The sequence below is a fragment of the Luteimonas sp. TWI382 genome (assembly GCF_039674545.1).
In the GTDB taxonomy this organism is placed as follows: Bacteria; Pseudomonadota; Gammaproteobacteria; order Xanthomonadales; family Xanthomonadaceae; genus Luteimonas.
Genome location: NZ_JBDJNS010000002.1, coordinates 112,999 through 168,272, shown reverse-complemented (window position 1 = coordinate 168,272; position 55,274 = coordinate 112,999). Strand labels below are relative to the sequence as shown.

Genomic DNA, 55,274 nt, shown 5'->3' with positions numbered 1-55,274 from the left:
CCTTCTCGGCGCCGGCCTGCTCGGCCTGCTGTTCCTGGGCAGTGTCGCGCTGCTGTCGTTTCCCGGGCTGCGCAGCGGCGTCGCCGTGGTCGGCTGGCCGCCGCTGTGGCTGGTCGGCATGCCCGCGGCCGCCTGGCTCACTTGGTGCGTGCTTCGCCTGCCGCGCCGCCGCAAGCTGGCCTCGTCAGCGGTCTTGCGGCGGCGTCGGCCAGGCCTTGCCCAGGCGGCACGCCGTCCCGCGCCGCGCCGCCGGCCGGCCACACCGTTGCGTGCCGCGCTCGCGGCGGCGGGCTGGTTGCCGTTGGGCCGCTGAGGCCGTGTGCCCGAAAGGGATGACTTTGGTCATGCGGCGGCTGCCGATGCCCGTGCTAGCGTTGGCGGTTACTTAGATCCCCGCCCGCCGGAGGCGCCATGTCCCCGTTGTCCAAGCTCTGCCTCGCCGCCGGGATCTCCGCCGGCCTCGCGATGGGCGCCGCATCCGCCCAGGAGCCTGCCGTGAACGATCCCTACCAGTGGCTCGAAGCCGTTACCGACGACAAGGCGCTCGACTGGGTCCGCACCCAGAACGCCAAGGCCGAAGCCGAACTGGCCGCCACACCCGAGTTCAAGCAGCTCGAGTCCGACCTGTTGGCGATCTACGATTCCGACGACAAGATCCCGGTCGCCTACAAGCAGGGCGAGTGGTACTACAACTTCTGGCGCGACCGGAACCACGAGCGCGGCATCTGGCGCCGCACCACGCTCGAGGAGTACCGCAAGCCGCAGCCGAAGTGGGAGACCGTGCTCGATCTGGACGCGCTCAACAAGGCCGAGGGCGAGAACTGGGTCTGGCACGGCGCCAGTTGCCTGCGTCCGGCCTACACCCGCTGCCTGATCGCACTCTCGCGCGGCGGCGCCGACGCGGACGTGACGCGCGAGTTCGACGTGTCCACCAAGTCGTGGGTCGACGGCGGCTTCTTCCGCGAGGAAGCCAAGGGCGGCCTGGGCTGGATCGACCAGGACAACGTCTACGTCTATACCGATTTCGGCGACGGCTCGCTGACGTCCTCGGGCTACCCGCGCATCGTCAAGCAGCTGGCGCGCGGCCAGTCGATGGACCAGGCCACGCTGGTCTACGAGGGCAAGCCGGACGACATGTACATCGCGGCGATGCGCGACGACACGCCTGGCTTCGAACGCGACTTCGTCAGCCGCACCCTGGCGTTCTACAACGATGAGCTCTACCTGCGCGGCGCCGACGATGCACATCGATGTGCGAGTGGTGCGGGCGCAGGATGCGCAGGCGCGTCCGGTCAGCTGACCAAGGTCGACGCGCCGAACTCGGCGAACAAGTCGGTCCATCGCGATTGGCTGATGCTGGAACTGCGCGAGGCCTGGAACGTCGGCGGTCATGCGTACCCGGCCGGTTCGCTGCTGGTGACGAAGTTCGACGACTTCATGGCCGGCAAGCGCGAGTTCGAAGCACTGTTCGAGCCGACCCAGACCACCTCGCTGGCCGGCGCGACCTGGATCAAGAATCACCTCGTGCTCAACGTGCTCGAGGACGTCAAGAACCGGCTCACCGTGCTGACCCCGGGCGCCGACGGCTGGGCGCGCAGCGCACTGGCCGGGGTGCCCGAACTGGGCACGGTCGCGGTCACCGCGGTCGACAGCGACGAATCGGATGCGGTGTGGATGACGGTGACCGACTACCTCACGCCGAGCACGCTGATGCTCGCCGAGGTCGGCAGCGGCCGGGCGCCGGACACGCTGAAGACGATGCCGGCGTTCTTCGACGCGTCCACGCACGAAGTCGAGCAGCATTTCGCCACGTCCAAGGACGGCACTCGCGTGCCGTACTTCCTGGTGCGCCCGAAGGACATGGCGCTCGACGGCAGCAACCCGACGCTGCTCTACGGCTATGGCGGCTTCGAGATCTCGCTCACCCCCGGCTACTCGGGCGGCGTGGGCAAGGGCTGGCTGGAGAAGGGCGGGGTGTACGCGGTCGCCAACATCCGCGGCGGCGGCGAATACGGCCCGCGCTGGCATCAGGCCGCGCTCAAGCAGAACCGCCACAAGGCCTACGAGGACTTCGCGGCCGTCGCGCAGGACATGATCGCCCGCAAGATCACCTCGCCGGCGCATCTGGGCATCCGCGGCGGCAGCAACGGCGGCCTGCTCACCGGCAACATGCTCACTCAGTATCCCGAACTGTTCGGCGCGGTCGTGATCCAGGTGCCGCTGCTCGACATGCAGCGCTATCACCAGCTGCTCGCCGGTGCATCCTGGATGGCCGAGTACGGCAATCCGGACAAGCCCGAAGAGTGGGAATTCATCCGCACCTTCTCGCCGTATCACCTGTTCGATCCGGCCAAGGATTATCCGCCGACGCTGATCCTGACCTCCACGCGCGACGACCGCGTGCACCCCGGCCACGCCCGCAAGATGATGGCCAGGATGTCGGAGGCCGGGAAGGACGTGCGCTACTACGAGAACATCGAGGGCGGCCATGGCGGCGCGGCGAACAACCGCCAGCAGGCCCACATGGATGCGCTCTACCTGACGTTCCTGTGGCAGCAACTGGGCAAGTGATGCCATCGCGCACCGGCCGCCTTCGCGGCCGGTGTTCTTTCTGACGTTGCATCGGCAGCGAGTGGACCCACCTATGAAGACATCTTTCCCCCGCGCGGCCACGTTGCTGGCCGCGCCGATCCTGACGAGTCTGAGCCTGATGAGCGCTTCTCCCGCCACCCACGCCGCCGAGCCGGCCCCACCCGACGCCGAGCAGCGCCCGCATACCGTCAAGGCACCGCACGGCGCGACCCGCGAGGATGTCTACTACTGGCTGCGCGACGACAAGCGCGAGGACCCGGCGATGCTGGCGTATCTCAACGCCGAGAACGCCTATGCCGACACGGTGCTCGCGCCGCTCAAGCCGCTCGAGGACCGTCTCTATGACGAGATCGTCGGCCGGATCCAGCAGGACGACAGCTCGGTGCCGTACCGCGATCGCGGCTTCTGGTATTACGCGCGCTTCGAGACCGGCAAGGATTACCCGGTCCATGCCCGCCGCGCGGACGGTCCCGGAATCGATGCACTGTCGATCCAGGCCGCGAACGCCAAGGGCGACTTCGCCGGCGAGCAGGTGATGCTCGACGTCAACCAGCTCGCCGAGGGCAAGGATTACTACGCGGTCGGGGACTGGGACGTGACCCGTGACAACCGCATCCTGGCCTATGCCGACGATACCAACGGCCGGCGCCAGTACACGGTGCGCTTCAAGAACCTGGAGACCGGCGAGGTCTACCCCGAGACCATTCCCGGCGTGTCGGCGAACCTGGTCTGGGCCGACGACGGCAAGACCCTGTTCTACGTCGAGAACGATCCCGAGACCCTGCTCACTGTGCGCGTGAAGAAGCACGTACTCGGCACGCCGGTCGCCGACGACGTGCTGGTCTACGAGGAGAAGGACGACAGCTTCTACATGGGCATCGATCGCACGCGTGACGACCGCTTCATCGTCATCGGCCTGGGCAGCACCGTGTCGAGCGAACTGCGCTATGCCCCGGCCGACAATCCCGAGACGTTCACCGTGCTCGCTCCGCGCGCGCGCGACGTCGAGTACGACGCCGACCACCACGGTGACCGCTGGGTGATCCGCACCAATGCGGACAAGGCGACGAACTTCAAGCTCGTCACCGCGCCCAGCGATGCGACCTCGCGTCAGCAGTGGACCGATCTGGTACCGCACCGCGACGACGTCTATATCGAAGGCTACGAACTGTTCGACGGCTTCACCGCCATCGAAGAGCGCGCGCAGGCGCTGACCCGCGTGCGTGTGCTCAAGGCCGATGGCAGCGACACGTTCGTGCAGGCCGACGAGCCCGCCTACGCGATGGGCCTGTCGATCAATTCCGAGCCCGACACCGACTGGCTGCGCTACAGCTACACCTCGCTGACCACGCCGGCGACGACGTTCGAGGTCAACACGCGCACCGGCGAGCGCCGCCAGCTCAAGCAGCAGGCGGTGATCGGCTACGACCCGTCCAACTACGTCACCGAGCGGGTGTGGACGACCGCGCGCGACGGCCAGCGTGTGCCGGTGTCGCTGGTCTACCGCAAGGGGTTCGCGAAGGACGGCACCGCGGCGATGCTGCAGTATGGCTACGGCAGTTACGGTGCATCGATGGATCCGGGCTTCAGCGTGACCAACGTCAGCCTGCTCGACCGCGGCATGGTCTATGCGATCGCGCACATCCGCGGCGGCGAGGAAATGGGCCGCGCCTGGTACGACGACGGCAAGCTGCTCAACAAGGTCAACACCTTCACCGATTTCATCGACGTCACCGACGACCTGGTCAAGCGCGGCTACGCTGCGCCCGATCGCGTCGCCGCCTACGGCGGCAGCGCCGGCGGCCTGCTGATGGGCGCGATCTCGAACATGGCGCCCGAGAAGTACCGGGTGATCCTGTCGCAGGTGCCGTTCGTCGACGTGGTCACGACGATGCTCGACCCGAGCATCCCGCTGACCACCAACGAGTACGACGAATGGGGCAACCCGGAAGACAAGCGCTACTACGACTACATCCTCGGCTACTCGCCCTACGACAACCTGCAAGCCAAGGCCTACCCGGCGATGTTCGTCGGCACCGGGCTGTGGGACTCGCAGGTGCAGTACTGGGAGCCGGCGAAGTACGTGGCGCGGTTGCGCGACGTCAACACCAGCACGCATCCGGTGGTGTTCCGCACCAACATGGAAGCCGGCCACGGCGGCAAGTCGGGACGTTTCCGTCGCTACCGCGAATCGGCCGAGATGTACGCGTTCATGCTCGACCAGTTGGGCCTGCGCGAGACTCCGGCGGCATCCGTCGCCCGCTGAGGCGAGGGCGGTGGCCCGTTGACGCGGGCCGCCGCGCGTTGCAGAATGCGCGGCTCGTAGCGAACGCGACGGCGCCCGATGGCTATGTAGCTCAGCCGGTTAGAGCACAGCACTCATAATGCTGGGGTCGGTGGTTCGAGTCCACCCATAGCCACCATCGGGGCTTCCTCGAGAACCCGCCGCCCGGCGGGTTTTTGCTGTCTGCGGTCTGCCTGCCATCGCGCCCGGCACCGGCGCACGGTCGCGTACCTGGGTCCTTCGTCTGTGGCGCCATGCGAGCCTGCGTTCGCGCCTGGGAGCAGCGCGCAGGGGCACGGGCCGCTGCCGCGGCGGCGCGACGCTTCCCCCCCGCCAAGACCCGGCGCGCAGATCCTGCGCCCCAACCTGAACGCCGCCATGCAAGGCCGCCGCGGGCGTGGCGCGCGCCGAGGCTGCGACCGCTTGTCGCCCCGCCGGACCCGTGGCAGAGTCGAGCACAGTGACGCTCAGTCAATCGTATTAGGAGTCCGCATCGTGATCGATCCGGACGGGTTCAGGCCCAATGTCGGCATCGTGCTGATGCACCCGGACGGGCGCGTGTTCTGGGCGCGTCGGGTGCGTCGCGACGGCTGGCAGTTCCCGCAAGGCGGGATGAATACCGACGAGACGCCGCTCGAGGCCATGTACCGCGAGCTGCGCGAGGAGACCGGGTTGCTGCCCGAGCACGTGTCTGTGCTTGGGGCCACGCCCGGTTGGCTGCGCTATCGCCTGCCGCAGCGGGCGATCCGCCGCAACGACCGCATCGTCTGCATCGGGCAGAAACAGGTCTGGTTCCTGCTGCAATTCGTCGGCGAGGAGACCCACCTGCGGCTCGACCTGTCGGACAAGCCCGAGTTCGACCACTGGCGCTGGGTGGATTTCTGGTACCCGCTCGACCATGTGGTGGTGTTCAAGCGGGGCGTCTACGTCAGCGCGCTGCGGCATCTGGCGCCGTACGCGCGCAAGGTCGCCGGGACCCAGGCGATTCCGCAGGCTGCGGTCGAGCGGGCCCGTGGGCGGCGTCCGCAACGACGTGCGCGTCGCGCCGAAGCGCTGCGCAACCGGGATTCCGACGGGCATAACTGAACGCTTCTCATTTGACAGTGATTCTCGTTTGTGGCCGAATGGACACCCAGCCCCGGCCAGGACCGCAGCCTTGTTCGTCTGCATCTGCAACGGCGTCACCGACGCCCAGATTCGCCAAGCCGCCGCACACGGTTGCCGCGAGGTGTCCGAACTGACGATGCGCACCGGTTGCGGCGCCACCTGCGGCAGCTGCACCGACATGGCCGCCAGCCTGCTCGACGAGTACCACGCCGCGCGCGCGCCGACGTTCGAACTGCCGCTGATCGCCTCGGCTGCCTGAGGCCGCCACGCCGTTCCATTCGACGCGAAGGAATGCGCACGATTCGCGTTCCTTCATCTGCGCGCGTGTCCGGCTAGAGTGGCGCCTTTCCCTCGACAGGACGCACCGCGATGAAGGGCGACGCGCAGGTCATCCGCTACCTCAACCAGGCGCTGTACAACGAACTCACGGCGATCAATCAGTACTTCCTGCACGCCAAGATGCTCAAGCACTGGGGGCTGGAAGCGCTGGGCAAGCATGAGTACAAGGAATCGATCGAGGAGATGAAGCACGCCGACGCGCTGTCGGAGCGCATCCTGTTCCTCGAAGGGCTGCCGAACTTCCAGGCGCTGGGCAAGCTGCGCATCGGCGAGACGCCGCGCGAGATGCTCGAGTGCGACCTCGCGCTGGAGATGGACGGCCTGCCGGTGTTGCGCGAGGCGATCGCGCATTGCGAGCAGGTCGGCGATTTCGTCAGCCGCAAGCTGCTGGCCGACATCCTCGAAAACGAGGAGGAGCATGTCGACTGGCTGGAGACGCAGCTCGACCTGATCGGTCGCATCGGCGAAGAAAACTATCTGCAGAGCCAGATGGGCGACGACTGATCGCCCTCGGCGCGGGGGCGCGTCCGGCGCGCCGATCAGCCGGCGGACGGCACCCGCGCCCGCAATGCCTGGCGCGCGCGTGCGAACGCCACGTCCAGTTGCCGCGCCGCGTCTTCGGCATCACTGAGCGTTCCCGCTCGCGCGGCTGCCTCGATCCGCTTGGCCTCGGCCGACAGGGCCAGCGCGCCGAGATTGGCGCTCGAGGACTTGAGCGAATGCGCCGCTTCGCGCATCGTGGCCTGGTCGCCCGCCGCGGCCGCGGCATTGAAGCTGGCGAGCAGGCGCGGGGTGTCGTCGAGGAACACCGCCACCAGCCGGTCGACATCGTCGCCGAGCAGCTCGCGCAGATCGTCGAGCACCTCGCCGTCGAGCACATCGGATTCTGGCGCCTCCGGCACCGCCGGCGCGGGTGGCGGGACGCTCGAAGCGGTCGCTGGCGCGGGGGGCTGCATCTCGGCTTCATTGGCAGGCGGCATTGTCCCGCCGGTGGACCCTGGTGCCGCCTGCGCATCGGCCGACCCCCAGCGCGCCAGGCAACGCACCAGCTCGCCGCGCGTGACCGGCTTGGCCAGGTAATCGTCCATGCCCGCGTCCAGGCATTTCTGCCGATCGCCGGCCATCGCATTGGCGGTCATCGCGATGATCGGCAGGCGGCGCCCGGTGCCGGAGGCCGCCTCGCGCTCGCGCCAGCGTCGGGTCGCCGCGTAGCCATCGAGCACCGGCATCTGGCAATCCATCAGCACGATGTCGTAGCTACCCTCGATGAGCTTGTCCAGCGCGATCTCGCCGTTGCCGGCGGTATCGCATTGCAGGCCCAGCACGCCCAGCAAGCGCTGCCCGACCATCTGGTTGACCGGGTTGTCCTCGACCAGCAGCACACGAGGCGTCGGCGCAGTGGCGGCCTGCGTCGCGTGGGGCGTGGGCGATTGTGTCCTGCGCGTCGTCGGGACGGCAGTGCGCGCAGGCAGCATCGGTTCGGGCTGCCCGGTATCCGTTGCCTCACCGGGCACCGTCTCGCCCAGCACCGCCTCGCGCAGACGCACGTCGGACGCCTGCCGATGGAGCACGATGGCGTCGTCGTCCGGGCCGTCGATCGGCTCGTCTCCCTGTAAGCAGACCAGCCGGGGTTGCCCGTAGTCGGCAGGCCGGGCGAGATTGCGGCGCAGCGCCATGCCGGCATCACGCAGCCCGGCCAGGTCGGCGACGACGATCGACCAGGCCGCGGCCGCGCTGCTTCCCGCTCCCTGGCGCAGCAGTTCGAGCGCTTCGTGCGTGGTTTCGACCGCCTGCACGCGCAGGCCCCAGTCCGCCAGCAGCATCGACAGGCGGGCGCGCAGGCGCGGATCGACGGTCAGCAGCAGCGCCGCGCCCGGCCCCGATGCGCCGGCACCCGTCTGCAGGTCGCCGCGGGCCTTGCGCAGCGGGATCTCGAACCAGAACGTCGATCCGGCGCCTGCCGCAGAGGTGACGCCGATGCTGCCGTCCATGAGTTCGACGATCCGCCGCGAAATCGCCAGGCCCAGCCCGGTGCCGCCGTAGAGCCGCGTTGTCGACGCATCGGCCTGGCTGAAGGCCTGGAACAGCCGCGATTGGCTTTGCGCCGGAATACCGATGCCGGTATCGCGGACCTCGAAACGCAGCCGGTGGTGCGTGGCCGTCTCGCCCAGACGCCGCACGTCCACGGTGATGCCGCCGCGTTCGGTGAACTTCACCGCGTTGCTGAGCAGGTTGCTCAGGATCTGGCGCAGCCGGACCGGATCACCGCACACCGCCAGCCGCACGGCTGGATCGATCTGCAACTGCATGCGCAGCCCCTTGGCCCGCGCCTGGCGATCCATCGGCTGGATCACACTCTGCAGCAACTCGCGCAGGTTGAAGCCGGTGACCTCCAGGTCCAGCCGGTCGGATTCGAGCTTGGAGTAATCGAGGATGTCATCGACGATGCGCTGCATCTGCTGCGCCGACTGGTAGGCGGTGCGGACCAGTTCGAGGTGGTCGACCGGCAACGGCGCGTGCAGCAGCAGGTCGAGCATCGGGGTGATGCCGTTGAGCGGCGTGCGGATCTCGTGGCTCATCGTGGCCAGGAACTCACCTTTGGCCAGCACTGCCGATTCGGCCGCGGTCTTGGCCTGTCGCAGCTGCTGCTCCAGGTGCGTGTGCGCATCGAGCTCGCGTTGCAACTGTTTGCAGGCCTGGGCATCGCGATGCGCCTGGGCCTGCGCGTCCTCGAGCGCGTGCTGCTGCGCGCGCAGCGGCGCGCCGGACGCGAACACTGCCGCTGCGGCTGCGGCCGCCAATGCGGCGGCCACGAGCGACCAAGGACCCGGGACGGCGAGCGCCTGCAATGACGCGGCCACTGCCGCTGCGATCGCGGCCAGCAGTGCGCCCCAGCGCAAGGCAGAAAGCGACATCGCCGCTACAGCACCGAGTGGTGGAAGTCGAAGTCGAGCGCGTCGGCGACGCGCTGCACCAGGTTGCCCTGGATGTAGTCGATGCCGCTCATCCACAGCGTCGCGGCGGCCTGCGGGTTCTCGACCTGTTGACCGATCACCTGCAGTCCGAGGCGGTGCGCGCGTTCGACCGCGCCGCGCATCTCGTCGCGGATGCGCGGTTCGTCGAGCTGGCGCGAGTATCGGCCCGACAGGCGCACGAAGCCCAAAGGCAGCTGCGCGAGCAGCGCATTGGCCTCTTCGCCATCGCTGTACTGGCCCAGGCACAGCTGGACGCCGGCCGGGACCATGCGCGCGCAGAATTCCTGCAGCCACAGCGCGTGGATCAGCGCATCGTCCTGGCGCACGTCGATGACCAATGCAGCGCCGGGTATCCCGGCCTCGTGCAGGCGCTGCAACAGCCAGTCGGCATAGCCCGGTTGCACCAGGCTGCGCGAGGATTGCGACACGAACAGGCGCATCGCGCCGCCGCGCTGGGTGCGCTCGGCCAGAGTGGCGATCGCCAGTTCGAGCACGCGCCGGTCGATGTCCAACAGCACGCCGGCCAGCTCCGCCGCCGGCAGGATGCGCGCGGCCGAATGGAGTTCGCCATCGCGTCCGCGCAGCCGCAGCAGGGTCTGGTACTGCGGTTCGTCGCCGCCGGCGACCGAGACGATCGGTTGGAATGCCAGTTCGATGCGGCCCTCATCGAGCGCGCCGCGCAGGTCTTCCGACAACGACGGCGGCGCGTCCTCGCCGCCTGCGGGCGGCGCCGGCATGTGTACGGCGATCCCGGCCGGCGTGCCACGCGCATCGCGCAATGCCTGTTCGGCGGCAGCCAGCGCGGTGCCCGGGTCCTCATAGGCGTGCGCGAGATCGGCGTAGCCGATCAGCGCACGCAGACGCAGGCTCTGGCCCGCGAGCGGGAACGGATGGCTACCGATGCCGTCGCGCAGCCCGCGTGCCCAGACGTCGAGCGCGGTCCGGTCGATCTGCGGCGCAAACACCAAGAAGGTGTTGTCGTTCAGGCGCGTGGCGGCCGCGCCTTCGACCAGATGATGCAGGTGGCGGCCGGCATCGGTGAGGATGGTCTCCAGTCCGGCGTAGCCGTAGCGGTCGCGCAGCGCGGTGATGCCCTCGATCTCGACAAACGCCAGCGCCCCGCGCGGCTGCGCCGGGATCGCCTCGGCGAGCTTCTGCAGCAACTGCAGCCGGCTGTTGAGGCCGGTGACCGGGCTGCGACCCGGATCGGGCATCTGCTGCAGGGTGCGGGCCCGGCGGATGCGGTTTTGCACCGCCGACACCAGGTGGCGCGGCCGGACCGGCTTGGTCAGGAAATCGTCGGCGCCCACTTCCAGCGCCTCGAACTGGCGCTCGGGGTCGACATCGCCGGTCAAGAACACGACCGGGATGTGCCGGTGCGCGGGCTGCTGGCGCAGCAGCGCGGTCAGCTCTGCGCCATCCATGCCCGGCATGTGCAGGTCCATGAGCACCAGGTCCGGGCCGAACTCGACCACGGTCGACAGGAATTCGTTGGCGATCGCCACCACGCGCGCTTGCAGGCCGGCGCCGTTGAGCACGCTTTCGGCGAACAGCGCCTGGCTCGGGTCGTCCTCGACGACCAGGACCCGGTACGGCCGACCGTCGTCGGTCAACGTCGCGGCCGCGTCCATGGGCTCCGCAGCAGACACATCGGCGGCATCGGGCAGCGACGGACGGCCGGCGTCGGCGGCCCACCGCCTCCAGTACGCAGTGGGGGGGAACTCCGCGCGTTGCGGCTTGTCGGGATCGGGCATGGCGGGGGAGGAACGAGAAGCGTGGGAAGCGCTCACTTTACCCGGCCGCGATCAGGAGCGCGGCAAGACGGCCGCGCGTGTGCGCCCACGGCCGAACAGCCGTCGCCACAGCCAGGCCAGCACGAGCAGGCCGCTCAGGCCGATCGCCACGACCAGCGCCAGGGCCAGCCAGGGCGAGGCGAGGACCAGCCCGAGCGCACCGACGGTCATCGCGTCCTCGGTGGAGGAGGCGGCGATGTTGCTGACAGGTTCGGGCGACAGATTGAGCAGCAGCCGCGTGCCCGATTTGAGCGCATGGCTGGTCAGCGCCACGCCCGCGCCGGTGGCGAGCATCCCGGCGCCCAGGTCGCCGTCGGGCGAGAGTGCGGCCGCGGCGAGGAAAGCGCCGGCCGGCACGCGCGCGAGCGTCTGCAACAGGTCCCAGCCCGAATCGACGCCGGGGATCTTGTCGGCAAAGAATTCGGTCACCGCCAGCGCGCCCGACACGCCCAGCACCCAGGGCGAGGCGGTGGCCTCGAGCGCGGGGGGCAGGTCGAGCCAGCCGAGCGCGCCGGCGACCCCGACACCGAAGACGGTCAGATAGGCACGCACGCCGGCCAGCCACGCCAGCACCACACCGATCGCGAACAGATGGGCTTCCGACATCGCGACCTCCCGGTTCGCCGCAGCGCGGGGCGCGGCGCACGATGGCGACGAGTATAGGGAGCACAGCCGCTTGACTGCGATTCGCCGCGCTCGCTATACCTTGTCCGATGATTCCACCCGAGCCCACCGGGCAGCCCCCGACGCCCGCCACGCCAGGCGCGTCCGCCCGTCCCTCGCAAGACCCGCGCTGGACGCGCGTGCTGCTCGGCCTGACGGCGGTGTCGCTGCTGTTCGGCCTGTGGGGGGCGTGGCAGGTGTTTGCGCCGGGGGCCGCGCATCCGCAACGCCAGCTCGCCGCACAGGCCGCCCAGATCGAGGACCTGCAGCAGCAGGTCGCCACGCTCACCCGCTCCGACCAGATCAGCCGCGACGCGAACCGCGAGCTGCAGGGAACGCTGGCCGAACGCGACGAGGAGATCGCCGCGTTGCGCGCCGACGTGGCGTTCTACGAGCGCTTCGTCGGCTCGACTTCGCAGGGACGCGAGCTGAGCGTCCACGAATTGCGCATGCAGCCCCGGACCGATCAGGGCTGGCACTACACCGCCACGCTGACCCAGAGCCTGGCCCGCGATGCGGCCAGCGAGGGCGAGATGCGGCTGGCGATCGAAGGCACCCGCAACGGCCGGCTGCAGACGCTGGCCTGGTCGGACCTGCGCCAGCGCGCTGACGCCCCCGGCGTGCCGTACGCGTTCAAGTACTTCCAGCAGGTCGAGGGCGACATCGTGCTGCCGCCCGGTTTCCAGCCACTGCGGGTGACCGTGCGGCTTGCGCCCAAGGGCCGCGGCGCGGCCGTGGAGCGCGCGTTCAGCTGGGCCGACGTGACGCCGCGTTCTGCGCCCGAGCCTTGAACGCGGCCGCCGGCCCCCCCATCCTGTCGGGCATGAGCGAAGTGCTGACCATCGAGGGCCCCGGCTACCAGTCCCTGGAGCGGCCGCTGGAATTCACCCCTGCAGCGGCGGCCAAGGTGCGCGAGCTGATCGACGGCGAGGGCAACCCGGCGTTGAACCTGCGTGTCTACATCCAGGGCGGCGGCTGTTCTGGCTTTCAGTACGGCTTCGAGTTCGACGAGGAGCGCGCCGAGGACGACCTGGCGATCGTCACCGACGACGTCACACTGGTGGTCGATCCGCTGAGCCTGCAGTACCTGATGGGCGCGGCGGTGGACTATGTCGAGAGCCTGCACGGGGCGCAGTTCACGATCCGCAACCCGAACGCGAAGTCGACCTGCGGCTGCGGCAGCAGCTTCACGGTCTGACCGCCTGCCGGTCGGCCGGCGCCAGCGCCGTGCGGTCGATGTCGCCATCGCGACACGGCAGCCGGCCATAATCCCGGCATGGACTTCCGTTTCGTCGAGGCGCCGCTCGATCGCGCCGAACATCTGCGAACCGACAGCGCGGCGCTGTCGCGGCTATGGCCCCAGGCGCGCGTGCTGGTGCTCGATGCGCACGGCGATGCGGCCGTCGATGCCGACGGCGCACCCCCGGCACTGACCGGGACCGCGCTGGGCGAGCGCCCGGATTCGGCGGTGTTCCTGGGCCTGCACGGCGAGCAAGGCTGGTTCGCGCTGCCTGCAGGCGATGCCCCCGAAGGCCTGTCTGTCCACGGGGTCGTGGATCTGCGCAGCGCCGCGGCGTCGTGGCCGTTACGCGACTCCACCGCCTTCGCACAGGCGCGCGCGGTGCTGCACTGGCGTGCGCGGCATCGCCACTGCGGCGCTTGCGGCGCAGCGCTGCAGTGGGCGCGGGCCGGCTGGCTCGGCCGTTGCCCGCAATGCGGCACTGAACACTACCCCCGCACCGATCCGGCGATCATCGTCGCGGTGACCGATGGCACGCGGTTGCTGCTCGGCCGCCAGGCGGCCTGGCCGCCGCGCCGCTATTCCACGCTTGCCGGCTTCGTCGAGCCGGGCGAAACGCTCGAGCAGACGGTCGCGCGCGAGGTGTTCGAAGAAAGCGCGGTGCGGGTGCGCGGTTGTCGGTATCTCGCCTCGCAGCCCTGGCCGTTCCCGTCGTCGCTGATGCTCGGTTTCCTCGCCGATGCCGAGCCCGACGTCCCGCGCGTCAACGACGAGCTGGAGGACGCGCGCTGGTTCGATGCCGATGCGATCGGCGCGGCGTTGCGCGATGCCAATCCGGAGCTGTCGTTGTCGCCCGCGCTGTCGATCTCGCGCTGGCTGATCGCACGCTGGTACGCATTGCAGACCGGCGCCGAGGCCGGTTGAAGGGCTGTCAGCCGAGTCCGCCGGGCGCAAGCCAGGTGAACGGCGGCCACGGCAGGTTGCGCGCGACCCAGTAGACCGACAGCAGCACCAGCCAGAACGTGGCCGTCGACAAGCGCGCAGCGACCGGCTGCAGCCAGGCGGGCCGCCAGCCCAGGCGCCAGGCGAGCGCGAGTGGGGAGAGCGCGAGCAGCACCAGCAACAGCGGGTTCATCGAGAACGCCTGCGGCAGGTCGCCATGGACCAGCGCGTGCAGGCACCGGGTCAGGCCGCAGCCGGGGCAGACCCATCCGGTCGCGGCGTAGAACATGCACGGCGGGAACGGGCTGCCCGGGGCATTGGGATCGAACGTGCGCAGCAGCCAGACGCCGGTCGCGGCCACCGCCAGACCGCCGCCCGCGAGGGCGACGGTGGCGGCGCGCACGCGCGCCAGCGGGCGCTGGCCGTGCACGTGGGACATCAGATGTCGCTCTGGATCTGGTCGAAGATCATCTGGTACTGCTCCATGCCGCCGCCCAGCGTCAGCGAGTAGATCGTCCACAGCAGGCCGATGATGCACAGGCCGGTGGTGACCCAGCACCAGGTCTTGGCGGTGTTGGACGCGCGCTGTGCGCCTGCCAGATCGCCCTGGCCCAGCAGCGTATTGACCTTGGCCGAGAACACGATCGCGACGATGCCCGGGATCGTGCCGACGATGCAGCACAGGCACAGCGAGAGCACGGTGGCGATGATCGACCAGGCCAGGTGGTTGGGCACCGTGCCCGGGGCGATCGGCGTGCCGGGCAGCGGGGTGCCGGGTGCGTCGTACGGATTCGGCGGCGGCGGGGGCGGGATGGTGCTCATGGTGGTGCTCTCCTGGAGAAAGGCGGGATGGTGTGACGGACTGCTCGGATTCGGGACCGCGCGTGCAGCCTAGGTGGAAACGGCGTCGTGGAGATGTAGACGCCGGGGCGGAGTCGTGTCATCGGCAGCATGCTCGGTGCTGACGTCGAGGGCGTGGCTGGATTGGCGTGCGACTCCCGACAAAACGGCTGGCCTGCAGCGCAGGCGGACCTGAACGGACGCAAGCGTACCTGAGCCGGGCATCGGCAGGCAGAGGGCGACGCGCTCAGGCGGCATCGCCACGCAGGGCCCGGACCTCGGCCTCGAGCGCCGCGGCGGTGAGATCGGCCGATGCCTCGATCCGCGGCGCGGCAACGACTTCGATGCGGGCGCGCAGACGCCGCGGCACGCGCATGCGGGCAAAGCGGCCGCGGGCGTGCGCGTGGTGGCGGCTCCACATGCTGGTCCACATGCCGCGCAGCGCCAGCGCGACCACCGGCACCTGTTGGCCGCGCGCCTGGGCACGCGCCAGGATGCGCTCCACGCCTGTGCGGAATGCGGCGATCTCGCCATCGCTCGTCAGCCGGCCCTCGGGGAAGATGCCGACCAGCTCGCCTTCCGCCAGGGCGGCATCGATGGCGTCGAACGCGCGCTGCATCAGCGCCGGGTCGTCTTTGGCGCCGGCGATCGGGATTGCCTTGGCGTGCCGAAAGATCCAGCGCAGCCCGGGGATGGCGAAGATGCGGTGGTCCATCACGAACCGCACCGGCCGCGGGATCGCCGCCGACAGGATCAGCGCATCCATGTAGCTCACGTGGTTGCAGACGATCAGCGCCGGACCGTCGGCCGGAATCGCCGGATCGACGCCGCGCTCGCGCAGCCGGTAGAGCGTGCGGACCAGCACCATGCTGACCAGCCGCATCAGGAACTCGGGCACGATCGTGAAGATCCAGATCGCGACCATCAGGTTGGCGATCGCCAGGCCCAGGAACATCTGCGGCACCGTCAGGCCCGGCAGCGGCAGCGTCAGGTTGCCCAGCGACAGCGATTCGCGTTGCACCAGCACGCCGATCACTGCCGCGGCGACGATGAACAGCGAGTTCTGGATGTTGAGCCCGGCGATCACCCGCGACAGTTCCGAACGCGGCGTGCGGCTCTGGATCAGGGCGAACAGCGGGACGACGAAGATGCCAGTGAACAGGCCCACGCCGACCAGGTCGGCGACGATGCGCCAGCCGCCGGGACCTTCGAGGAAGGCCGCGATCGTCAGGCCGGTCTGCGGCGGCAGGCTGGGCCGGGCGCAGTACAGGTCGAGCAGCATCGCGCTGATGCCGAACGCGCCGACCGGCACCAGCCCGATCTCGACAGTGCGCCCGGACAGCTTTTCGCACAGCAGCGAGCCGGCGCCGACGCCGACCGAGAACAACGCAAGGGCGAAGATGTACAGCGCGGTGTCGTTGACCACGCCGCCCAGATAGATCTCGGCGTAGGTCGGCAACTGCGCGGTCAGCACCGTGCCGACGAACCAGAACCAGGACACGCCCAGGATCGCGTTGCGCACCGCCAACTGGCGCCTGGCCAGGCGCATCACCGCCCGCGATTCGGGGATCGGATTCCAATTGACCTTCAGCGTCGGCGCTCCCGCATCCACCTTCGGGATCAGACGCGCGACCAGGTTGCCGGCGACCGCCAGCGCGACCACCGACGCCGCTGCGGCTTCGGGCCCGTAGCTGCCGGCGAGCTTGAACACCAGCCCGCCGTAGATCATGCCGGCCAGGATCGAGATCGACGTGCCCATCTCGACCAGGCCGTTGCCGCCTGTGAGCTCTTCGGGCCGCAGCACCGAGGGCAGGATCGAGTACTTCACCGGGCCGAACAGGGTCGACTGGGTGCCGGTCAGAAATAGCGCGACCAGCAGGACCGGCATGCTCTGCAGCAGGAAGCCGACTGCGGCGAGCGACATGATCGCGATTTCCATCGCGGTCGTGATCACGATCAGCGTCTGCTTCTCGAGCTTCTCGGCGATCTGACCGGCGATCGCCGAGAACAGGAAGTAGGGCAGGATGAACAGCGCCGGGGCGAGGTTGGTGTAGAGCGTGCGTTCCGCGGTGCCCACGCCGAGGAAGAACAGCAGCGCGATCACCGACTGCCGGTAGACATTGTCATTGAACGCGCCGAGCGCCTGGACCGTGAAGTAGGGCAGGAAGCGCCGCTGCCGCAGCAGGGCGAACTGGGACTGGCCTGACATGGCGGCTCCTGGACGGACTGCGCGGAGCCTAGCAGGTCGGCATTGCGGTCCGACCAGGGCGCGTCATGGCGTGCAGCGCGCCGACGCGCTCAGGGGGGCGCATCGCTCGTACCGCGCACCGCCCGGTAGCGTTGCTCGAGCTCCTGGCGGATCTGGCGTCGCTGCCGGCCCTGTTCGAGGCGCCGGCGTTCTTCGGCGTTGGCCGGCTCGCGCGCCGGGACCGGCACCGGGCGGCCCTCGGGATCGACCGCGACCATCGTGAAGAAGCAACTGTTGGTGTGGCGGACCGAGCGGGCCTGGATGTTCTCGGCGATGATCTTGATGCCGACTTCCATCGACGTGCGGCCGGTGTAGTTGACCGAGGCGAGGAATGTCACCAGCTCGCCGACGTGGACCGGTTCGCGGAACGTCACCTGGTCGACCGACAGCGTCACCACGTAGCGTCCGGCATAGCGGCTGGCGCAGGCATAGGCCACCTCGTCGAGATACTTGAGCAGCGTGCCGCCGTGCACGTTGCCGGAGAAGTTCGCCATGTCCGGGGTCATCAGCACGGACATGGTCAGCGTGGCGTTGCCTGGGATCATGCGGTGGGCCTGGTGGGAGCGGCCTGGAGGATGGCATGCGCCGTGGCGGCCGTCATCGGGTCGGCGGCCGCCCCGCCGCCGCCTCAGCGGTCAGCCACGGCTTGGGGCGCAGTGGCCGGCGTGCTTGCGGCCTCCGCGGCCGCGCGCAGGTCGGGTAACAGGCGCAGCAGCAAGGCCAATTGGGTACCCAGCAGCCGCCGCCGCGGATCGGTCGTGGCATCGCCGGCGCGCTCGAGTGCCTCGGCCAACGCAGCCTCCGTGGCCGCGTCGGCGGCCGGAGGCGCACGGCGCGCTGACAGCGCGGCCGCGAGGTTGGCCAGTGCGCTCTGCAGGCGTGCGCCGGCCGTGAACATCGCATCGTCGGCCTCGCCGTCGAGCGCGCCGCGGTGCGCGCCCAGCCCCGACAGGTAGCCGAGCACGGTGTTGGACACCGCCAGAAACCGGAACGCCGCATCGAGGTCGCGCCGGTAGCGGCCCGGCTCGCGCAGGCGGTTGGACAAGGCCACCGACAACGCCGCTTCGGCGTTGTGCATGTCGCGCCGGGCGACCCGGTAGGGCAGGTCGTCGCGCATGCCGCTGCGATACTGCTCCAGCACTTGGCCCAGGTAGCGCGCATGGGCATCGACGACCCCGGCCATGACCAGGTGCAGTTGCCGTCCCCGCCAGTCGGGCAGGATCAGGAACGAGGCGGCCGCGGCGATCGCGCAGCCGATCAGGGTGTCGAGCAGGCGCGGCCAGATCAGCACGAAGCCGTCGCCGATCAGATTGAAGCACAGCAAGGCCATCACCGTGATCGCCGCGGTCGCGAGCGCGTAGCGGTCTGTGCGGCTGACGAAGAACACCACCGCGGCCAGCAGCGCCAGCAGCAACTGGACCTCCACGCCGACGAACAACTGCATCAACGCCCAGGTCGCGGCCAGGCCAATCAAGGTGCCGGCGATGCGCTGCGCCAGGCGCCGGCGCGTCGCACCGAAGCTGGGCCTGCAGACGAAGGCGATGGTCAACAGGATCCAGAAGCCGTTGCGCGCGCCGATTGCGTGCATGACCGCGTAACCGGCGCACAACGCGATCGCGATGCGCAGGCCGTGGCGGAACAGCACCGAGGTCGGGCTCAGCTGCCGGGCCAGCCGCGTGGCCATCTCGCGCAAGGTGTGCGGCGAGGCATCGCGCAGGCGCGTATCCATGCCCTCCAGTGGCGCATCCGACAGGGTGTCCTCGGCCAGCCGGCGGTCGATCGCCTGCAGGTTGCGCACCAGCGATTCGAGCGAGGCGAGCAGCCGGGTCTGCCGGCCGTCGCCGCGTGCGTGCAGATGGTCGAGCGACTGGCGCAGGTCGATCATCGCCTGACGCGTGCCGGCGCCGTACTGGAACGGGCGACGCAGGCGGATCGCCTCGCCGAGTGCGCGGCAGGCGCGGCCCTGGAGCTCGAGCAGCCGTTGGCCGCGATAGAGCACGTCGCTGTGGAAGAACGCCTCGGCCAGCGCCTCGTAGGGGTAGTGGGACGAACTGGCGCGTTCGTGGAATTCCTGCGCCATGTAGTACAGACGGAAGTACAGCCCCGATTGCACGCCCGGGCGACCGGAACGGCCGAAACGGCTGATGATCGCGTTCTTGGTGGCCTCCAGCGCGGCGACCACGCGCGCATTCTGCTCCGACAGCGCGAGCCGGCGTGCATGCAGGTCGCGGTCGCGGATCGGTTCGAACAGCGCCGCCTTCAGCTGCAGGTAGCGGCCCAGTTCGGCGAACAGCCGGGCCAGGCGCTCGCGGACCGGGCGATTGGCGACCAGGATCGTCCACAGGATCGACAGTGCGCCGTACCAGGCGGCGCCGGCGAGCAGGGGCCCCGCGTCGCGCCAGGCCGCATCGGCATGACCGCCGCCATGCTGGTCGATGCCGATCGCCGCATACAGCATCAGCGCCACCGTGCCCTGGGCGATCGATGCGTAGCGTTCGCCCAGTGCGCCGAGCAGGGTCAGCGCGAACGTGGTGGCGGCCAGGCAGGCGATGAAGGCCAGCGGGTACGGAAACAGCAGCGTGACCGCGCCGGCCGCTGCGCCAAAGCACAGCAGCGACAGCACCACCGCCTTGAGCCGGCCGAGCCAGTTGTCGTCGGTCTCGGCCATCGCGCTGGCGATGATGCCCAGGAACACCGCCGGCAACGCGGCCAGCTGTTGGTCATGCCAGCACAGCGCCATCGCGCCGCCGAACGCGATCGACACGCGCAGGGCAGTGCTGGCCTTCTCGTGGGCCCACAACCGGGTCAGGCGCTCGTTGATCGGGGACGGCATGCGGACGCGGGACGGTCGTGCGGGGCGGCGCGGTTCGGCCTCAGCCGCGCTCGCGTTCGATCGCCCGCCAGCCGATGTCCTTGCGATGGAATTCGCCCGGCCAGGAGATGCCGGCGATCTCGCCGTAGGCCCGGTGCTGGGCGTCGGCCACCGAATCACCGAGCGCCACGACGCACAGCACGCGCCCACCCGCGGTCACCGCCTGGCCGTGCGCATCGAGCCGGGTGCCGGCATGGAAGACCTTGGTATCGGGCAGTGGCGGCGTGTCCCAGGTATTGATCGCATCGCCGGTGCGCGGCGTGTCGGGATAATGTTCGGCGGCCATCACCACGCCCAGCGCCGGACGCGGGTCCCAGTGCGCCTGCATGCCATCGAGCGCACCATCGATCGCGGCCTCGACGAGCGCGGCGAAATCCGAGGTCAGCCGCATCATCACCGGCTGGGTTTCCGGGTCGCCGAAACGGACGTTGAATTCGATGACCTTCGGCGCACCGCTGGCGTCGATCATCAGCCCGGCATAGAGGAAGCCGGTGAACGTTGCGCCGTCGGCGGCCATGCCGCGCACCGTCGGCTCGACGACTTCGCGCATGATCCGCGCGTGCACCTCCGGAGTGACCACCGGTGCCGGCGAATAGGCGCCCATGCCGCCGGTGTTGGGGCCGGTGTCGCCGTCGCCCACGCGCTTGTGGTCCTGGCTGGTCGCCATTGGCAGCGCGGTCAGGCCGTCGACCATCGAAATGAAGCTCGCTTCCTCGCCGTCGAGGAACTCCTCGATCACCACGCGCGCGCCGGCGCTGCCGAAGGCATTGCCCGAAAGCATGTCGTGGATCGCCGCCTCTGCTTCGTCCAGCGTGGCGGCGACGATGACGCCCTTGCCGGCGGCCAGGCCATCGGCCTTGACGACGATCGGCGCACCGTGCTGACGCACGTACTCGATCGCGGTGTCGGCTTCGGTGAACACCGCATAGGCGGCGGTCGGAATGCCGTGGCGGGCCAGGAAATCCTTCGCGAAGGCCTTGCTGCCCTCCAGCTGCGCGGCGGCTGCGGTCGGCCCGAAGATGCGCAGGCCCGCGGCCCGGAAGCGGTCGACGACGCCGGCGACCAGCGGCGCCTCGGGACCGACCACGGTGAAGGCCACGTCCTCGTCGCGGGCCAGCGCCAGCAAGGCATCGAGATCGGTTGCGGCGACATCGACGTTGCGGCAGCCGGCCTCGCGCGCGGTCCCTGCGTTGCCCGGCGCGACCAGCACGTCGCCGACCTGGGGCGACTGTGCAAGCTTCCAGGCCAGGGCGTGCTCGCGGCCGCCGGAACCGATGACGAGGACCTTCTTCATGCGCAACTGACCGGATATCCCAAAGGAACACCAGTCTAAGGCCTGCGGCCTGAGCTGTCGGCGCGTCCGGGGTTGCGACACCCGTCGCCACGGGCGGCGTCAGGCGTCAATGCTAGGCTCGGTGGTTTCGTGCACAGGAGCCCAGACCGACGATGGATGTGGTCCAACTGGTCGAACGCGGTCTCTCGCCGATCGTCGCCGCCGTCAATGGCGTGCTGTGGAACTATCTGCTGGTCGGCGTGCTGCCGTTGGTCGGCATCTGGTTCAGCCTGCGCCTGGGCTTCGTGCAACTGCGACGCTTCCCGCAGATGCTGCGCAACCTGCACCGTGGCACTGAGGACGACCCGGCCGGCATCTCGCCGCTGCAATCGTTGTGCACCTCGCTCGCGTCGCGCGTGGGAACCGGCAACCTGGTCGGCGTGGCGCTCGCGCTGGGCATCGGCGGGCCGGGCGCGATCTTCTGGATGTGGCTGGTCGCGTTCTTCGGCATGGCGACCGCCTACACCGAGAGCGCGCTGGCGCAGTTGTACAAGCGCCGCGATGCGGCCGGCCACTACCGCGGTGGGCCGGCCTTCTACATGGCGCAGGGCCTGCGTGCGCCATGGCTGGGCGCGATCTTCTCGGTCTGTCTGGTGCTGGCGTTCGGCCTGGTGTTCAGCGCCGTGCAGGCGAACTCGATCTCCGAGGCGGTGTCGGAAGCCTGGGGCGTGGATGCGGCGTGGGTCGCGGGCGTGCTGGTGGTGCTGGCCGCGCCCGTGATCTTCGGCGGCCTGCGGCGCGTGGCGCGCATGGCCGAGCTGGTGGTGCCGGCGATGGCGTGCGGCTATCTGCTGCTGGCCGGTTGGGTGGTGCTTACGCACCTGGGCGAGGTGCCCGCGATGCTGGCAACGATCGTGCGCAGCGCGTTCGGCCTCGACCAGGCGGCCGGCGGCATGCTCGGCGGCCTGTCGGTGGCGTTGCTCAACGGCGTCAAGCGCGGACTGTTCTCCAACGAGGCCGGCATGGGCAGCGCACCCAATGTCGCCGCGTCCGCCACGCCCGTGCCGCATCACCCCGCCAGCCAGGGCCTGATCCAGGCATTCGGCGTCTTCATCGACACGCTTTTGATCTGCACGGCCACCGCGTTGATGATCCTGCTGTCGGGTGTCCTGCCGGTCGGCGGGGACGGTGCGGTGCTGACCCAGCAGGCGATGGCGGTGCATTTCGGCAGTTGGGGGCCGACGTTCATCGCCGTCGCGTTGTCGCTGTTCGCCATTACTTCGATCTTGGGCAACTACGCTTATGCCGAAAGCGCGGTCCTGTTCCTGCGTGGGGGGCGCGCCGGCCTGTTCGCGCTGCGCATCGGTTGCCTGGCGATGGTGGCCTGGGGCGCCTTCGCGAAGCTCGACATCGTCTGGGACACCGCGGACGCGGCAATGGGGCTGATGGCGACGGTGAATCTGGTGGCGGTGGTGCTGCTGTCGGGCGTGGCGATCAAGCTCACGCGCGACTACGACCGCAAGCTCCGCGCCGGCGACGCCTCGCCGCGGCTGGACGCGGCGGATTTTCCCGAACTGGGCGACACCATCGACCGCAGCATCTGGACGGCCCGCAAGACCGTCGCACCGGTGCGCGACGACGGCTGACCGCGCGATCGCGTCAAGCGCAGCCGTCGCGTTGCAGCACCGGCGGGACGCGCCATGCGTTCGTCGCGGCATCGAAGGGCACGGTGTAAGTCCGGTCGATGCGGCGGCCGCAGGCCTCGCCGTATTCGCGCACGCGCAAGGGCCAGGCGACGACGCCGGCGTCGCGCGCGTCGACGTCGAGTTCGAAGGTGAGGTCGTAGCCGGTATCGGGTGGGCAGTCGTCGCGCTCCGCGCATCCGGCCATCGCGCCGAGGTTGTCGAGGCTGCTGCGCAGACTTGCGGCCACCGTGAAGCTGTCGCCGTCGGGCAGAACGAGGCTGGTGTTGCCGATGGTCAGCCCGTGGGCGGTGAACCCGTCTTCGATGACGAACCCATGCAGATGCGGCCCCACGCGGCGTACATCGACATCGGCGACATCGCCGGTGCTGCCGAAGTCCACCAGGTGCGCGCGTGCATCGGCCACAGCGCGCGCGCCGTCGGCGCGCAGCGCGAAGAGGTCGATGCGCGCAGTGGTGGCGTGGCCGGCATCGTCGGGCACGCCGCAGACGGCGACGAACTCGGCCGGCGCATCGTGGGTGCCGATCGCTGCGCGGGCACAGACCTCGCGTGTGGCCGCGTCGTCGCCCAGTTCGTCAGCCAACGGCAACCCCGGCCAAGTGCCCACGAGTTGCGCGAGGTCGCCGTACTGGGTCACCAGGTAGTCGCGGACCCAGCCGCCGGGCAGGCCGACCGGCGCGCCTGGCTCGACAGCCGTGTCGTCCGCGTTTGCCGTCCTGGGTGCAGGTGTGGCCACCGCCTCGGCCGTTGTCGCCGGCAACGCAGCGGCGGCCGGTGGCTGCGCCTGCCCGCAGGCCGACAACGCCAGCGCCGCCAACACGCTCGGCCAAGCCATCTTCGTGGCAACGCGACACCAGGACGCACGGACCATCGCAACCTCCATGAGCGGGCTGGCGCCGACGATAGCGCGCCTGCCGGCAGGCTGGAGTGATTGCGGCGCGAAGACACGCCAGCCCCCTGAGTCAGGGGGCGATCAGCGCCATCGGCGCGGAGGGGGGTGTGGACGCCGCTGGCCGGGGCCCGAGGTTTGCGCAGCAAACCTTGGGATTGATGCCAGCTTCGCTGGCATCGGCGTCGCATCAATGGTCGGTCGAGCACGGATGCCCAAGGCCGACGCCAGCCCCCTGAGTCAGGGGGCGATCCGCGGCATCGGCGCGGATGGGGGTGTGGACGCCGCTGGCCGGGGCCCGAGGTTTGCGCAGCAAACCTTGGCATTGATGCCAGCTTCGCTGGCATCAATGCCTGAAGTGACGCACCCCGGTAAACACCATCGCGAGGTCGTGCTCGTCGGCCGCGGCGATCACCTCGTTGTCGCGCATCGAGCCGCCGGGCTGGATCACCGCCTGGATCCCGGCCTCGGCCGCGGCGTCGATGCCGTCGCGGAACGGGAAGAACGCATCGGAGGCCATCACCGATCCGGGCACCACCAGACCGGCGTCGCCGGCCTTGATGCCGGCGATGCGCGCCGAGTACACGCGGCTCATCTGGCCGGCGCCGACGCCGATCGTGCGGTGGTCCTTGGCATAGACGATCGCGTTGGACTTGACGAACTTCGCCACCCGCCAGGCGAACAGCAGGTCGCCGAGCTGTGCCTGCGTCGGCGCGCGCTTGGTCACGATCTTCAGCTCGTCGACGCTCACTTCGCGCACGTCGGCCGTCTGCATCAGCAGGCCCGAGCCCACGCGCTTGACGTCGACGTTGTTGCGGCCGTCGCCGTGCGGGATGCGCAGGACGCGCACGTTGGCCTTCTTGGTCGCGTAGTCGAGCGCGGCGGGATCAAAGTCGGGCGCAATCAGCACCTCGACGAACTGGCGGTCGAGAATGACCTTTGCGGTCGCGGCATCGAGCGTGCGGTTGAACGCGATGATGCCGCCGAAGGCCGAGGTCGGATCGGTCGCGTAGGCCAGTTCGTAGGCATCACCGCAGGCTGCGCCGACGGCGACGCCACAGGGATTGGCGTGCTTGACGATCACGCAGGCCGGCGCCTCGAACTGGCGCACGCATTCCCACGCCGCGTCGGCGTCGGCGATGTTGTTGTACGACAGCTCCTTGCCCTGCAACTGTGTGAAGGTCGCCAGCGTGCCGGGCACCGGGTACAGGTCGCGGTAGAACGCCGCCTGCTGGTGCGGATTCTCGCCGTAACGCAGGTCCATGACCTTGACGAAGTTGCCATTGCTCTGGCCGCCGAACGGCGCGCGTTGCGCCGCGCCGGCGTCGGAAGGCTCGGCGATCGCCGACAGCACGTCGCTGATGCGCGCATCGTACTGGGCGACGCGGTTGAACGCGGCAACCGACAGCGCGAACCGGGTTGCGGCCGACAGCGCGCCGTCGTGGGTGTCGAACTCCTGGATCAGCGCGGCGTACTGCGCCGGGTCGGTCGCGACCGCGACGTGCGCGAAGTTCTTCGCGGCCGCGCGCAGCATCGCCGGGCCCCCGATGTCGATGTTCTCGATGATGTCGTCGAACTTCGCGTCTGCAGCGTAGGCCACGCGCTCGAACGGATAGAGGTTGAGCACCAGCAGGTCGATCGCCTCGATGCCGTGCTCGGCCATCACCGCATCGTCGGTGCCGCGGCGCCCCAGCAGGCCGCCATGGACCTTGGGGTGCAGCGTCTTGACGCGTCCGTCCATGATCTCGGGAAAGCCGGTGACGTCGCTGACGTCGCGCACCGCCAGTCCTGCCTCGCGCAACGCCTTCGCGGTGCCGCCGGTCGACAGCAGTTCGACACCGCGCGCGGCCAGCGCGCGGGCCAGGTCGAGCAGGCCGGTCTTGTCGGAAACGGACAGCAGGGCGCGGCGGATCTGCACGGGCGCGCCGGACGAAGCGGAGACGGTCATGGGGAGGCTGCGAGCGGAAAGAGCCCGCGATTATAGCGGCCGTGGCCGGGCACCCCGGCAGCGCGTTACTGCGTCAGCCCGTACTCGCGCAGCTTCTTGCGCAGCGTCGCGCGGTGGATGCCCAGCATCGCGGCCGCGCGGCTCTGGTTGCCATCGCAGAAGTTGAGCACTTCGGCGAACAGCGGAATCTCCAGCTCGCGCAGCGCGACCTCGTAGAGGTTGTCGGTGTCGTTGCCGTTGAGATCGCCCAGGTAGCGCTGGATCGACGTGGCGACATGCTCGCGCAGCGGGGTGCGTGGCGCCTCGCGCATGCTGCTGTCGGATCGGTCTGCGTTCAAGGCGGCTCTCGAAAGAGTAAAGCGTCGACGGCGCGGCGTCGGCGGTCGGTCATGGCGGCCGGGTCAGTCTATCGCGCGGCGCGGCGGCCGGACAACGCGCCGACAAGCGGTACAGGTCCGTCTACAGCAGTTCGAACGCGAACGACACCGCGCCGGGCCCAGGCTCTTTGAGCGTCAGGCGAACGTGGGCGCTGGCACCGGGGGCAAGCGTCGGCGCAGGCGGCGCGCCGCCCAGGTACTCCCGGGCCGTGAATACGCGGCTGCCGATCGCCTGTCCGTCGACGTCCGACAGCACCAGCCGCAGACGCGGCCAGGCCTGCGGCCAGCGTGCGTCGTTGCGGAAGCGCGCGGTGACCTGCAGCCGGCTCGGGTCCTCGGGCTCGGCGCGGACATCGCGTGCGAGCAGGACCAGCGCCGCGGGCTCGCGCCAGGGCGGCAGCGTGCAGCGCAGCGCGCCGCACACCGTTTCCAGCGTGGGGCGCCAGGCCGGATGGGCGGCCAGCCGCGCGCGCTCGGCGAGCAGGCCCTGCAGGACCAGCAGCGCGGTCAGCCCGGCAGCCGCGCCCCATAGCCACCGGGGCGCGCGCGGCGGCGCAGCGACGGTACGCGACCGGGCGAAACTCGGGACGGTTCGGGCGGCGGCGTCCGGGGGCGGCGCGGGCGTCTTGCGTATCGGCTCGGCGGGGGGCGCCGATGGAGGCGCGGTGGATGTGAGCGACGGTGGCGGCGCCGCGGGTTCGGGGCGCGGTCTGAGCAGATTGGCCACCGAGACCGGTGGCTCGGGCGGTGCGGGCGTTTGCAAGGCGCCGCCGCAACGTGGGCAGCGCGCCGGTGGCAGGCCGGTCGCCCGGTCGGTGGCGACCAGGTCGCCGCAGTGCCGGCAATGGATGAACATCCGGCTATTGAAGCATGGGCTCGCGCGGATGCGGGCTCAGCGCCGCACGCCGTCGATGCGCACCCAATCGCCCTCGCGCGCGACGGCCAACTGCTCGAACCACGGGCGGTAGCGGCGCAGCAGCGCTTCCTCCTGGCCGTCGAGGATGCCCGACAGCGCAATCCGTCCGCCCGGCGTGACCCGCTCGGCCAGCGTCTCGGCCAGGGCATCGAGCGCAGTGGCGAGGATGTTGGCGACCACCACCGGATAGTTCGTCTGCGGCGCGTCGCTGGGCAGGAACACGGTCAGTGCCGTGTCCACGCCATTGCGCTCGGCGTTGTCGCCCGAGGCCTGGAGGGCCTGCGGATCGTTGTCGACGCCGATCGCCTGCGCGGCGCCGAGCTTGAGCGCGGCCAGCGCGAGGATGCCGCTGCCGCAGCCGTAGTCGAGCACGGTGCATCCCTCGAGCGCGCCATCGGCGGCCAGCCCGTCGAGCCACTGCAGGCACAGCGAGGTCGTGGGATGGGTGCCCGAGCCGAAGGCCAGGCCCGGGTCGAGGCGGACGATCGCGGCGTCGTCGCCGGCCTCCTCGGGCACCTCGCTGTTCCACGGCACGATCCAGGTGCGCGCGCCAAAGCGCAGCGGCACGTACTGGTCCATCCAGGCCCGTTCCCAGTCCTGGTCCTCGACCTTGGCAAAGCCCGCCCGGGTCCAGTCGAGGCCGCCATCGAAGGATTCGAGCGCGGCCAGCAGTGCCAACGCGTCGGTGTCGACCTCGAACAGCGCGGTCAGTACCACGGAGTTCCACAACGGCGTCTCGCCGACACCCGGCTCCAGGATCGCCTGCTCGTTGGAGGTGTCGGCGTCGGCGTCGAGCATCGTCACCGCCAGGGCCCCGACATCTTCGAGCGCGCGTGCATAGCGGGGCTGCTCGGCTTCACTGCAGCGCAGGCTCAGTTCGAGGTGAGGCATGGTGAATTTCCGCGACGTGGGGCCGGCATCTTCGGTCCCATGTCCCGGCGCGTAAAGGCCGCGGTGCCGGTCGGAGGCCGGCGGCGGGTCGGGCGGCGGGGGGCGGGCTCGCCGACCGGTGCCGACAGCGGCCCCTGCTCGATGCTGTCGGACGGCGTCGCGGCGGTGCGATTGCCGTCCACGTCCTGCGCGGTGACGCCCGCGCCCGCGTCCGCATTGCGGGTGGCGGTGAGGTCGGCCGGGCGCGACGGGGCAGGGAACCGCGTGATGGCGTGATAACGGTCACAACTTGCGCGCGCCGGCCCGGCCGGGAGGGCCGGCGCGATGGGCTACAATCGCCTTCCCGTCCGGTTCTTGCCCGCCGGCGGCTTCGCCGCCCAGGCCGAATGGTTCGGCGTGGGCGATCCCGCTCCTGCCCGGACCTGCCGGAAAGCCCGCCTTGCATCTGAGAGTCGCCGCCGTCCTCGCGCTCGTCGCCGCCGTGGCCCTGGGGCTGGCGTTCTCGCGTGCCGACGCGCCGGCCGCCGCGAACCGGGGCCGCGATGCGGCGCCCGTGGGCGATGCATCTGTGACGTCGCCGCCCCCCGGGACCGCGATGAAGGCGACTGCGCGGTTGGGCAGAACGACCCGCCATGCCACCTCCCACGGCCCAGCCTCGACGGTCCCGGTCTCGCCCCGGCAGGCCTTCGAGCGGTCGCAGGACCTGTTCGCGCTCGCCCAGCGGTTGCAGCCGATGGCCGAGAGCGGGGACGCCGAAGCACGCTGGCTGGTCAGCCGGATCCATGAGTATTGCGCCGGCTATGCGCGGGCGCCGGTCGACTACGCGCGCGACACCTTGCTGCTCGCCAGCCTGCCCTTGCCGGCTGCGCGCCCGCTGCGCGAAGCGCGGGCCCGGATCGAGCGCCGCTGCGGCCGCTTCGTCGCCGACGACGCGCCGAACTTCGTGCAACTGGTCGAGCAACGGAGAGAGGCGGCGCTGGCCGGCAGCCTGCCGGCCGAGGCCGCGTTGCTGTCGATGGGCGCGCCGCTTGCCGACGACGAGGACTATCGCCGCGGGCTGGTGGAGCGCGTGCTCGAATCGGCCGACCCGGACGCCTACGCGGCGCTGGCCCCGGCGATGGGCGAGGCGGCGGCTGGGGACCCGGCGCTGGCTGGGCGCGTGGCCGGCTCCCAGAACGCGGAGACCGCCTGGCAGAACGCGGCCTGCGGCCTGGGGCTGGATTGCAGCGGCAACGGGGCGTTGATGACCCGGTACTGCGCCGAGGGCGGCATCTGCGCTCAGGATGAAACACAGGATTTCTCGACGTTCGTCCGGCAGGCGTCGCCACCGGAAGACGCGGAACAGATCGATCAGATGACAGCTGAACTACGACGCGACCGGCAGGTCGGGATGGTGATGAGATGAAGCAGCGGGCAATTTCGCGCAGGGTGCGGTTCTGGTTCTGGGCCGTGGTGTTCCTCGGTTACTCGGTCGCGGTGGCCGGCGTGGTCGTCGATGCGATCGGCGACCACTACACCGGCCTGGCCGATGTCGCGGAGACGACCATCGAAGCGCCGCCCGAGCAACGCCGCCTCGGCGCCGCGCAGGTCGCCGCGCTGTATCGCGCGCAGAGTGCGACGCCGTTCCGGACCTTGCCGGCCGGCGAGACGTTCCGCGTGGTCTGGCCCGACGGGTCGAGCGAGCTGGTGCGCATCGTCAGCCAGTCGAGCGTACACGGCACGCAGTTGGTGGAGGGCTCGCAGGTCGGCGCGAACGATCTGCGGTCCGCGCAGGCCGAAGTGCAGGTGGTGCCGGTGTCGACGGCGTTCCCGGCGCGTCGCCCGCCAGCGGATGCGCCGATCGTCGACTGAACGCGATCGCGGTCGCTGCCGCCCACCCCACCATCGTCGTCAGGACCGGGTCCGCGACGCAACGCGGCTGCCGCCGCGGAGAGGGCGGACAGCGATAGGGCGCCGATCCGCGCTGCCGATGAATCCACAGGCGCTGCGCGCCGAATCCAACTGTCCGCGGAGAATCGCACTGTCTATCTGGACCGAGTCGTCCGACGTGCGGCACGCTGTTGCTGCGCCCGCGTCGACCAAAAGCCGATCGACGCGAATTGCGCCGCGCACAGCATCAGCAGCGTCCAGCCCAGGTCCAGCCCGAGATAGACGCCTGACAGCCGGTTGAGCCAGCCCCATTCCGAGCGGCGTAACGCCAGGCTGCCCTCGCCGAACACCGCGTGCAGTGCCTGCGCAGTCGTCAACGCCTGCCAGTCGCCATAGCGCACAAGTCCCACCAGCCCAGCCCCGAATGCCGCTGCAGTTGCCAGCGCCAACAGGCCGGCGACCCAGGCCAGCGCGTCACTGGTGCGACGCGTGTCGCGCCACAACAGCACCGCACCCAGGCTCCAGACGAGCAACAGCGCGGTGAACAGGAAGACGAAGACCATCGAACGGACCCTCGGTGCGCATTGCGGCGCGATCCCTGCAGCATCGCAACGTCACTGCATCCGCCGTGTCGCAGGCCCCGGACCTGCCCGGTCATCCGGGCGGCCGCGTTTGAGGCATCAGGCGCGGGGGCGCACAATGGCCGGCCCTGCACGGCCTGCGCAACGCGACGGGCCTCGCGCGACGCCCGCGCCGGCGGCATGGCCGGCACGTCGCAGCCCGACGGAAATCCGTATGCACGCTTTCGAACCCGACGCCCTGCGGCTCTCGGTCGCCCCGATGATGGACTGGACCGACGTCCACTGCCGGCAGTTCCACCGCATCCTCGCGCCGGGTGCGCGGCTGTACACCGAGATGGTGCATGCCAACGCGGTGATCCACGGCGATCGCGCGCGGCTGCTCGCGGCCACGCCCGAGCAGGCGCCGCTGGCGCTGCAACTGGGCGGCAGCGACCCGGCCTTGCTGGCGCAGGCGTCAGCGATCGCGGCCGCGCATGGCTTCGATGAGATCAACCTCAATTGCGGCTGCCCCTCGGACCGGGTGCAGGCCGGGCGGTTCGGCGCCTGCCTGATGCGCGAGCCGGCGCTGGTCGCCGACTGCGTCTCGGCCATGGTCGCGGCCAGCCCGGTGCCGGTCACCGTGAAATGCCGGCTCGGGGTCGATGACGATGACGACTACGCCGCCTTCGCCGCGTTCGTCGATGGCGTGGTCGCCGCCGGCGCGTCGATGGTGGTGGTGCACGCGCGCAACGCCTGGCTGCAGGGGCTGTCGCCGAAGGAGAACCGGGACATCCCGCCGCTGCGCTACGACTGGGCCTGGCGGCTCAAGCGCGAGCGGCCGGCGCTGCCGGTGGTGGTCAACGGCGGCATCGCGACCCTGGAGGCGGCGCACGACCAGCTGGCGCATGTCGACGGGGTGATGCTGGGCCGCGCCGCGTACCACGACCCCTATCTGCTGCACCGGCTCGATGCCGCGTTGTGGGGGCGTAGCGAACGGCCGCGCGAGGCCCTGCTGCGGGCGTTGGGTCCCTGGATCGAGGCGCGGCTGGCCGAGGGTGTGGCCCTCAAGCACGTGGTGCGTCACGTGCTGGGGCTGTTCCACGGGCAGCCCGGCGGGCGGCGCTTCCGACAGATCCTCAGTGAAGGCGCGCACCGGCCGGGCGCCGACTGGGCGCTGGTCGAAAAGGCGCTGGAGGCAACTGCGGTGCCGGCGTGACGACGCCGACCGGGGCAGCCAACGCCGTTGCATGGAGTGGCGAATCCGGACATGATCGGGACCCCCTTCGAAACTGAACGCAGACAGCCTTGTCAACGAAAAGTTAAGGACGGATTCACCGCCTTCGCCCGACCATGCCATGCATTCGTCAGCCGACCCACGCTCAAGGAGCGGCCGTGCCTGCCCTGTCGTCCAGCCCCACTTCCCTGATCCTGCTCGCCGTGGCGTTCTGCGCCTCGGGCGCGGCGGTGACGGTGCGGGCGCAAGAGGGCCCGCAGATGGGAGACGTCCGCAGCGGGCCCGATATGCGGGCCTCGTGGGGACGACAGAACGTGGGCCCGCGGGGCGCCCAGGATTCCATGTCCGATTCGGTCCGCCGGATCGAACGCACGACGCGGGGCCGGGTGCTCAGCGTGGAGCGGATGCATGCCGACGGCCGCGACGTCAATCGCGTCAAGGTGATGGACGATAGCGGCCGGGTCCGGGTGTACGTCGACGATCCGCAGCAGCGCGGACGGGCCGCCCGTGCACGCGGCGACGACGATTGATCCTGCATTCTCGCCCCCAATTCACGGCCGGTCCGGCCGTTCGACCGGAGTTGACCCCATGCGAATCCTGCTCGTCGAAGACGAAGCTCCCCTGCGTGAGACCCTTGCCGCCCGGCTGAAGCGCGAAGGCTTCGCCGTCGATGCCGCCCAGGATGGCGAAGAGGGCCTGTACATGGGCCGCGAAGTGCCGTTCGACGTGGGCATCATCGACCTGGGGCTGCCGAAGATGTCGGGCATGGAGCTGATCAAGGCGCTGCGCGAGGAGGGCAAGCAGTTTCCGGTGCTGATCCTCACCGCGCGCTCGAGCTGGCAGGACAAGGTCGATGGCCTCAAGCAGGGCGCCGACGACTACTTGGTCAAGCCGTTCCACGTCGAGGAACTGCTCGCCCGCATCAATGCGCTGGTCCGCCGCGCGGCGGGCTGGAGCAAGCCCACGCTTGAGTGCGGCACGGTGACGCTGGACCTGGCCGCGCAGACGGTCAGCGTCGACGGCAAGAACGTCGATCTGACCAGCTACGAGTACAAGGTGCTCGAGTATCTGATGATGCATGCCGGCGAACTGGTGTCGAAGGCCGATCTGACCGAGCACATCTACCAGCAGGATTTCGATCGCGATTCCAACGTGCTCGAGGTGTTCATCGGCCGTCTGCGCAAGAAGCTCGACCCCGACGGCGCGCTCAAGCCTATCGAGACCGTGCGCGGCCGTGGCTACCGGTTCGCGATCCCGCGCAACGGCGAGGGGTGAAACGCTCGGCCGGCGATCGCGCCCTCCGGCCCGTTGCCGCCACGCGTCCGGGCTGCCGTCCACGCCTGTGATCCGTCATGCCTGCTGAGTCCCGACGCCCCAAGAGCAAGGCGCGGCGCCCTTCGCGCTGGCGCCCGCGCTCGTTGCAGGCCCGCCAGCTGCTGGCGGCGAGTATTGGTCTGCTCGCGTTCCTGGCGCTGGCCGGGTATGCGCTCGACCGGGCGTTCATCGACGTCGCCAGCGAAGGCCAGCGCGAGCGCCTGCGCAACTACGTCTACGCCTACGCGGGCGACATCGAGTTCCTGCGCGGCGGCGAGATCTACCTGCCGTCCGAATCGCCACCCGACGACCGCTTCCTGCGCCCGGGCAGTGGCCTGTACGCCGAGGTGGTGCTGCCCAGCGGCACCTGGGCCTCGCGTTCGGCATCAGGCCCGCAGTTGCCCGAGGCGACGATGCTCGGTGCACGCGAGGAGAAGTTCGAAGGCCCGCTGCCGATCGTGCGCAGTGACGGCTCGCCGGGCGAGGTCTACCGCTACGGCCTGGGCCTGCTGTGGTCACCGGAAGAGACGCGTACCGATGACGAGTTCGCCTACACCATCTATGTGATGGAGGATGCCGGCATCGTGCCGCGCCAGGTGCGGGTGTTCCGCGCCGCGCTGTGGGTCAACCTCGGCATCGCGGGCATGATCCTGCTGTTGCTGCAGGCGCTGATCGTGCGCTGGAGCCTGTGGCCGTTGCGGCGGGTCGAGCACGAACTGGTACGCGTGCAACGCGGACAGGCCGACCGCATGGGCATGCAGCATCCACGCGAGCTGCTGCCGTTGACCGAGAGCATCAACGCGCTGATCGAAAGCGAGCGCGAGCACCTCGCGCGTCAGCGCAACACGATGTCCGACCTGGCGCACAGCCTCAAGACGCCGCTGGCAGTGCTGCGCTCGCGGCTCGACGCCGGCACCGGCGAGGCCGAGTTGCGCGAGGAGGTCGAGACCCAGCTGCAGCGCATGACCGACCTGGTGACCTACCAGCTCGCACGCGCGGCCTCCAGCGGCCACCAACTGTTCTCGGCCGCGATCGAAATCGAACCGCACGCCGAGCAGATCGTCCGCGGGCTGGAGAAGATCTACGCCGCCAAGGGCGCGGTCTGCGAGTTCGAGATCGATGCGGCGGCGCGCTTCCATGGCGAGCCGGGCGACCTGCAGGAGCTGCTCGGCAATCTGCTCGAAAACGCCTTCAAGTGGGCGCGCTCCCGGGTGCTGCTGACGGTGCGCTCGGGCGACACCGCGCCCAACCGTCGGCCGGGACTGGTGCTGGTGGTCGAGGACGACGGTCCCGGCATTCCGCCCGATCGCGTGGCGACGGTGCTCCAGCGCGGCGTGCGCGGCGACGAGCGTGTGCAGGGACACGGCATCGGTCTGTCGATCGTGCAGGACATCGTGCACAGCTACCGCGGCGAACTGCACGTCGGGCGCTCGGAGGAACTGGGCGGAGCCTGCTTCTCGGTGCGCCTGCCGCCGGGCTTCTGACCGGCATCGGCGGCCGCCTGTCGCGACGGCGCCGCGCTGGCCTACGCCAACGGCGACGGGCCGTAGAAGCGCGCGAGGTGCGCGGCAACCTGGGGCAGCGCGTCGCGCAGCAACGCCGGCGCGCTGAAGTGGTATTCGCTGCAGACCGCGAAGAATTCCTCGGGCGCTTCGGCCGCGTACGGGTCGAGCGCGGTGTCGTGCCCGGCGTCGACGCGCGCGACGAAGCCATCGAACGCGCGCTGGAAGTCCTGCGCCCAGGCGCGCTGCCACGGACGCGGCAGCGGCGGAGTGCCGTCGAGCACGCCATCGAGCGCATCGAGCTTGTGCGCCATCTCGTGCACGGCCACGCAGAAGCCGCCATCGGGCTCGGCGATGTCGCTCTGGATGTCGGCCCACGACAGCACCAGCGGCCCGCTCTCCCAGGCTTCGCCGATCAATTCGTCGTCCCACTCGTGCATCACGCCGGCGGCGTCGACGTGGCTGCGGTTCACCCTGAATGCGTCCGGATACACGATCAACTGCGACCAACCATGCAGGCCCTCGTCACCGAACTCGAGCAGCGGCAGGCAGCACAGCGCCGCGAGCAGCAGCCGCTCGCGCGCGTCCAGCGCCAGGCCGGCGACCGGGGTGATGGTCTTGCGGTGCACAAAGCGCGCTGCGAGCGTGCGCAGCCGCGCCGCGCGCGCGTCGTCGAGTGCGTGGACCCAAGGCAATTGGCGGCGGATGGCCGCCCAGTCCGCATCGGGGACGGGGGGCGGGGCGCCATCGAACAGGCGCCGGATCAGCGAACGCACGACCGGGGCCGTCGCCTCAGCGGAACATGCCGGGCAGGAAGCTGTGCCAGCGCGGGCCGCGCAGCGGGCCGTCGCTCTCGATGCCGCCGGAGGTCGCCGGCCGGGCCTTCGACGCGCTGGCCGGCGGGCGCCGGACGGCATCGCTGCCGGCCGTTTCGGGAGCCGACGCGGGCGCTGCCGCGGCGCAGGGCGGGGTGTCCGAGGGTCCGGGGACGCGCGCTTCGCGAGCCGCCGCCGGCAGGCAGGCAGCGAACAGCAGCGCGCAGAACATCGCTCGTATCGACATCGAAGACCCCGGACAGTCAGGCGGACGCGGACATCCCGCGACTATAGCGCAGGTTGCGCGCCCGCGACGTTGCGTCGCAGCAGCGCACGACAGCGGCCACGCGCTCGCCGATAATCGCCCGCATGGCCGCCTCCGTCCCCCATCTCCCTGCGACCGCCGCATGCCCACGCTGAATGCCGAGCGTGCCTTGTTGGAACGGCTGATCGCCGGCCCCGTGTCGGGCGATGTGCTGGCGCGCGAGTCCGGGCAGACACGCGCGGCGGTCTGGAAGCGGATCGGCCTGCTGCGCGAGGCCGGTGTGCCGATCGAGGCCCGGCGCGGGCAGGGCTACGCGCTTGCCCAGCCGGTGTCGCTGCTCGACCGCGACGCGATCGTTGCGGCATTGCCGGCCGAGGCGCGCGCGGGTCTGGATCGGCTCGATGTGGCCTGGACCCTGGATTCGACCAACGCCGAACTGCTGCGCCGGCCCATGCCGGGCGCGGCCGCCGAGGCGCTGCTGGCCGAACGCCAGACCGGCGGGCGCGGACGCCGGGGCCGGACCTGGCGCTCGCCGCTGGCCGCGCACATCTACCTGTCGCTCCAGCGGGGCTTCGAGGGCGGGCTCGCGCGCTTGGGGGGACTGAGCCTGGTGGCCGGCATCGCCGCGGTGGAGGCCCTGCACGGGCTCGGCTTCGGCGACGTGCGGCTCAAGTGGCCCAATGATCTTGTGGTGTCTGACAGCGCCGGACTGCGCAAACTCGGCGGCGTGCTGGTCGAAGGCGGCGGCGAGCATGCCGGGCCGGTGCGCGCGGTGCTGGGCATCGGCATCAATGTGCGGATGCCTGCCGCCGACGCTGCTCGCATCGACCAGCCCTGGATCGACCTGGCGACACTGGCGCCCGCACTGCCGTCCCGCGATGCGGTGGCCGCCGCCGTGATCGGCGCCTGGATCCCGGCGCTGGCGCGCTTCGATCGCGACGGCCTGGCGGCGTTCCTGCCCGCATTCGCAGCGGTCGACGCGCTGGCCGGTCGCGCGGTGCGGGTGCAGACCGGGACCGGCGTGCTCGAGGGCGCGGCCGACGGCATCGCCGACGACGGCGCGCTGCGCGTCCGCTTCGACGACGGCGTCAGGAACTTCCACGCAGGCGAAGTCAGCGTGCGCAACGGGAACGCGACATGACGGTCTGGCTGTTCGACCTGGGCAATACCCGACTCAAGTACGCCCCGCTCGACGGCGTGGGCATCGGGCCCGTGGCTGGGACGGCACATGCGGCCGGCGGGCTGGATCCGGCATGGATCGAACGCCTGCCGCCGAGGATCGAGACCGCGGTGGTGGCCAGCGTCGCCTCACCAGCGCTGCGGGCGGTGCTGCTCGACGCGCTGGCCGCACGCGGCGCCCAGGTCGAGCTGGCGCGCACGTTGCCGGCGCTCGATGGCGTCACGATCGCCTATGCCGACCCGACGCGGCTGGGCGTGGACCGCTTCCTCGCTCTGCTGGCGGCGCGCGCGCAGGCCGCATCGCCCGTCGTCGTGGTCGGGGTCGGCACCGCACTGACGATCGATCTGCTCGACGCCGACGGCCGGCACCTGGGGGGGCGCATCGCGCCGTCGCCGACGCTGATGCGCGAAGCCCTGCAGCGTCGGGTCGCGCAACTGCCCGCGACGGGCGGACGCTATCTCGAGTTCGCGAGCGATACCGATGATGCGCTGGCCTCGGGCTGCGAAGGCGCCGCCGTGGCGCTGGTCGAGCGCAGCCTCGTGCAGGCCGAGATGCGTATCGGCGTCACGCCCGACCTGCTGCTGCACGGCGGCGGCGCGGCGGACCTGCAGCCGCACCTGCCGCGGGCGCAGATGCGGCCCGATCTGGTCCTGGCCGGTCTGGCGCGCTGGTACCGCGCGCGGCCGAGCAGGACCGATGCCTAGGAGACCCTCATGCTGCTGCGCGCGATCGTCCTGCTGCTGGTGATCCTCAATCTCGGTGTCGCCGCTTGGTGGGCATTGCGCGACACGCCGGCCGAATCGGCGCCTCTCCCTACGGAGACCGCGCCCACCCTGACCTTGCTCGCGCCGCAGGCGGCGTCGCCAGGGCCGGTGCCGCTGGCCGAGGCATTCGAGGGTGAGGAGGTCGCGGTGCTCGATGGCGACAGCGATGGCGACGCGGCGGCAGCGCTGCGCTGCGTCGCACTTGGCCCGTTTGCCGACGCCGCCGCACGCGAGGCCGCGCGCCGACGTCTGGCCGGCGATGGCGTACGCGTCTTCGCGCGCGAGGTTGCCGTCGCGCCGCGCGGTTGGCGCGTCTGGCTGCCGCCGCAGCGTGATCGCGCCGCGGCCGACGCGGTCGCAGCACGGCTGCGCGCGGCCGGCATCGAGGACCAGTACGTGATCGCCGACGGCGACGACGCGCACGGCATCGCGCTGGGGCGTTTCGACAGCGAAGCGCCCGCGCGGGCACGCGTCGAGGCCCTGCGTGCCGCCGGTTTCGCCGCGCAGGCCGAGCCGATCGGCGGCCAGGTGCAGCCCTGGCTCGACGCGCTGGTCGATGCGGTGACGGCCGATGCCGCGCTGCGCACGCGCACCGGCGCGCCCCGGGCCGAACCCGGCCACTGCGCCACCACCCAGGATGCAGGTTAGAATCCCCGCGCGGCCTCGCCGCCCCATGCCGGCATAGCTCAGTTGGTAGAGCAACCGCCTTGTAAGCGGTAGGTCCCCAGTTCGAACCCGGGTGCCGGCACCATCTTCCGATTCCAGGTCATCCCAAGCGGCGGGGGAGCACGAACGCCCAGGCCTCGGCCTGGATAGAATCGGACCGACGCCGTCCAGGGGATGACGATGAAGCAGGGAGGCATCGCGGCCGGCGTGGCCGCGGTTGTGATCGCGCTACTGGCGCCGGCGGTGTCGGCCTCCGGCGTCGATCAGCCGCCGCGCACAGTCGGCGAACTCGCGACCTGGTGCCGGGATGCCCTGCAGCCATGGATCCCTGGCGACGAGCCACCTGCCGCCGAGGCAGCGCGCGGCGCCTACTGCTTTGCCTACGTGCAGGCGGTGATCGACAACACGTTCGTCGCGCCAGGCAACCCGTACTGCTTCCCGGTCGGTGCATCGCACCGCGAGGTGATCGAGGGCTTCGTGGTGTACGCAGCACACGCGCCGCGCAAGCTGCAGGAGGCAGAAGTCGGTACCGGTGTCGACGTGGCGCTTCGGGCCGCGTATCGCTGCGCCGCGCGCTGATTGGGGAAAAGTCACACCGAACGCGCACAGTCAGGAAAGACCGAATGCGGAGGGAAGCGCAATGGCTAGACGCAAGAAAAGTGTCGTCTCGTGGAACAAGGTCTTGGGTGTGACGAAGGCCAAGCGCGACTTCGCGCGAATGACTGGCATCCCCACCACCAGGTCCGGCCGGCAAGCGAAGCTCGGTCGTGCCATGGGCTGCAGCGTGGTTCTGGCAGCTGGCGCCGGCGTCGTATTGGTGCTGGTCGCAGGCGCTTGGGTGGCATTTCCGAGCGCTCTTGCGTAGCGCGTCCGCGTCAATCTGGCAGCTTTGCGATCGCCCAGCCTGCGGCCAACTCGAATGCGGCTTGCGGATCCGAGACGCGGGCGAACCCCTCGCCGCTGGTGACCTCGAACATGCCGTCCTCCAGCAGTCGCACGCTCGATAGCACGCGCGACGACTCCGGCCCGATCCTGTAGGCCTCCCACCGAGACCGATCGACGTGCTCGCCGCGCAGCGGATTCCGCCAGCCGCGGTCGTTGAGGAATGAATCGCCGAGCGACGGCATGTTGGCCAGGCCAGCAGGTGGGATCACGTGCGGCTCGCGAGAGCGCAGGAGGGCGGCTTTGGCGGCTGATCTGTAAGGCATGCCGGGCATCATCCCGGCCGTGGTCGCATGGGCTGCGACCCGCGCGACGCTGGCGCGGTGCTCCCCGTCAGTTCTCAACTGCTCTTCGCGCACTCGGCGTTGCTGAAAGGCGCGCACAGCGTAGGTCGGTGGCGCGGCAGAACAGGGTGTGGACGGCCGTATTGGCTACTCGCAACCGACGCCGTCCCCATCCCGGTCCAAGTGCGGGCCATAGCCTGGCTCTCCGCGCCTGACCGGTGCTGCGCGTGCTTGCCGGGCCTCGGTGCAGTTGCGATACGACCATCCGGTGGCAGGCTCGACGGTTGACGGAGCGAGCCGCTGTGGTGCCGGTGCCGGCGCCGATGGCGACCTGTGGCAGTGATAGTCGCCGGTCTTCCGGTTGTTGTGGCAGCCCTCTGCGTTGAGGCCACCCGGATGCGCTTGTACCGTTGCCGCTGCGGCAAACAGGAGGGCCAGTCCCGCGCGTTTGTGCATGATCTGTCCTTCTGATCGGGTGGGGCAGGTTCGGAGCATGGCAGGCCCGGCTGCTAGACTGCACGTGTTGCTGGTCGCGTGCCTGTGGAACGTTCGGGAACGCTTCCTGTTTTGCTCGAAGCTTTAAACCAGTTCAGTCGGTTGCCCGGGTTTCGGACCTGGCGACCGGCACCATCCAGACGCCGTTTCCGCGACCCGCGCCGCCCAGGCGCCTCCCCATGGCCGCACGGTGTCGATCCGTCGTCCGCGCGGCCTCGCCCGCCGCGGCCTGCGTCCGTCAGTTGCCCAGGAGAAGCCATGCAGCACGCGTACCCGCCGGTCTCGATCTTCGGTGTGCCCACGGATGTGGGCGCAGGACGTCGCGGCGCCTCGATGGGGCCAGAAGGCCTGCGCGTGGCCGGTCTGGCCGAGGCCTTGCTCGCACGGGGGATCGATGTCGTCGACCTGGGCGACCTCAAGGGGCCCCGGAATCCGTGGCAGGGCCCGCAGGGCGGCTACCGGCATCTGGATGAGGTGGTCGCCTGGAACCGGGCGGTGCTCGAGGCCTCGTCGGCGGAACTCGCGCGCGGGCGCATGCCGATCATGCTCGGCGGCGACCACTGTCTGGCGATCGGTTCGATCGCGGCGGTCGCGCGCCATTGTCAGGCTGTCGGCAAGACGCTGCGCGTGCTGTGGCTCGATGCGCACACCGATTTCAACACCTCGCAGATCACCCCGTCGGGCAATGTGCACGGGATGCCGGTGGCCTGCCTGTGCGGCATCGGGCCCGATGTATTGACTGGGCTGGGCGGCGAGACGCCCGCCACACGCGTCGACCAGTTCCGCCAGATCGGCATCCGCTCGGTCGATCCGGACGAGAAGCGCCTGGTCAAGGCGCATGGCCTGGACATCTACGACATGCGCTACATCGACGAGGTCGGCATGCGGCGCGTGGTCGAGCAGGCGCTCGAGGGCGTCGACGCCGACACCCATCTGCATGTGAGCTTCGACGTCGACGTGCTCGACCCGACCATCGCGCCTGGCACCGGCACCCCGGTCCCGGGCGGCATCAACTATCGCGAGGCGCAGTTGTTGATGGAGATGATCGCCGATACCGGGCGGCTGGGATCGCTGGACGTGGTGGAGGTCAACACCGCGCTCGATCATGGCAATGCGACCGCCGAACTGGCGGTGGACCTGGTCGAAAGCCTGTTCGGCAAGTCGACCCTGATGCGGGACTGAGGGCGCAGGTCCCCCCGACGTATCGAGACGATGAATGGGGAGATGCGGCTCGCGGCCAGGTGCACGCGGCATTCACACCGCGGGCTCCTATAGTCCGCCCAACGGTTGCGGCGTCACGCAATCGCCCGCCAAGAATCCCTGGAGAATCCCGATGAAGCGTTTGACTGCCCTTCTGCTGCTCGCTCTGTTCACCGCCGGCACGTTGAGTGCCTGCAACACTGTCCGCGGCGCCGGCCAGGATGTCCAGAAGGTGGGCGAGAAGATGGAAGACGGTGCGAACGACACGGGCGCCACCACGCGCCGTCCCTGATCGCGCTGCTTCGCGTTGACCCCGAAAAAGCCGGCGAAAGCCGGCTTTTTCTTGTGCGGCCTTGGGACCGTCGCGCGGTGGTGCCACACCTGATTGTCAGTGCAGCCCGAGTGCGCAGCAGCGATGTGAAGGCCGGCATCATGGTCTCTTGACCGGCAGTTGATGCGCGCTGCGAGAGGATGACGACAGCCCGCTGCGACGGCGCATCGCACCGCACCGGCGGCAGGCCTCTGATTCCCAGAAGGAAGAAAGACCATGAACAAAGACATCATTTCCGGCAAGTGGACGCAGCTCAAGGGCAAGGCCCAGGCCAAGTGGGGTGACCTGACCGACGACGTGTTCGACGTGGCGGCCGGAGACAGCAAGTACCTGGCCGGCAAGCTGCAGGAGAAGTACGGCTGGGAACGCGACCGCGCCGAAAAGGAAGTGCGCGAGTTCGAGAAGACCCTCGACTGACGCGCTTGGCCGGCATCCGATGCCGTACGAGGCGGGCCGGGCGACCGGCCCGTCTTCGTATGACCCTCGGAGCTCGATGACTGGTGCAGCCTCCGCAACCACGCTCGCCGCCCGGCGCACGCCGCGATCGACCGTAGTCGAACAGGTAGACTGGGACTCCCTGGTCTGTCGCTGCTGTCATGTCACAACGTCCCCTGCGCGTCCTCACTGGCATCAAGCCCTCTGGCACGCCGCATGTCGGCAACTACGTCGGCGCCGTGCGCCCCGCGGTCGCCGCCAGCAAGGCGCCGGGCACCGAGAGTTTCTATTTCCTCGCCGACCTCCACAGCCTGGTCAACACGCAGGACCCGGCCCGGGTACAGCGCTCGACGCTGGAAGTCTCGGCGACGTGGCTGGCCGCCGGTCTGGACCCGGCGAAGGTCTGGTTCTACCGCCAGAGCGACGTGCCCGAAACCACCGAACTGATGTGGTTGCTGACCTGCGTGGCAGGCAAGGGCTTGCTCAACCGGGCACATGCCTACAAGGCTGCCGTGGACCGGAATCGGGCCCAGGCGCTGGATGAGGACGCATCGGTGACCGCCGGGCTCTATCTTTATCCAGTGCTGATGGCCGCCGACATCCTGATCTTCAACGCCCACCGCGTGCCGGTGGGGCGCGACCAGATCCAGCACATCGAGATGGCGCGCGATTTCGCGCAGCGCTTCAACCATCTGTACGGGCGCGAGTGGTTCACGTTGCCCGAGGCGGTGATCGACGACGACGTCGCCACGCTGCCCGGCCTGGATGGCCGCAAGATGAGCAAAAGCTACGACAACACCATTCCGCTGTTCGCGCCGCCTGCGCAGCTCAAGAAGTTGGTGTTCTCGATTCTCACCGACTCCCGTGCGCCGGGCGAGCCGAAGGACACCGAAGGCTCGGCGCTGTTCCAGCTCTACCAGGCGTTCGCCACGCCCGAGCAGACGGCCGCCTTCGCACAGGCCTTCGCCGATGGCATCGGCTGGGGTGAGGCCAAGCAACAGGCGCTCGATGTGATGGAGCGCGAGATCGCGCCGATGCGGGAGCGCTACGAGGCGCTGATCGCGCGGCCGTCGGATATCGAGGACATCCTGCGCGATGGCGGGCGCCGGCTGCGCGAGCGCTATGCCACGCCGCTGCTGGCACAACTGCGCGATGCGGTCGGGCTGCGCGATCTGGGCCGCGTGGCGGTGCCGGCCACCGCCGGGGCCGCCGCGATCCGCAACGAGCCGCCACAGTTCAAGCAGTACCGTGAGGACGATGGCCGGTTCTATTTCAAGCTCGTGGACGGCGATCGGGTGCTGCTGCAGAGCCACGGCTTCGACGCGCCGCGCGAGGCGGGGCAGACCATCGCGCGCTTGCGTCGCGGTGAGTTGGCACCGGCGCAGGCGCCGGCCGCGCTTGGCGAGGGCGTTGCGCTGGCCGACGTGCAGGCTGCGCTGGATGCAATCGCTGCGGCGGAGGTGGAGAAGGCGGCATCATGAACCCGCTCGTCGAGTTCAACCTGACACTGCTGTTGTTCCTGCCGTGGTTCGCGATCCTCGGCGTGCTGTTCTGGGTCTACCCCCGGCGTCCGCGTGGCGTGCGGCGCGTGCTCTACGATCTGGCCAGCCTGGCGGTGTCGGTCGCCGCCTTCATGGTCTCGATCTACTGGGCGCAGACGAGCGCCGATCCGGTGCATGGCCACATGTGGCAGCAGATCCTGGCGACCGCGGTCGGCTACGGGGTGTTCCTGGCGGTGCTCGGCGCCGCGTTCGTGCTGCGCTTGGCGATCCTGCGGCCGCGCGACTGAGGCCAGACCCGGCCACGCCTACGACCAAAGGCCCATGCGCGTCTTCCAACGCACGGCCTAGACTGCCGGCAGCGACCTGGAGCGATGCGATGCGCGACGACAGCGGCGGAATCACGATCATCGACACCGGCTACGTGCGGCCGGCGTTATGCGCCGCCTATCTGGTGCGCAGTGAAGGGCGCGCCGCGCTGATCGACTGCGGGACCGCGACCTGCGCGCCGCGCGTGCTCGCCGCGATCGATGCGGCTGGGGTCGATCGCGCATCGGTCGACTGGGTCATGGTCACGCACGTGCATCTCGACCACGCCGGCGGCGCCGGGCCGTTGATGCGCGCGCTGCCCAGCGCGCGACTCGTCGTGCATCCGCGCGGCGCGCCGCACATGATCGATCCGACGCGGCTGATTGCCGGTGCGAAGGCGGTGTACGGCGAGGCGGACTTCGCGCGCGACCATGCCGGCATGCTGCCGGTGCCCGAGTCGCGCGTGGTGATCGCCGACGACGGCCATGTCGTCGATCTGGCGGGCAGGGCGCTGGTCTGCGTCGACACGCCCGGCCACGCGCGCCACCACTACAGCGTCTGGGACGCAGCCACCCGCAGTTGGTTCGCCGGCGACACCTTCGGCATTTCCTATCGCGAGCTCGACACCGACGCGGGGGCCTTCATCGTGCCGACGACCTCGCCGGTGCAGTTCGATCCGCAGCAGATGCATGCCTCCATCGATCGGCTGCTGGCGCGCGCGCCGGTTTCGATCCGGATCGCGCACTACGGCGAGGTGACCGAGTGCGTGCGGCTCGCCAGCGACCTGCATACGGTGATCGACGCGATGGTCGCCATCGCGCAGGCGGCCGATGGGCGCGACGACCGCCAGGATGTGATCGTCGACGGCCTGGTCCGGCTCTATACCGAGCGGGCCGTGGCCCACGGCATCGCCGACGCACCGGCACGCGTGCGCGAGGTGCTCGGCGGCGACATCGCCCTCAACGCGCAGGGCTTGTGCGCCTGGCTCGATCGCATGGCGCGCTGACCGTGCGCGCCGATATCGCCCCCACCGGCATCGACGATGTAGGCGGAGGCGACAGGTGGGTCAGCCCAGCGGCGGCTGGCCCAGATCGGCCAAAAGCTGGTTCTGCACCTTGAGGGCATTGGCGCGCGGCAGCTTGGCCATCACGCCCGGGTAGGACAGCGCGAGGTCGCCCTTGAGCAGCAGGCCGTCGACGTGCACGTAGCTGCGGGTGGTGTAACGGTTGCCGTCGCGCTCGACGTCCAGGCGCATCGGCGCGGTCAGGACGTTGATGCCCTTCTGGTAGACGCGGCGGCGGCCGTCGTCGCTGCGCAGCTTGTAGCCGTTGGCCGCGGCCCAGGCGTCGACCCGGCCCAGTACGTCGCCTTCGGCCGTGAACTCGCGCACGTCCCATGGGTGGTTCGCGCTCTTGGCCTTGTGGGCCATGAAGTTGATCAGGCCGAAGCCCATCAGCCCGCCTGCGATCGTCGCGGTCAACATCGCCATCGTTGCGATTCCTGTTCATGATGAATGGGGAGCGCACTTTAGTGTGCGCCATGTGAAGGCGGTGCTGGGGGCGCCCCCAGATGACGCGCGCACGCCGCCGTGCCATGCCGTGGGCTGCCCAAGAGGCGGGCAGAGCGGTGGACCGTGGCCGTGATCCGGGCCCGTCGGGCGATCCGGCGCTGCCTCGAGCAGAGGTGCGCGGCCGCCGGTCCGGTTACATGGGCGCCTGCGGCCAGAGGTAGGCGCGGTCGTCGAAACTCACGCACCAGTGTGGCCGGTAGACCACGATCAGGGCCATGACCGTTCCGGAGAAGAACGCCTCGGCAAACATCAGCAGCGGCGTCGCAGTCAGGTAGGCATCGACCGTGCGGCCGCCGAGCCAGGCCGTCAAGGCGGCCTTGGCAAGCATCGAGGCCGCCATCGCCAGAGCGGCGGCCGCAAAGGCGTTGAGCATCACGTAGACGACGATGTTGCGCGGCGCCCAGCGCCGTGCCGCGCGTGAGGCCAGGGCGGTGACGGCGACCGGTAGCGCGCCGGTGACCAGGAAGTCGGCCGCCCAGCCCTGCCACGCCGCGCCCAGCAGCACGCCGGTCAGGCTGACGGCGGCCATCGACCAACAGGCGACACCGGCGCCGAACAGCAAGGTTGCGATGGTTGCGCCCAGGAAGTGGAGCATCACGCCCTGCAGCGCGGCCGTGTTGAACCAGCGCATCGCCGCCAGCGCGAGGGTCGCGGCCAGCAGCACGCGCAGCGTGTCGGGCGTGGCCGTGCGGATGTGCGTGCGCAACGCGCCGACCTGGCGCAGCAGCACCGCGATCGAGGCGGTCCAGGCCAGGGCCTGGAGCCACAGCGGCAGCGCATTGCCGGAAAGGGCCATCGGACCTGCCGGCGCCTAGTCGGGCACCGCCGGCGTCGGCTGGCCAAGGTGAGTGCGGACCTCGAACAGCTCGGGGAAGAAGCTCAGCTCCAGCGCCTGGCGCAGGAAGCCCACGCCGCTCGAGCCGCCGGTGCCGCGCTTGAAGCCGATGATCCGCATCACCGTGCGCATGTGGCGGAAGCGCCACGACTGGAACTGGCTCTCCAGGTCGACCAGGTCCTCGCACAGCGAATACTCGCGCCACCAGCGATCGGTGTCCTCGTATATCGTGCGCAGCACCGGCACCAGGTCTGCATCGAACACGTGTGGCTGCGCCCAGTCGCGCGCGACGTGCGCCGCTGCGACCGGATGCCCCCAGCGTGCGAGATAGCGCAGGAACTCGTCGTACAGGCCTGGCTGCTCCAGCACCGCGCGCAAGCCGGCCTGGCCGTCGGGGTCGTGCGCGAACACCTCCAGCATCGCGGCGTTCTTGTTGCCGAGCAGGAACTCGACCGTGCGGTACTGCAGCGACTGGAATCCGGACGAGGGGCCCAGCACATCGCGGAACTCCATGTACTCGGCCGGCGTCATCGTCTCGAGCACCGACCATTGTTCGGTCAGCTGCCGCAGCACCTGCTTGCAGCGCGCCAGCACCTTGCGGCAGCGCCAGACTTCGTCGCGGCGCAGGTGTGCGATGGCCGCCGACAGCTCGTGGATCATCAGTTTCAGCCACAGCTCCGAGACCTGGTGCTGCACGACAAACAGCATCTCGTCATGGTGTGGCGGATCGGACAGCGGCTGCTGGGCGGCGAGCAGCAGGTCCAGGCGCAGGTAGCCGCCATAGGTCAAGCGCCCGGACAGGTCGCGGTGGATGCTGTCCTCGAGCGGACGCTGGTTGCGGTCGATGGTCATCCGCACAGCGTAGCGCAGGACGTGGTGCTGCCTGCGCCCGGCGACCGGTGCCCGTGACCCGGGTCGTCGGCAATTGCCGCACAGCGTCATGCAAACGACATCGGCCCCGTCCACACTCCGTCCAGGGGCGCCTTCGCCCGGGGATGCCAGGGGAACCGACGCATGAACGAGACCGTCCGCCGGCTGTTGCCGGCGCTGTTGCTGTCCTGCGCAGCCACGGGCGCGCAGGCCCAGGTAGTGGTCAGCCAGATCTACGGTGGAGGCGGTAACGCTGGCGCCCCGTACCAGGCCGACTACGTCGAGCTGTTCAACGCCGGCGACCAGCCCGCCTCGCTCGCCGGCAAGTCGGTGCAGTACGCGAGTGCGACCGGCAACGGCCATTTCGGCGCCGGTGCCAACCAGATCGTGGTGCTGCCAAGCGTCGACATCCCCGCTGGCGGCTACTTCCTCGTCGCACTGGCGGGCGGCGCGAACGGCGACCCACTGCCGGCGCCCGATGCGAGCGGCACGATCAATATGTCGGGCAGCGCGGGCAAGGTGGTGCTGGCCGACACCGCAGCCGGGCTGGGCTGCAACGGCGGCAGCACGCCCTGCACCCCGGCGCAGCAGGCGCTGATCCTCGACCTGGTCGGCTTCGGCGGCGCCAATTTCTTCGAGGGCACCGGGCCGGCCCCGGCGCTGGGCAATGCGCTGGCCGCCGTGCGTGCCGGCGGCGGTTGCACCGACAGCGACGACAACGCCGCCGACTTCTCCGCCGCCGCACCGGCGCCGCGCAACGCCGCCTCGGTGCCGAATGTCTGCGGCGGAGGCGGGGCGCTGTACCTGAGCATCGGCGATAGCCGCGGCGCCGAGGGCGACAGCGGCACGACGCCGTTCTTCTTCACCGTCAGCCTCAATCAGCCGGCGGGACCGGATGGGGTGCGCTTCGCGTATGCGACCACCGATGGCAGCGCGACCGTGGCCGACCAGGACTACATCGCCAAGTCCGGGACAGGCAGCTTCGCGCCCGGCCAGCGCGAGCTGACGATTCACGTCGATGTGGTCGGCGACGAGCGCGTCGAGCCCGACGAGGATTTCCACGTGGACCTGGCCGATGTCGAGGGCGCGCTCGTCGCCAAGACGCGCGGGACTGGGCTGATCGTCAACGATGACGTGTTGACGCTGCCGATCCACCACATCCAAGGGCCGGGTGCCCGCTCGCCGGTCGAGAACCAGCCGGTCGCCACGACCGGTATCGTCACCGGCCGCAAGAACAACGGCTTCTTCATCCAGACGCCCGACGGCGAGGACGATGGCGACCCGATGACCTCGGAAGGCGTGTTCGTGTTCACTGGCAGCGTGCCGCCCGCCGATGCCGCGGTCGGCAACAAGGTGCTGGTGCAGGGCACGGTCATCGAATACGTGCCGGCCGCCGACCCGCGCCAACTCCCGCTGACCGAGATCACCGATGCCTCGGTCGTGGCGCTGTCCAGCGGCCATGCGCTGCCGGCGCCGGTCGTGCTGACCGTCGAACTGCCGCATGCCGACGGCGGTCTCGACCAGCTCGAGCCGCTGGAGGGCATGCGCGTGACCGCGCCGAGCTTCACCGTCGTGGCGCCGACCGGCGGCAACATCGACGAGCGCGCCGCGAGCGCGACCGGCAACGGTCGCTTCGCGGTCGTGGTGACCGGGACCCCGCGCCCGTTCCGCGAGCCGGGCATCCAAGTGCCCGATCCCGACCCCTTGGGCAGTAGCGCGCCGGCGATCCCGCGCTGGGACTTCAATCCCGAGACGATCGTCGTCAACAGCGCCACGATCGGTGCGCCGTCGGCCGACCTTGCGGCCGGCTGCCGGATCGTCGGCGGCTCGCTGACCGGCCCGCTCGATTACACGTTCCGGCGCTACACGATCTATCCCGAGGGCGCGCTCGACACCGACTGCAGTGGGGCCGGCGAGGTGCGTCCGGCGGCGCTGCCGGGCCCCGACCATGTGAGTCTGGCGACCTACAACCTGCAGCGCTTCTTCGACACCGTCAACGACGGCAACAGCGGCCCGACGCTGACCGCTGCGGCGCTGGAACGGCGGCTGGCCAAGGCGTCGGTCGGCATCCGCGCCTTCCTGCATGTGCCCGATGTCGTCGGCGTGACCGAGGTCGAGAACCTCGGCGTGCTGCAGAGGCTGGCCGCGCGCATCAATGCCGATGCCATGGCCGCGGGCCAGCCCGATCCGGGCTACGTCGCCTATCTGCAGGAGGGCTTCGACGTCGGTGGCATCGATGTTGGCTTCCTGGTGCGGGCCGGCGCGGTCGCGCCGGGCATCGCGCGGATCGAAGTGCGCTCGGTCGTGCAGCAGGGCGCCGAGGCGGTGCTGGCGAACCCCAACGGCTCGACCAGCGTGCTCAACGATCGGCCGCCGCTGGTGCTCGATGCGGTGGCGCATTTCGCCGACGGTCGCCGGTTCCCGTTCACCGCGATCGTCGTCCATCAGCGCTCACTCAGCGGCATCGAGGCCGACGACGGCGGCAGCAATGGCTGGATCAGCGGTGGCGCGCGGGTGCGTGCCAAGCGTCAGCGCCAGGCCGAATTCCTGGCCACGCTGATCGACGACATGCAGCGGGCCGATGCGGGTCGGCACATTGTCGTGCTCGGCGATTTCAATGCTTTCGAGTTCAACGACGGCTACGTCGATGCGATGGGCACGACGACGGGTCTGCCGTCCCCGGATGCGCAGACCGCGGTCGATGGCGATGGGGCGGTGCTGGTGGCGCCGTCGCTGCTGAACATGACGCTGGAGGCGGGCGACGAGGCGCGCTACTCCTTCGTCTTCGACTACCAGGCGCAGTCGCTCGACCATGTGCTGGTGAACCAGGCGGTCGTCGATTCGCCGCTGGTCGCCGGCCTCGATATCAGCCATGCGCGCATCAACGCCGACTTTCCCGAGGTCGCGCGTAACGATGCGACCACGCCGACCCGGCTGTCGGATCACGACCCCACGGTGCTGCTGCTGCGGCTGCAGCCGGCGGCGCTGGCCGACCTCGGCATCGAGGCCGAGGCGGCGAATGCCGACGTCTTCGAGGGTGCGCCCCTGGCGTTCTCGGCCGTGCTGCGCAACGCCGGCCCTGATCCCGCGCAGTTCCCCGGCTTCGGTGCGGTCATCGATGCCGAACTCGCGGACCTCGTGGTCACCGCGCCGGCGGGTTGGGACTGCGAGGCGCCGGTCGTCGGTGGCGGCACGACGACACTGTCGTGCAATCACGATGCGCTCGCGGTTGCGGGCGAAGCGGCATTCGCGCTGTCCGCGACCGCGCCGGCCTCGGCCATCGGCCGGACGCTGGTGCTGACCGTCGCTGCGACCTCGCAGACCCACGATCCGGACGAGGGCGACAACAGTGCCCGCGCATCGGTCGCGGTACTCGCCGATCCGGCGCTGCCGTTGACCGATGGCGTGCCGGTCCAGGGTCTCTCGGGCGCGGCGGGCGCGTCGCGGTTGTTCCGCATCGATGTGCCCGAAGGCGCGCGTTCCCTGCGCGTGCTGACGTCGGGCGGTAGCGGCGATGTGTCGTTGTACGCGTCGCATGCCGCAGTTCCGACGCCGGACGACTTCGACCTGCGCTCGCGCCGGCCGGGCAACAACGAACTGATCCAGGTGATGGCGCCGGCCGCGGGCCGTTGGTACCTGCGCGTGGCCGGCGAGCGCGCGTTCGAGCGGGTCAGCGTGCGCGCCAGCATCGTGCGCTGACGGCACCGCGTCATGCAGGCGTCCGGCCGGTGCGATGGCCGGGCGCCGGGAAACGGGCGCCGGTGGACGCAGGCGGCCCGACGCCGTGGGGCTGCGACGTGCTGCTAGGATGCGCGATCGCACGCTTTGCAGGGGATTCCATCGCATGAGCCAGCCTACGTCCGATACCGGTGCACCGCGCGGCACCGTCGCCCGTCTTCTCGACGCGATCGAACGCACCGGCAACCGGCTGCCGGATCCGGCCATGCTGTTTCTGCTGTTGATGCTCGCGGTGTGGGGGTTGTCGTGGGCGTTGTCGGGCGTGGACTTCGCCGCGATCGATCCGCGCAGCGGCACGCCGATCCAAATCGTCAACCAGCTCTCGGGCGAGTCGCTGACCGCGTTCATGGCCAACATGGTGCGGGTGTTCCTGGGCTTCGCGCCATTGGGCGTGGTGCTGGTCGCGATGCTGGGGCTGGGCGTGGCCGAACACACCGGCTTCATCAATGCGGCACTGCGCAGCGTGCTGTCGGTGACGCCGAAGATGCTGCTGACGCCGGCGCTGGTCGCGGTCGCGGTGCTGAGCCACGTCGCGGTCGATGCCGGCTACGTGCTGGTGATCCCGCTGGGCGGGGTGATCTTCTACGCCGCCGGGCGCCATCCGCTCGCCGGAATCGCCGCCGCATTCTGTGGCGTGTCGGGTGGATTCTCGGCGACGCTGCTGGTGCCCTCGTCGCTGGATCCGCTGCTGGCCGGTTTCACCCAGGAAGCGGGCCGCATCCTCGACCAGGCGTTGACGATCAACCCGCTCAACAACTGGATCTTCACCACTGCCTCGAGTCTGCTGATCATCGCGATCGGCTGGTTCGTCACCGACCGCATCGTCGAACCGCGACTGGCGCGCACGGTCGTGGACGGCGACCCGGCCAACCTGCCGAAGATGGACCCGCTGCGCGCGGCCGAGAAGCGTGGCCTGATCTGGGCCGTGGTCGCGATGCTCGTCGCGTGCCTGGTGTTCGCGCTGACGCTGATGCCCGAGGCCTCGCCGTGGCGCGCGCCGGCAGAGGCCGTGCCCGAGGGCAGCCATCCGCTGTTGGTCGCGGCCGCGCCGGTGATGCAGTCGATCGTCGCGTTGATCTTCGTGCTGTTCCTGCTGCCGGGCGTGGTCTACGGCGCCGTCGCCGGCACGGTCCGCTCGCACCGCGATGTCATCGCGGCGATGACCAAGTCGATGAGCGGCATGGGCTACTACATCGTCATCGCGTTCTTCATCGCGCAGTTCCTGGCCGCGTTCAATGGCTCGGGGCTGGGTACGTTGATGGCGGTGGAGGGCGCGGACTTTCTCAAGGCGCTCGGGTTGCCGATGTGGTTGACGATTCTGGGCCTGATCCTGATGACCGGTGTGGTCAACCTGTTCATCGGTTCGGCCTCGGCCAAATGGGCCTTGCTGGCGCCGATCATGGTGCCGCTGATGATGCAGCTTGGCGTGTCGCCGGACCTGACCCAGGCCGCGTACCGCGTCGGCGACTCGATGACGACGATCCTGACCCCGTTGATGCCGTATTTCCCGCTGATCGTGGTGTTCTGCCAGCGCTACGTGACCGCGGCCGGCATCGGCACGCTGGTGTCGATCATGATTCCGTATTCGATCGCCCTGTCGGTGCTGTGGACGTCGCTCCTGCTGGCGTTCTGGGCGTTGGACATCCCGCTGGGGTTGGGCGCGAGCTACATCTATCCGGCTGGCTGAACAGGGGGCGGGTCGCGCGGAGTGGGTCGGGCGGCGTTGACGCCACGTTGACGCCCGGGCTCCGGGCTGGGATTCTCGCCGCTTCCCGGCGGTCGTGATCGTCCGGGTCGTCCCAGCTTCCCTTTATGCAAGGATCTCCATGAGCGCCGACGTCGTCGAGCCCAAAGTCGCGGCCGTACCGCCGCCGCCCGTCAATCCGCCCGAGTTCTCCCAGGTGCTTGGCCATCCACGCCCGCTGTGGATGCTCTTCATGTCGGAGTTCTGGGAACGCTTCGCGTTCTACGGCATCCGCTGGGCGATGGTGCTGTACATCGTCGCGCAGTTCCACGGCGGCGATGCGGCCGGCGAGCGGCCGGCGAGCGAGATGTACGGCGCGTACCTTGCGCTGGTCTATGCGGGCGCGATCTTCGGTGGCTATGTTGCCGACAAGCTGATCGGCTTCCAGCGCTCGATCCTGCTCGGCGCGATGTTCATGGCGCTGGGCCTGTTCATGCTGGCCTCGCCGAGCGAGCCGCTGTTCAAGCTGGGCCTGGCGACGATCATCGTCGGCAACGGCCTGTTCAAGCCGATTATCTCGACCATGGTCGGCAAGCTGTACATGCAGGGCGACGCGCGTCGCGATGCGGGCTTCACGATCTTCTACATGGGCATCAACATCGGCGCGATGATTGCGCCGGTGGTCACCGGCTGGCTGGCGCGCAAAGTGTTTGGCACCGACACCGACCCCCACTACCAGTGGGTGTTCATCGCCGCCGGCATCGGCATGGTGATCAGCCTGGTGTGGTTCTGGGCCGGCCGCAGTCAGCTCAAGGGCATCGGTCTTCCGGATCCGGGTCACGAAGGCCTCGGCCGCGTCGGCCTGGTCGCGCTGCTCGGCGCCGCCATCGGCGTCCCGCTGTTCTACTTCCTGCTCACCATCGATGCGAGCGCGCTGCAGGCGATCCTGATGGCCCTGTTCGTGGTGCCGGCGGTGATGCTGCTGGTCGAAGGCATCCGCGAGGGCAAGGTGGCGCGCGACAAGGTGATCGCGATGCTGATCATCTTCGTGTTCAACGTGTTGTTCTGGATGTTCTTTGAGCAGGCCGGCAGCTCGTTCACCTTCCTCGCCGATCGCATCGTCAATCGCGAATTCGGCAGCTGGACCTTCCCGCTGGAGTGGTTCCAGTCGGTGAACTCGATCGCCATCATCACCTTCGCGCCGATCATGGCCTGGATGTGGGTCAAGATGGGCCGCGCCAATCCGTCGATCCCGCGCAAGTTCGGTCTAGGCCTGATCTTCAACGGCCTGGCGTTCCTGCTGCTGATGATCGCGCTCAACAGCATGGTCGACGGCAACGGCAAGATCCCGTTCTGGACGCTGTTTGCGGTGTATGTGATCCAGTCGATCGGCGAGCTGTGCCTGTCGCCGATCGGGTTGTCGATGACGACCAAGCTGGCGCCCTCGCGCGTGGCTGGCATGGCGATGGGCTGCTGGTTCCTGTCGGTCGCGATCGGCAACAACCTGGCGGGCATCTTCGCCGGCCAGGTCAGCGGCGAAAGCGGCATGACCGCCGCCTCGGCGCAGGCCGGCTACACCTTCGGCTTCTGGGCGCTCGCCGGTGCCGGGGTGCTGCTGTTCGTGATCGCGCCGTTGGTCAACCGGCTGATGCACGGCGTGAAGTGATCGTTCGAACCGGATAGCGAACGGCGGCCTTCGGGCCGCCGTTTTCGTTTGCGCGCCGGCGATCAGCTGGCCAGCGCAGCCTCGAGTTTGTCCATCAGCCGCAGCAGCGTCGCGCGCTCGTCGGCATCGAGCGGGGCCATCACCCGCTGCTGGTACTCCAGCGCGAGCGGGGCCACGACGTCGTAGACCGCTTCGCCGGCGGGGCTGAGCGCGAGCACCGAGCGCCGGCGGTCGCTGTCGTGCATGCCGCGCAGCAGCAATTCGCGTTCGAGCAGCCGCGCGACCGCGCGGCTGACGGCGACCTTGTCCATCGCGGTGCGTTCGGCGACTTCGTTCGCTGACAGGCCGCGGTCGCGGCCAAGCACCGCGATCACCCGCCACTCGGTCACGCTGATGCCGAAACGCTCGGAATAGATGTCCGCCAGGCCGCGGCTGATGTGGTTGGTCAGCACGCTGAGCCGATAGGGCAGGAACGTCTCGAGGTCGAGGGTGGCGTGTTCATGGCTCTGGAGGGCCTGCCCGTCGCCAGCGACGGAGGTAACCGACTGCGTCATGGTGCGGTGCGCCTTGCAAGTGGTTGCAGTTGAAACTATAAACGGGCATCCAAGCCATCGTCACGCCACGGAGTATCCCATGAGCGCCCACGCACACACCGCCCCCAACCTGGGCATGGACGTCACCACGTTCGAGAATCCGATGGGCATCGACGGCTTCGAATTCGTCGAGTTCGCAGCCCCCGAAGGCCAGGCCGATGCCATGCACGCGTACTTCCGCAACATGGGCTTCACCGCGGTGCTCGAGCACACGTCGCGGCCGATCACGGTGTACCGCCAGGGCGGGGTGAACTTCCTGCTCAACGCCGACCCCGATTCGTTCGCCGCCGATTTCGCCAAGGCCCACGGCCCGTCGGCCTGCGGCTTCGCGATCCGTTTCAAGCGGCCGGCCGACGAGGTCTATGGACGTGTGCTCGAGAACGGCGGCGAGGCGGTGGGCGCGCGCGAATCCACCAAGGCGGTCGATGCGCCGGTCGTCAAGGGCATCGGCGACTGCATGCTCTATCTGGTCGATCGCTACGGCGCCGCCGGTTCGATCTACGGGGACGACTATGTGCCGGTCGAGGGCGCCGACCAGAATCCGACCGGGTTCGGGCTGACCTTCATCGACCATCTCACGCACAACCTCTACTTCGGCAACATGCAGAAGTGGTCGGATTACTACGAGAAGCTGTTCAACTTCCGCGAGATCCGTTACTTCGACATCAAGGGCAGCAAGACCGGCCTGGTGTCCAAGGCGATGACCGCGCCTGACGGCATCGTGCGCATCCCGCTCAACGAGTCGAGCGATCCGAAGTCGCA

52 protein-coding genes, 2 tRNA genes and 1 pseudogene (2 of these 55 only partly in view) are annotated in these 55,274 nt (G+C 69.7%); 32 read left to right on the top strand and 23 right to left on the bottom strand.

The features are described 5' to 3' along the window. The 7 genes and pseudogenes from ABE505_RS02155 to bfr all read left to right on the top strand — a co-directional run. On the top strand, window positions 1-313 hold the 3' portion of the coding sequence (locus ABE505_RS02155; RefSeq protein WP_346441777.1) for a hypothetical protein. Its footprint begins 41 nt before the window's first position; 313 of the gene's 354 nt are visible here — the last part of the coding sequence; its start codon lies beyond the left edge, outside the window; it ends in the stop codon at window positions 311-313. Between the two features lie 98 nt (window positions 314-411). Beyond that, window positions 412-2,571 (top strand): prolyl oligopeptidase family serine peptidase, encoded by a 2,160-nt coding sequence (locus tag ABE505_RS02150; RefSeq protein ID WP_346441776.1) that lies wholly within the window; start codon window positions 412-414, stop codon window positions 2,569-2,571. Window positions 2,572-2,644: 73 nt separating this feature from the next. Next, window positions 2,645-4,858 (top strand): S9 family peptidase, encoded by a 2,214-nt coding sequence (locus tag ABE505_RS02145; protein ID WP_346441775.1) that lies wholly within the window; start codon window positions 2,645-2,647, stop codon window positions 4,856-4,858. Between the two features lie 80 nt (window positions 4,859-4,938). Beyond that, window positions 4,939-5,015, top strand: a tRNA-Met gene (locus tag ABE505_RS02140). 356 nt (window positions 5,016-5,371) lie between these two features. Then, window positions 5,372-5,881, top strand: a pseudogene (locus tag ABE505_RS02135) (RNA pyrophosphohydrolase); the annotation flags it as partial. A 151-nt stretch (window positions 5,882-6,032) separates the two neighbouring features. Further along, window positions 6,033-6,242, top strand: a complete 210-nt coding sequence (locus ABE505_RS02130; protein WP_346441774.1) for a (2Fe-2S)-binding protein — start codon at window positions 6,033-6,035, stop codon at window positions 6,240-6,242. Window positions 6,243-6,352: 110 nt separating this feature from the next. Beyond that, window positions 6,353-6,826: a bacterioferritin gene (bfr, locus tag ABE505_RS02125; RefSeq protein ID WP_346441773.1), complete on the top strand. Its 474-nt coding sequence runs from the start codon at window positions 6,353-6,355 to the stop codon at window positions 6,824-6,826. Window positions 6,827-6,861: 35 nt separating this feature from the next. Here bfr and ABE505_RS02120 read toward each other — a convergent pair whose 3' ends face one another. Genes ABE505_RS02120 through ABE505_RS02110 form a run of 3 tightly spaced genes read right to left on the bottom strand, consistent with a single transcriptional unit; the run spans window position 6,862 to window position 11,696 of the window. After that, a complete protein-coding gene (locus tag ABE505_RS02120; RefSeq protein ID WP_346441772.1) occupies window positions 6,862-9,237 on the bottom strand; it encodes an ATP-binding protein in 2,376 nt (791 codons plus the stop codon). 5 nt (window positions 9,238-9,242) lie between these two features. Next, window positions 9,243-11,051: an EAL domain-containing protein gene (locus ABE505_RS02115; protein ID WP_346441771.1), complete on the bottom strand. Its 1,809-nt coding sequence runs from the start codon at window positions 11,049-11,051 to the stop codon at window positions 9,243-9,245. Window positions 11,052-11,102: 51 nt separating this feature from the next. Then, complete coding sequence (locus tag ABE505_RS02110; RefSeq protein ID WP_346441770.1) at window positions 11,103-11,696, bottom strand: DUF4126 domain-containing protein; 594 nt, start codon at window positions 11,694-11,696, stop codon at window positions 11,103-11,105. 107 nt (window positions 11,697-11,803) lie between these two features. On the opposite strand from ABE505_RS02110, the gene ABE505_RS02105 reads away from it, so the two are divergent. The 3 genes from ABE505_RS02105 to nudC all read left to right on the top strand — a co-directional run bounded on the left by ABE505_RS02105 (window position 11,804) and on the right by nudC (window position 13,917). Next, the gene (locus tag ABE505_RS02105) at window positions 11,804-12,544 is read left to right on the top strand and encodes a DUF6776 family protein (RefSeq protein ID WP_346441769.1); all 741 of its coding nucleotides are present in this window, start codon (window positions 11,804-11,806) and stop codon (window positions 12,542-12,544) included. Between the two features lie 32 nt (window positions 12,545-12,576). Then, window positions 12,577-12,951, top strand: a complete 375-nt coding sequence (erpA, locus tag ABE505_RS02100; RefSeq protein ID WP_047137413.1) for an iron-sulfur cluster insertion protein ErpA — start codon at window positions 12,577-12,579, stop codon at window positions 12,949-12,951. 78 nt (window positions 12,952-13,029) lie between these two features. After that, window positions 13,030-13,917 (top strand): NAD(+) diphosphatase, encoded by an 888-nt coding sequence (gene nudC / locus ABE505_RS02095; protein ID WP_346441768.1) that lies wholly within the window; start codon window positions 13,030-13,032, stop codon window positions 13,915-13,917. 7 nt (window positions 13,918-13,924) lie between these two features. Here nudC and ABE505_RS02090 read toward each other — a convergent pair whose 3' ends face one another. The 6 genes from ABE505_RS02090 to purD form a co-directional block, all read right to left on the bottom strand. Then, a complete protein-coding gene (locus tag ABE505_RS02090; protein WP_183427746.1) occupies window positions 13,925-14,374 on the bottom strand; it encodes a DUF2752 domain-containing protein in 450 nt (149 codons plus the stop codon). After that, the gene (locus ABE505_RS02085) at window positions 14,374-14,757 is read right to left on the bottom strand and encodes a CD225/dispanin family protein (RefSeq protein WP_346441767.1); all 384 of its coding nucleotides are present in this window, start codon (window positions 14,755-14,757) and stop codon (window positions 14,374-14,376) included. Before ABE505_RS02085 ends, ABE505_RS02090 begins: the two co-directional genes overlap by 1 nt. Window positions 14,758-15,022: 265 nt before the next feature. Further along, window positions 15,023-16,984, bottom strand: a complete 1,962-nt coding sequence (locus ABE505_RS02080; protein ID WP_346441766.1) for an MFS transporter — start codon at window positions 16,982-16,984, stop codon at window positions 15,023-15,025. 89 nt (window positions 16,985-17,073) lie between these two features. Then, a complete protein-coding gene (locus ABE505_RS02075) occupies window positions 17,074-17,568 on the bottom strand; it encodes an acyl-CoA thioesterase (RefSeq protein WP_346441765.1) in 495 nt (164 codons plus the stop codon). A gap of 83 nt (window positions 17,569-17,651) precedes the next feature. After that, the gene (gene yccS, locus ABE505_RS02070; protein WP_346441764.1) at window positions 17,652-19,856 is read right to left on the bottom strand and encodes a YccS family putative transporter; all 2,205 of its coding nucleotides are present in this window, start codon (window positions 19,854-19,856) and stop codon (window positions 17,652-17,654) included. A 40-nt stretch (window positions 19,857-19,896) separates the two neighbouring features. Then, a complete protein-coding gene (gene purD, locus ABE505_RS02065) occupies window positions 19,897-21,189 on the bottom strand; it encodes a phosphoribosylamine--glycine ligase (protein ID WP_346441763.1) in 1,293 nt (430 codons plus the stop codon). A gap of 152 nt (window positions 21,190-21,341) precedes the next feature. Here purD and ABE505_RS02060 point away from each other — a divergent pair, with 152 nt between their 5' ends. Beyond that, entirely contained in the window at window positions 21,342-22,814 is a 1,473-nt protein-coding gene (locus ABE505_RS02060) for an alanine/glycine:cation symporter family protein (protein ID WP_346441762.1), read from the top strand. A gap of 13 nt (window positions 22,815-22,827) precedes the next feature. Here ABE505_RS02060 and ABE505_RS02055 read toward each other — a convergent pair whose 3' ends face one another. From ABE505_RS02055 to prmA, 5 genes are all read right to left on the bottom strand, one after another. Next, on the bottom strand, window positions 22,828-23,706 hold the full coding sequence (locus ABE505_RS02055) for a hypothetical protein (RefSeq protein WP_346441761.1): 879 nt from the start codon (window positions 23,704-23,706) through the stop codon (window positions 22,828-22,830). Between the two features lie 400 nt (window positions 23,707-24,106). Then, window positions 24,107-25,708, bottom strand: coding sequence for a bifunctional phosphoribosylaminoimidazolecarboxamide formyltransferase/IMP cyclohydrolase (purH, locus tag ABE505_RS02050; RefSeq protein ID WP_346441760.1), 1,602 nt, complete (start codon window positions 25,706-25,708; stop codon window positions 24,107-24,109). Window positions 25,709-25,773: 65 nt separating this feature from the next. Next, on the bottom strand, window positions 25,774-26,046 hold the full coding sequence (gene fis / locus ABE505_RS02045) for a DNA-binding transcriptional regulator Fis (RefSeq protein WP_183427738.1): 273 nt from the start codon (window positions 26,044-26,046) through the stop codon (window positions 25,774-25,776). A 121-nt stretch (window positions 26,047-26,167) separates the two neighbouring features. Next, entirely contained in the window at window positions 26,168-26,941 is a 774-nt protein-coding gene (locus ABE505_RS02040; protein WP_346441759.1) for a DUF3426 domain-containing protein, read from the bottom strand. 36 nt (window positions 26,942-26,977) lie between these two features. Further along, complete coding sequence (gene prmA / locus ABE505_RS02035; RefSeq protein ID WP_346441758.1) at window positions 26,978-27,892, bottom strand: 50S ribosomal protein L11 methyltransferase; 915 nt, start codon at window positions 27,890-27,892, stop codon at window positions 26,978-26,980. 439 nt (window positions 27,893-28,331) lie between these two features. Here prmA and ABE505_RS02030 point away from each other — a divergent pair, with 439 nt between their 5' ends. Together ABE505_RS02030 and ABE505_RS02025 are read left to right on the top strand one after the other, a co-directional pair. Further along, on the top strand, window positions 28,332-29,297 hold the full coding sequence (locus ABE505_RS02030) for a hypothetical protein (RefSeq protein ID WP_346441757.1): 966 nt from the start codon (window positions 28,332-28,334) through the stop codon (window positions 29,295-29,297). Further along, on the top strand, window positions 29,294-29,743 hold the full coding sequence (locus tag ABE505_RS02025) for a hypothetical protein (protein WP_346441756.1): 450 nt from the start codon (window positions 29,294-29,296) through the stop codon (window positions 29,741-29,743). Before ABE505_RS02030 ends, ABE505_RS02025 begins: the two co-directional genes overlap by 4 nt. Window positions 29,744-29,916: 173 nt before the next feature. Here the strand turns inward: ABE505_RS02025 and ABE505_RS02020 are convergent, their stop codons facing one another. Next, a complete protein-coding gene (locus ABE505_RS02020; protein ID WP_346441755.1) occupies window positions 29,917-30,324 on the bottom strand; it encodes a hypothetical protein in 408 nt (135 codons plus the stop codon). A gap of 232 nt (window positions 30,325-30,556) precedes the next feature. Between ABE505_RS02020 and dusA the strand changes: the two genes are divergently transcribed. The 4 genes from dusA (at window position 30,557) to ABE505_RS02000 (ending at window position 34,353) form a co-directional block, all read left to right on the top strand. Further along, on the top strand, window positions 30,557-31,537 hold the full coding sequence (gene dusA, locus ABE505_RS02015) for a tRNA dihydrouridine(20/20a) synthase DusA (RefSeq protein WP_346441754.1): 981 nt from the start codon (window positions 30,557-30,559) through the stop codon (window positions 31,535-31,537). A gap of 176 nt (window positions 31,538-31,713) precedes the next feature. Continuing rightward, window positions 31,714-32,085, top strand: a complete 372-nt coding sequence (locus ABE505_RS02010) for a hypothetical protein (RefSeq protein ID WP_346441753.1) — start codon at window positions 31,714-31,716, stop codon at window positions 32,083-32,085. A gap of 58 nt (window positions 32,086-32,143) precedes the next feature. Next, on the top strand, window positions 32,144-32,830 hold the full coding sequence (locus tag ABE505_RS02005) for a response regulator transcription factor (protein ID WP_232115533.1): 687 nt from the start codon (window positions 32,144-32,146) through the stop codon (window positions 32,828-32,830). A 77-nt stretch (window positions 32,831-32,907) separates the two neighbouring features. Continuing rightward, window positions 32,908-34,353: a sensor histidine kinase gene (locus tag ABE505_RS02000; protein ID WP_346441752.1), complete on the top strand. Its 1,446-nt coding sequence runs from the start codon at window positions 32,908-32,910 to the stop codon at window positions 34,351-34,353. 41 nt (window positions 34,354-34,394) lie between these two features. Here the strand turns inward: ABE505_RS02000 and ABE505_RS01995 are convergent, their stop codons facing one another. Both ABE505_RS01995 and ABE505_RS01990 read right to left on the bottom strand, forming a co-directional pair. Further along, entirely contained in the window at window positions 34,395-35,147 is a 753-nt protein-coding gene (locus tag ABE505_RS01995; protein ID WP_346441751.1) for a M90 family metallopeptidase, read from the bottom strand. A gap of 16 nt (window positions 35,148-35,163) precedes the next feature. Continuing rightward, entirely contained in the window at window positions 35,164-35,433 is a 270-nt protein-coding gene (locus ABE505_RS01990; protein WP_183427774.1) for a hypothetical protein, read from the bottom strand. Window positions 35,434-35,593: 160 nt separating this feature from the next. Between ABE505_RS01990 and birA the strand changes: the two genes are divergently transcribed. The 5 genes from birA (at window position 35,594) to ABE505_RS01965 (ending at window position 38,640) form a co-directional block, all read left to right on the top strand. Beyond that, window positions 35,594-36,592 carry a bifunctional biotin--[acetyl-CoA-carboxylase] ligase/biotin operon repressor BirA gene (birA, locus tag ABE505_RS01985; protein ID WP_346441750.1) on the top strand — a complete coding sequence of 333 codons (999 nt, stop codon included), beginning with the start codon at window positions 35,594-35,596 and terminating at the stop codon, window positions 36,590-36,592. After that, a complete protein-coding gene (locus ABE505_RS01980; protein WP_346441749.1) occupies window positions 36,589-37,335 on the top strand; it encodes a type III pantothenate kinase in 747 nt (248 codons plus the stop codon). Before birA ends, ABE505_RS01980 begins: the two co-directional genes overlap by 4 nt. Before the next feature lie 9 nt (window positions 37,336-37,344). Next, window positions 37,345-38,043: an SPOR domain-containing protein gene (locus ABE505_RS01975; RefSeq protein WP_346441748.1), complete on the top strand. Its 699-nt coding sequence runs from the start codon at window positions 37,345-37,347 to the stop codon at window positions 38,041-38,043. Window positions 38,044-38,070: 27 nt separating this feature from the next. After that, window positions 38,071-38,146, top strand: a tRNA-Thr gene (locus ABE505_RS01970). Between the two features lie 95 nt (window positions 38,147-38,241). Next, entirely contained in the window at window positions 38,242-38,640 is a 399-nt protein-coding gene (locus ABE505_RS01965; protein ID WP_346441747.1) for a Rap1a/Tai family immunity protein, read from the top strand. A 296-nt stretch (window positions 38,641-38,936) separates the two neighbouring features. Here ABE505_RS01965 and ABE505_RS01960 read toward each other — a convergent pair whose 3' ends face one another. Further along, window positions 38,937-39,362 carry a hypothetical protein gene (locus ABE505_RS01960; protein WP_346441745.1) on the bottom strand — a complete coding sequence of 142 codons (426 nt, stop codon included), beginning with the start codon at window positions 39,360-39,362 and terminating at the stop codon, window positions 38,937-38,939. Window positions 39,363-39,434: 72 nt separating this feature from the next. Beyond that, entirely contained in the window at window positions 39,435-39,743 is a 309-nt protein-coding gene (locus ABE505_RS01955) for an excalibur calcium-binding domain-containing protein (RefSeq protein WP_346441744.1), read from the bottom strand. 297 nt (window positions 39,744-40,040) lie between these two features. On the opposite strand from ABE505_RS01955, the gene rocF reads away from it, so the two are divergent. From rocF to ABE505_RS01925, 6 genes are all read left to right on the top strand, one after another. Further along, window positions 40,041-40,964 carry an arginase gene (rocF, locus tag ABE505_RS01950; RefSeq protein WP_346441743.1) on the top strand — a complete coding sequence of 308 codons (924 nt, stop codon included), beginning with the start codon at window positions 40,041-40,043 and terminating at the stop codon, window positions 40,962-40,964. A 151-nt stretch (window positions 40,965-41,115) separates the two neighbouring features. Continuing rightward, on the top strand, window positions 41,116-41,274 hold the full coding sequence (locus ABE505_RS01945; protein WP_346441742.1) for an entericidin A/B family lipoprotein: 159 nt from the start codon (window positions 41,116-41,118) through the stop codon (window positions 41,272-41,274). Between the two features lie 255 nt (window positions 41,275-41,529). Next, on the top strand, window positions 41,530-41,730 hold the full coding sequence (locus tag ABE505_RS01940) for a CsbD family protein (RefSeq protein WP_183427715.1): 201 nt from the start codon (window positions 41,530-41,532) through the stop codon (window positions 41,728-41,730). Window positions 41,731-41,909: 179 nt separating this feature from the next. After that, a complete protein-coding gene (locus tag ABE505_RS01935) occupies window positions 41,910-43,229 on the top strand; it encodes a tryptophan--tRNA ligase (protein ID WP_346441741.1) in 1,320 nt (439 codons plus the stop codon). Beyond that, a complete protein-coding gene (locus tag ABE505_RS01930) occupies window positions 43,226-43,537 on the top strand; it encodes a hypothetical protein (protein WP_346441740.1) in 312 nt (103 codons plus the stop codon). The genes ABE505_RS01935 and ABE505_RS01930 overlap by 4 nt, the downstream gene beginning before the upstream one ends. A gap of 89 nt (window positions 43,538-43,626) precedes the next feature. Next, window positions 43,627-44,562 (top strand): MBL fold metallo-hydrolase, encoded by a 936-nt coding sequence (locus ABE505_RS01925; protein ID WP_346441739.1) that lies wholly within the window; start codon window positions 43,627-43,629, stop codon window positions 44,560-44,562. A gap of 60 nt (window positions 44,563-44,622) precedes the next feature. Here ABE505_RS01925 and ABE505_RS01920 read toward each other — a convergent pair whose 3' ends face one another. From ABE505_RS01920 to ABE505_RS01910, 3 genes are all read right to left on the bottom strand, one after another. Further along, window positions 44,623-45,045: a hypothetical protein gene (locus ABE505_RS01920; protein WP_346441738.1), complete on the bottom strand. Its 423-nt coding sequence runs from the start codon at window positions 45,043-45,045 to the stop codon at window positions 44,623-44,625. A 214-nt stretch (window positions 45,046-45,259) separates the two neighbouring features. Beyond that, a complete protein-coding gene (locus ABE505_RS01915) occupies window positions 45,260-45,922 on the bottom strand; it encodes an energy-coupling factor ABC transporter permease (RefSeq protein ID WP_346441737.1) in 663 nt (220 codons plus the stop codon). A gap of 15 nt (window positions 45,923-45,937) precedes the next feature. Next, window positions 45,938-46,813 (bottom strand): tryptophan 2,3-dioxygenase family protein, encoded by an 876-nt coding sequence (locus ABE505_RS01910; RefSeq protein WP_346441736.1) that lies wholly within the window; start codon window positions 46,811-46,813, stop codon window positions 45,938-45,940. A 162-nt stretch (window positions 46,814-46,975) separates the two neighbouring features. Here ABE505_RS01910 and ABE505_RS01905 point away from each other — a divergent pair, with 162 nt between their 5' ends. The 3 genes from ABE505_RS01905 to ABE505_RS01895 all read left to right on the top strand — a co-directional run bounded on the left by ABE505_RS01905 (window position 46,976) and on the right by ABE505_RS01895 (window position 53,919). After that, a complete protein-coding gene (locus ABE505_RS01905) occupies window positions 46,976-50,530 on the top strand; it encodes a pre-peptidase C-terminal domain-containing protein (RefSeq protein WP_346441735.1) in 3,555 nt (1,184 codons plus the stop codon). A 145-nt stretch (window positions 50,531-50,675) separates the two neighbouring features. Further along, window positions 50,676-52,256, top strand: a complete 1,581-nt coding sequence (locus tag ABE505_RS01900; protein WP_346441734.1) for an AbgT family transporter — start codon at window positions 50,676-50,678, stop codon at window positions 52,254-52,256. A gap of 139 nt (window positions 52,257-52,395) precedes the next feature. Beyond that, on the top strand, window positions 52,396-53,919 hold the full coding sequence (locus tag ABE505_RS01895) for a peptide MFS transporter (RefSeq protein ID WP_346441733.1): 1,524 nt from the start codon (window positions 52,396-52,398) through the stop codon (window positions 53,917-53,919). Window positions 53,920-53,981: 62 nt separating this feature from the next. Here ABE505_RS01895 and ABE505_RS01890 read toward each other — a convergent pair whose 3' ends face one another. Further along, a complete protein-coding gene (locus ABE505_RS01890) occupies window positions 53,982-54,473 on the bottom strand; it encodes a MarR family winged helix-turn-helix transcriptional regulator (RefSeq protein WP_346441732.1) in 492 nt (163 codons plus the stop codon). 79 nt (window positions 54,474-54,552) lie between these two features. Here ABE505_RS01890 and hppD point away from each other — a divergent pair, with 79 nt between their 5' ends. Continuing rightward, window positions 54,553-55,274 carry the 5' portion of a 4-hydroxyphenylpyruvate dioxygenase gene (gene hppD, locus ABE505_RS01885; protein WP_346441731.1) on the top strand. It continues 385 nt past the right edge of the window, so the window shows 722 of its 1,107 coding nt (coding positions 1-722); it begins with the start codon at window positions 54,553-54,555; its stop codon lies beyond the right edge, outside the window.

What these genes read in the sequence shown, in the direction of transcription:
- ABE505_RS01930 (WP_346441740.1), top strand. Translation starts at nt 43,226, where the DNA reads ATGAACCCGCTCGTCGAGTTCAACCTGACACTGCTGTTGTTCCTGCCG.
- ABE505_RS01940 (WP_183427715.1), top strand. Translation starts at nt 41,530, where the DNA reads ATGAACAAAGACATCATTTCCGGCAAGTGGACGCAGCTCAAGGGCAAG.
- ABE505_RS02090 (WP_183427746.1), bottom strand. Translation starts at nt 14,374, where the DNA reads ATGTCCCACGTGCACGGCCAGCGCCCGCTGGCGCGCGTGCGCGCCGCC.
- ABE505_RS02055 (WP_346441761.1), bottom strand. Translation starts at nt 23,706, where the DNA reads ATGGCTTGGCCGAGCGTGTTGGCGGCGCTGGCGTTGTCGGCCTGCGGG.
- prmA (WP_346441758.1), bottom strand. Translation starts at nt 27,892, where the DNA reads ATGCCTCACCTCGAACTGAGCCTGCGCTGCAGTGAAGCCGAGCAGCCC.
- birA (WP_346441750.1), top strand. Translation starts at nt 35,594, where the DNA reads ATGCCCACGCTGAATGCCGAGCGTGCCTTGTTGGAACGGCTGATCGCC.
- purH (WP_346441760.1), bottom strand. Translation starts at nt 25,708, where the DNA reads ATGACCGTCTCCGCTTCGTCCGGCGCGCCCGTGCAGATCCGCCGCGCC.
- ABE505_RS02120 (WP_346441772.1), bottom strand. Translation starts at nt 9,237, where the DNA reads ATGTCGCTTTCTGCCTTGCGCTGGGGCGCACTGCTGGCCGCGATCGCA.
- ABE505_RS01890 (WP_346441732.1), bottom strand. Translation starts at nt 54,473, where the DNA reads ATGACGCAGTCGGTTACCTCCGTCGCTGGCGACGGGCAGGCCCTCCAG.
- ABE505_RS02110 (WP_346441770.1), bottom strand. Translation starts at nt 11,696, where the DNA reads ATGTCGGAAGCCCATCTGTTCGCGATCGGTGTGGTGCTGGCGTGGCTG.
- ABE505_RS01915 (WP_346441737.1), bottom strand. Translation starts at nt 45,922, where the DNA reads ATGGCCCTTTCCGGCAATGCGCTGCCGCTGTGGCTCCAGGCCCTGGCC.
- ABE505_RS02000 (WP_346441752.1), top strand. Translation starts at nt 32,908, where the DNA reads ATGCCTGCTGAGTCCCGACGCCCCAAGAGCAAGGCGCGGCGCCCTTCG.
- ABE505_RS02005 (WP_232115533.1), top strand. Translation starts at nt 32,144, where the DNA reads ATGCGAATCCTGCTCGTCGAAGACGAAGCTCCCCTGCGTGAGACCCTT.
- ABE505_RS02085 (WP_346441767.1), bottom strand. Translation starts at nt 14,757, where the DNA reads ATGAGCACCATCCCGCCCCCGCCGCCGCCGAATCCGTACGACGCACCC.
- ABE505_RS02080 (WP_346441766.1), bottom strand. Translation starts at nt 16,984, where the DNA reads ATGTCAGGCCAGTCCCAGTTCGCCCTGCTGCGGCAGCGGCGCTTCCTG.
- ABE505_RS01920 (WP_346441738.1), bottom strand. Translation starts at nt 45,045, where the DNA reads ATGGCGATGTTGACCGCGACGATCGCAGGCGGGCTGATGGGCTTCGGC.
- ABE505_RS02105 (WP_346441769.1), top strand. Translation starts at nt 11,804, where the DNA reads ATGATTCCACCCGAGCCCACCGGGCAGCCCCCGACGCCCGCCACGCCA.
- ABE505_RS01955 (WP_346441744.1), bottom strand. Translation starts at nt 39,743, where the DNA reads ATGCACAAACGCGCGGGACTGGCCCTCCTGTTTGCCGCAGCGGCAACG.
- ABE505_RS01980 (WP_346441749.1), top strand. Translation starts at nt 36,589, where the DNA reads ATGACGGTCTGGCTGTTCGACCTGGGCAATACCCGACTCAAGTACGCC.
- ABE505_RS01935 (WP_346441741.1), top strand. Translation starts at nt 41,910, where the DNA reads ATGTCACAACGTCCCCTGCGCGTCCTCACTGGCATCAAGCCCTCTGGC.
- yccS (WP_346441764.1), bottom strand. Translation starts at nt 19,856, where the DNA reads ATGCCGTCCCCGATCAACGAGCGCCTGACCCGGTTGTGGGCCCACGAG.
- ABE505_RS02115 (WP_346441771.1), bottom strand. Translation starts at nt 11,051, where the DNA reads ATGCCCGATCCCGACAAGCCGCAACGCGCGGAGTTCCCCCCCACTGCG.
- ABE505_RS02075 (WP_346441765.1), bottom strand. Translation starts at nt 17,568, where the DNA reads ATGATCCCAGGCAACGCCACGCTGACCATGTCCGTGCTGATGACCCCG.
- bfr (WP_346441773.1), top strand. Translation starts at nt 6,353, where the DNA reads ATGAAGGGCGACGCGCAGGTCATCCGCTACCTCAACCAGGCGCTGTAC.
- dusA (WP_346441754.1), top strand. Translation starts at nt 30,557, where the DNA reads ATGCACGCTTTCGAACCCGACGCCCTGCGGCTCTCGGTCGCCCCGATG.
- ABE505_RS02025 (WP_346441756.1), top strand. Translation starts at nt 29,294, where the DNA reads ATGAAGCAGCGGGCAATTTCGCGCAGGGTGCGGTTCTGGTTCTGGGCC.
- ABE505_RS01965 (WP_346441747.1), top strand. Translation starts at nt 38,242, where the DNA reads ATGAAGCAGGGAGGCATCGCGGCCGGCGTGGCCGCGGTTGTGATCGCG.
- ABE505_RS01945 (WP_346441742.1), top strand. Translation starts at nt 41,116, where the DNA reads ATGAAGCGTTTGACTGCCCTTCTGCTGCTCGCTCTGTTCACCGCCGGC.
- erpA (WP_047137413.1), top strand. Translation starts at nt 12,577, where the DNA reads ATGAGCGAAGTGCTGACCATCGAGGGCCCCGGCTACCAGTCCCTGGAG.
- ABE505_RS02145 (WP_346441775.1), top strand. Translation starts at nt 2,645, where the DNA reads ATGAAGACATCTTTCCCCCGCGCGGCCACGTTGCTGGCCGCGCCGATC.
- ABE505_RS01910 (WP_346441736.1), bottom strand. Translation starts at nt 46,813, where the DNA reads ATGACCATCGACCGCAACCAGCGTCCGCTCGAGGACAGCATCCACCGC.
- ABE505_RS02060 (WP_346441762.1), top strand. Translation starts at nt 21,342, where the DNA reads ATGGATGTGGTCCAACTGGTCGAACGCGGTCTCTCGCCGATCGTCGCC.
- ABE505_RS01900 (WP_346441734.1), top strand. Translation starts at nt 50,676, where the DNA reads ATGAGCCAGCCTACGTCCGATACCGGTGCACCGCGCGGCACCGTCGCC.
- ABE505_RS02040 (WP_346441759.1), bottom strand. Translation starts at nt 26,941, where the DNA reads ATGTTCATCCATTGCCGGCACTGCGGCGACCTGGTCGCCACCGACCGG.
- nudC (WP_346441768.1), top strand. Translation starts at nt 13,030, where the DNA reads ATGGACTTCCGTTTCGTCGAGGCGCCGCTCGATCGCGCCGAACATCTG.
- ABE505_RS01925 (WP_346441739.1), top strand. Translation starts at nt 43,627, where the DNA reads ATGCGCGACGACAGCGGCGGAATCACGATCATCGACACCGGCTACGTG.
- ABE505_RS02150 (WP_346441776.1), top strand. Translation starts at nt 412, where the DNA reads ATGTCCCCGTTGTCCAAGCTCTGCCTCGCCGCCGGGATCTCCGCCGGC.
- ABE505_RS01990 (WP_183427774.1), bottom strand. Translation starts at nt 35,433, where the DNA reads ATGTCGATACGAGCGATGTTCTGCGCGCTGCTGTTCGCTGCCTGCCTG.
- ABE505_RS02020 (WP_346441755.1), bottom strand. Translation starts at nt 30,324, where the DNA reads ATGGTCTTCGTCTTCCTGTTCACCGCGCTGTTGCTCGTCTGGAGCCTG.
- ABE505_RS01895 (WP_346441733.1), top strand. Translation starts at nt 52,396, where the DNA reads ATGAGCGCCGACGTCGTCGAGCCCAAAGTCGCGGCCGTACCGCCGCCG.
- purD (WP_346441763.1), bottom strand. Translation starts at nt 21,189, where the DNA reads ATGAAGAAGGTCCTCGTCATCGGTTCCGGCGGCCGCGAGCACGCCCTG.
- ABE505_RS01905 (WP_346441735.1), top strand. Translation starts at nt 46,976, where the DNA reads ATGAACGAGACCGTCCGCCGGCTGTTGCCGGCGCTGTTGCTGTCCTGC.
- ABE505_RS01975 (WP_346441748.1), top strand. Translation starts at nt 37,345, where the DNA reads ATGCTGCTGCGCGCGATCGTCCTGCTGCTGGTGATCCTCAATCTCGGT.
- rocF (WP_346441743.1), top strand. Translation starts at nt 40,041, where the DNA reads ATGCAGCACGCGTACCCGCCGGTCTCGATCTTCGGTGTGCCCACGGAT.